The organism is Roseovarius sp. ZX-A-9, from assembly GCF_028369135.1.
Lineage (GTDB): Bacteria > Pseudomonadota > Alphaproteobacteria > Rhodobacterales > Rhodobacteraceae > Roseovarius.
The window spans coordinates 1-57,671 of sequence record NZ_JAPWHW010000008.1 but is presented as its reverse complement, the minus strand read 5'-3'; the positions used below and the strand labels follow the sequence as shown (position 1 = coordinate 57,671).

At 62.5% G+C, this 57,671-nt stretch carries 49 protein-coding genes and 1 other RNA gene (1 of these 50 running past the window's edge); 12 read left to right on the top strand and 38 right to left on the bottom strand.

What is annotated here, in order from left to right:
- The 13 genes from O3306_RS09560 to O3306_RS09500 form a co-directional block, all read right to left on the bottom strand.
- Positions 1-411: the 5' end (the start) of a cation:proton antiporter gene (locus O3306_RS09560; RefSeq protein WP_272006237.1), read on the bottom strand. Its footprint begins 840 nt before the window's first position; only the first 411 of its 1,251 coding nucleotides appear in the window; it begins with the start codon at positions 409-411; its stop codon lies off the left edge, out of view.
- 100 nt (positions 412-511) lie between these two features.
- Entirely contained in the window at positions 512-1,933 is a 1,422-nt protein-coding gene (locus O3306_RS09555) for a protein adenylyltransferase SelO (RefSeq protein WP_272006234.1), read from the bottom strand.
- An 84-nt stretch (positions 1,934-2,017) separates the two neighbouring features.
- Positions 2,018-2,464 carry a GNAT family N-acetyltransferase gene (locus O3306_RS09550; protein WP_272006231.1) on the bottom strand — a complete coding sequence of 149 codons (447 nt, stop codon included), beginning with the start codon at positions 2,462-2,464 and terminating at the stop codon, positions 2,018-2,020.
- Positions 2,461-3,402, bottom strand: a complete 942-nt coding sequence (locus tag O3306_RS09545) for a nucleoside hydrolase (protein ID WP_272006228.1) — start codon at positions 3,400-3,402, stop codon at positions 2,461-2,463. Before O3306_RS09545 ends, O3306_RS09550 begins: the two co-directional genes overlap by 4 nt.
- Before the next feature lie 48 nt (positions 3,403-3,450).
- Complete coding sequence (locus O3306_RS09540; protein WP_272006226.1) at positions 3,451-3,678, bottom strand: ribbon-helix-helix domain-containing protein; 228 nt, start codon at positions 3,676-3,678, stop codon at positions 3,451-3,453.
- Between the two features lie 18 nt (positions 3,679-3,696).
- Positions 3,697-3,873, bottom strand: coding sequence for a DUF4169 family protein (locus O3306_RS09535; RefSeq protein ID WP_272006223.1), 177 nt, complete (start codon positions 3,871-3,873; stop codon positions 3,697-3,699).
- Positions 3,870-5,261, bottom strand: coding sequence for a class II fumarate hydratase (gene fumC, locus O3306_RS09530; RefSeq protein WP_272006220.1), 1,392 nt, complete (start codon positions 5,259-5,261; stop codon positions 3,870-3,872). Before fumC ends, O3306_RS09535 begins: the two co-directional genes overlap by 4 nt.
- 172 nt (positions 5,262-5,433) lie before the next feature.
- Entirely contained in the window at positions 5,434-5,883 is a 450-nt protein-coding gene (locus O3306_RS09525; protein ID WP_272006218.1) for an SspB family protein, read from the bottom strand.
- Between the two features lie 69 nt (positions 5,884-5,952).
- On the bottom strand, positions 5,953-7,209 hold the full coding sequence (chrA, locus tag O3306_RS09520; protein ID WP_272006215.1) for a chromate efflux transporter: 1,257 nt from the start codon (positions 7,207-7,209) through the stop codon (positions 5,953-5,955).
- A gap of 4 nt (positions 7,210-7,213) precedes the next feature.
- Positions 7,214-8,023, bottom strand: a complete 810-nt coding sequence (locus tag O3306_RS09515; RefSeq protein ID WP_272006213.1) for a chromate resistance protein ChrB domain-containing protein — start codon at positions 8,021-8,023, stop codon at positions 7,214-7,216.
- 137 nt (positions 8,024-8,160) lie between these two features.
- Positions 8,161-8,586 carry an ester cyclase gene (locus tag O3306_RS09510; protein ID WP_272006210.1) on the bottom strand — a complete coding sequence of 142 codons (426 nt, stop codon included), beginning with the start codon at positions 8,584-8,586 and terminating at the stop codon, positions 8,161-8,163.
- 198 nt (positions 8,587-8,784) lie between these two features.
- Positions 8,785-9,137, bottom strand: a transfer-messenger RNA (tmRNA) gene (gene ssrA, locus O3306_RS09505).
- A 78-nt stretch (positions 9,138-9,215) separates the two neighbouring features.
- The gene (locus O3306_RS09500) at positions 9,216-11,651 is read right to left on the bottom strand and encodes a hypothetical protein (RefSeq protein ID WP_272006207.1); all 2,436 of its coding nucleotides are present in this window, start codon (positions 11,649-11,651) and stop codon (positions 9,216-9,218) included.
- A 148-nt stretch (positions 11,652-11,799) separates the two neighbouring features.
- Between O3306_RS09500 and O3306_RS09495 the strand changes: the two genes are divergently transcribed.
- Complete coding sequence (locus tag O3306_RS09495; protein ID WP_272006204.1) at positions 11,800-12,465, top strand: thiamine diphosphokinase; 666 nt, start codon at positions 11,800-11,802, stop codon at positions 12,463-12,465.
- 66 nt (positions 12,466-12,531) lie between these two features.
- Here O3306_RS09495 and O3306_RS09490 read toward each other — a convergent pair whose 3' ends face one another.
- The 7 genes from O3306_RS09490 to O3306_RS09460 form a co-directional block, all read right to left on the bottom strand.
- On the bottom strand, positions 12,532-13,449 hold the full coding sequence (locus O3306_RS09490) for a DMT family transporter (RefSeq protein WP_272006202.1): 918 nt from the start codon (positions 13,447-13,449) through the stop codon (positions 12,532-12,534).
- The gene (locus O3306_RS09485; RefSeq protein ID WP_272006200.1) at positions 13,449-14,822 is read right to left on the bottom strand and encodes an L-serine ammonia-lyase; all 1,374 of its coding nucleotides are present in this window, start codon (positions 14,820-14,822) and stop codon (positions 13,449-13,451) included. Before O3306_RS09485 ends, O3306_RS09490 begins: the two co-directional genes overlap by 1 nt.
- Before the next feature lie 144 nt (positions 14,823-14,966).
- On the bottom strand, positions 14,967-16,241 hold the full coding sequence (locus tag O3306_RS09480) for an amidohydrolase family protein (RefSeq protein ID WP_272006198.1): 1,275 nt from the start codon (positions 16,239-16,241) through the stop codon (positions 14,967-14,969).
- Complete coding sequence (locus tag O3306_RS09475; RefSeq protein WP_272006196.1) at positions 16,241-17,185, bottom strand: ABC transporter permease; 945 nt, start codon at positions 17,183-17,185, stop codon at positions 16,241-16,243. The genes O3306_RS09480 and O3306_RS09475 overlap by 1 nt, the downstream gene beginning before the upstream one ends.
- Before the next feature lie 3 nt (positions 17,186-17,188).
- Complete coding sequence (locus O3306_RS09470) at positions 17,189-18,238, bottom strand: ABC transporter permease (RefSeq protein WP_272006194.1); 1,050 nt, start codon at positions 18,236-18,238, stop codon at positions 17,189-17,191.
- On the bottom strand, positions 18,228-19,775 hold the full coding sequence (locus tag O3306_RS09465; protein WP_272006192.1) for an ABC transporter ATP-binding protein: 1,548 nt from the start codon (positions 19,773-19,775) through the stop codon (positions 18,228-18,230). The genes O3306_RS09470 and O3306_RS09465 overlap by 11 nt, the downstream gene beginning before the upstream one ends.
- Entirely contained in the window at positions 19,776-20,807 is a 1,032-nt protein-coding gene (locus O3306_RS09460; RefSeq protein ID WP_272006190.1) for a BMP family protein, read from the bottom strand.
- A 315-nt stretch (positions 20,808-21,122) separates the two neighbouring features.
- Between O3306_RS09460 and O3306_RS09455 the strand changes: the two genes are divergently transcribed.
- Positions 21,123-22,259 carry an aromatic ring-hydroxylating oxygenase subunit alpha gene (locus O3306_RS09455; RefSeq protein WP_272006188.1) on the top strand — a complete coding sequence of 379 codons (1,137 nt, stop codon included), beginning with the start codon at positions 21,123-21,125 and terminating at the stop codon, positions 22,257-22,259.
- 54 nt (positions 22,260-22,313) lie between these two features.
- Here O3306_RS09455 and O3306_RS09450 read toward each other — a convergent pair whose 3' ends face one another.
- Entirely contained in the window at positions 22,314-23,321 is a 1,008-nt protein-coding gene (locus O3306_RS09450) for an agmatine deiminase family protein (RefSeq protein ID WP_272006186.1), read from the bottom strand.
- 100 nt (positions 23,322-23,421) lie between these two features.
- On the opposite strand from O3306_RS09450, the gene O3306_RS09445 reads away from it, so the two are divergent.
- Complete coding sequence (locus O3306_RS09445) at positions 23,422-24,309, top strand: LysR family transcriptional regulator (protein ID WP_272006183.1); 888 nt, start codon at positions 23,422-23,424, stop codon at positions 24,307-24,309.
- A gap of 8 nt (positions 24,310-24,317) precedes the next feature.
- Here the strand turns inward: O3306_RS09445 and O3306_RS09440 are convergent, their stop codons facing one another.
- From O3306_RS09440 to O3306_RS09430, 3 genes are all read right to left on the bottom strand, one after another.
- Positions 24,318-24,704 carry a hypothetical protein gene (locus O3306_RS09440; protein ID WP_272006180.1) on the bottom strand — a complete coding sequence of 129 codons (387 nt, stop codon included), beginning with the start codon at positions 24,702-24,704 and terminating at the stop codon, positions 24,318-24,320.
- 274 nt (positions 24,705-24,978) lie between these two features.
- The gene (gene aguB / locus O3306_RS09435; protein WP_272006179.1) at positions 24,979-25,857 is read right to left on the bottom strand and encodes an N-carbamoylputrescine amidase; all 879 of its coding nucleotides are present in this window, start codon (positions 25,855-25,857) and stop codon (positions 24,979-24,981) included.
- On the bottom strand, positions 25,857-27,227 hold the full coding sequence (locus O3306_RS09430) for an aminotransferase (RefSeq protein WP_272006177.1): 1,371 nt from the start codon (positions 27,225-27,227) through the stop codon (positions 25,857-25,859). Before O3306_RS09430 ends, aguB begins: the two co-directional genes overlap by 1 nt.
- Before the next feature lie 271 nt (positions 27,228-27,498).
- On the opposite strand from O3306_RS09430, the gene O3306_RS09425 reads away from it, so the two are divergent.
- Complete coding sequence (locus O3306_RS09425; protein WP_272006174.1) at positions 27,499-27,978, top strand: c-type cytochrome; 480 nt, start codon at positions 27,499-27,501, stop codon at positions 27,976-27,978.
- Positions 27,979-28,059: 81 nt separating this feature from the next.
- Here O3306_RS09425 and O3306_RS09420 read toward each other — a convergent pair whose 3' ends face one another.
- The 5 genes from O3306_RS09420 to O3306_RS09400 form a co-directional block, all read right to left on the bottom strand.
- Positions 28,060-30,504 (bottom strand): GcvT family protein, encoded by a 2,445-nt coding sequence (locus tag O3306_RS09420; protein WP_272006171.1) that lies wholly within the window; start codon positions 30,502-30,504, stop codon positions 28,060-28,062.
- Entirely contained in the window at positions 30,501-31,397 is an 897-nt protein-coding gene (locus O3306_RS09415) for a phosphotransferase (protein WP_272006169.1), read from the bottom strand. Before O3306_RS09415 ends, O3306_RS09420 begins: the two co-directional genes overlap by 4 nt.
- A complete protein-coding gene (locus tag O3306_RS09410) occupies positions 31,394-33,391 on the bottom strand; it encodes an ABC transporter permease (RefSeq protein ID WP_272006167.1) in 1,998 nt (665 codons plus the stop codon). The genes O3306_RS09415 and O3306_RS09410 overlap by 4 nt, the downstream gene beginning before the upstream one ends.
- The gene (locus O3306_RS09405; protein WP_272006164.1) at positions 33,388-34,416 is read right to left on the bottom strand and encodes a quaternary amine ABC transporter ATP-binding protein; all 1,029 of its coding nucleotides are present in this window, start codon (positions 34,414-34,416) and stop codon (positions 33,388-33,390) included. Before O3306_RS09405 ends, O3306_RS09410 begins: the two co-directional genes overlap by 4 nt.
- 104 nt (positions 34,417-34,520) lie before the next feature.
- Positions 34,521-35,474: an ABC transporter substrate-binding protein gene (locus O3306_RS09400; protein WP_272006161.1), complete on the bottom strand. Its 954-nt coding sequence runs from the start codon at positions 35,472-35,474 to the stop codon at positions 34,521-34,523.
- Between the two features lie 216 nt (positions 35,475-35,690).
- Here O3306_RS09400 and O3306_RS09395 point away from each other — a divergent pair, with 216 nt between their 5' ends.
- A complete protein-coding gene (locus O3306_RS09395; protein WP_272006158.1) occupies positions 35,691-36,467 on the top strand; it encodes a DeoR/GlpR family DNA-binding transcription regulator in 777 nt (258 codons plus the stop codon).
- Entirely contained in the window at positions 36,464-37,240 is a 777-nt protein-coding gene (locus O3306_RS09390) for an inositol monophosphatase family protein (RefSeq protein ID WP_272006155.1), read from the top strand. Before O3306_RS09395 ends, O3306_RS09390 begins: the two co-directional genes overlap by 4 nt.
- A 49-nt stretch (positions 37,241-37,289) precedes the next feature.
- Here O3306_RS09390 and O3306_RS09385 read toward each other — a convergent pair whose 3' ends face one another.
- Both O3306_RS09385 and O3306_RS09380 read right to left on the bottom strand, forming a co-directional pair.
- Positions 37,290-38,219: a choline/ethanolamine kinase family protein gene (locus O3306_RS09385; RefSeq protein ID WP_272006153.1), complete on the bottom strand. Its 930-nt coding sequence runs from the start codon at positions 38,217-38,219 to the stop codon at positions 37,290-37,292.
- A gap of 10 nt (positions 38,220-38,229) precedes the next feature.
- Positions 38,230-40,653 (bottom strand): GcvT family protein, encoded by a 2,424-nt coding sequence (locus tag O3306_RS09380; protein WP_272006151.1) that lies wholly within the window; start codon positions 40,651-40,653, stop codon positions 38,230-38,232.
- A gap of 125 nt (positions 40,654-40,778) precedes the next feature.
- On the opposite strand from O3306_RS09380, the gene O3306_RS09375 reads away from it, so the two are divergent.
- Together O3306_RS09375 and O3306_RS09370 are read left to right on the top strand one after the other, a co-directional pair.
- On the top strand, positions 40,779-41,531 hold the full coding sequence (locus tag O3306_RS09375) for a DeoR/GlpR family DNA-binding transcription regulator (RefSeq protein ID WP_272006148.1): 753 nt from the start codon (positions 40,779-40,781) through the stop codon (positions 41,529-41,531).
- 188 nt (positions 41,532-41,719) lie between these two features.
- Positions 41,720-42,721 carry a GlxA family transcriptional regulator gene (locus tag O3306_RS09370; protein ID WP_272006145.1) on the top strand — a complete coding sequence of 334 codons (1,002 nt, stop codon included), beginning with the start codon at positions 41,720-41,722 and terminating at the stop codon, positions 42,719-42,721.
- Between the two features lie 34 nt (positions 42,722-42,755).
- Here the strand turns inward: O3306_RS09370 and O3306_RS09365 are convergent, their stop codons facing one another.
- The 5 genes from O3306_RS09365 to O3306_RS09345 all read right to left on the bottom strand — a co-directional run bounded on the left by O3306_RS09365 (position 42,756) and on the right by O3306_RS09345 (position 50,594).
- Positions 42,756-43,745 carry a C45 family autoproteolytic acyltransferase/hydolase gene (locus O3306_RS09365; RefSeq protein ID WP_272006139.1) on the bottom strand — a complete coding sequence of 330 codons (990 nt, stop codon included), beginning with the start codon at positions 43,743-43,745 and terminating at the stop codon, positions 42,756-42,758.
- An 8-nt stretch (positions 43,746-43,753) separates the two neighbouring features.
- Complete coding sequence (locus O3306_RS09360) at positions 43,754-45,238, bottom strand: biotin carboxylase (protein WP_272006138.1); 1,485 nt, start codon at positions 45,236-45,238, stop codon at positions 43,754-43,756.
- A gap of 49 nt (positions 45,239-45,287) precedes the next feature.
- The gene (locus O3306_RS09355) at positions 45,288-48,047 is read right to left on the bottom strand and encodes an aminotransferase class I/II-fold pyridoxal phosphate-dependent enzyme (RefSeq protein ID WP_272006137.1); all 2,760 of its coding nucleotides are present in this window, start codon (positions 48,045-48,047) and stop codon (positions 45,288-45,290) included.
- A 91-nt stretch (positions 48,048-48,138) separates the two neighbouring features.
- Positions 48,139-49,173, bottom strand: a complete 1,035-nt coding sequence (locus O3306_RS09350) for a carbon-nitrogen hydrolase family protein (protein ID WP_272006134.1) — start codon at positions 49,171-49,173, stop codon at positions 48,139-48,141.
- Positions 49,174-49,322: 149 nt separating this feature from the next.
- Positions 49,323-50,594, bottom strand: a complete 1,272-nt coding sequence (locus O3306_RS09345; RefSeq protein WP_272006132.1) for an NAD(P)/FAD-dependent oxidoreductase — start codon at positions 50,592-50,594, stop codon at positions 49,323-49,325.
- Positions 50,595-50,685: 91 nt separating this feature from the next.
- Between O3306_RS09345 and O3306_RS09340 the strand changes: the two genes are divergently transcribed.
- The gene (locus O3306_RS09340; RefSeq protein WP_272006129.1) at positions 50,686-51,081 is read left to right on the top strand and encodes a rhodanese-like domain-containing protein; all 396 of its coding nucleotides are present in this window, start codon (positions 50,686-50,688) and stop codon (positions 51,079-51,081) included.
- Between the two features lie 22 nt (positions 51,082-51,103).
- Here the strand turns inward: O3306_RS09340 and O3306_RS09335 are convergent, their stop codons facing one another.
- Both O3306_RS09335 and O3306_RS09330 read right to left on the bottom strand, forming a co-directional pair.
- On the bottom strand, positions 51,104-51,970 hold the full coding sequence (locus O3306_RS09335; RefSeq protein ID WP_272006126.1) for an alpha/beta fold hydrolase: 867 nt from the start codon (positions 51,968-51,970) through the stop codon (positions 51,104-51,106).
- A gap of 139 nt (positions 51,971-52,109) precedes the next feature.
- Complete coding sequence (locus O3306_RS09330; RefSeq protein WP_272006124.1) at positions 52,110-53,483, bottom strand: M20/M25/M40 family metallo-hydrolase; 1,374 nt, start codon at positions 53,481-53,483, stop codon at positions 52,110-52,112.
- A 196-nt stretch (positions 53,484-53,679) separates the two neighbouring features.
- On the opposite strand from O3306_RS09330, the gene hemA reads away from it, so the two are divergent.
- The 3 genes from hemA to ispG all read left to right on the top strand — a co-directional run bounded on the left by hemA (position 53,680) and on the right by ispG (position 57,482).
- Entirely contained in the window at positions 53,680-54,903 is a 1,224-nt protein-coding gene (hemA, locus tag O3306_RS09325; protein ID WP_272006121.1) for a 5-aminolevulinate synthase, read from the top strand.
- 110 nt (positions 54,904-55,013) lie between these two features.
- Complete coding sequence (locus O3306_RS09320) at positions 55,014-56,231, top strand: helix-turn-helix domain-containing protein (protein ID WP_272006118.1); 1,218 nt, start codon at positions 55,014-55,016, stop codon at positions 56,229-56,231.
- A gap of 117 nt (positions 56,232-56,348) precedes the next feature.
- Positions 56,349-57,482, top strand: a complete 1,134-nt coding sequence (gene ispG / locus O3306_RS09315) for a flavodoxin-dependent (E)-4-hydroxy-3-methylbut-2-enyl-diphosphate synthase (protein ID WP_272006115.1) — start codon at positions 56,349-56,351, stop codon at positions 57,480-57,482.
- Positions 57,483-57,671 lie beyond the last annotated feature (189 nt).

Sequence of the window (57,671 nt, the reverse complement as noted above, 5' to 3'; positions counted from 1 at the left end):
CAGCGCGCCAAAGACCAGCGCCACCAGCAGTGGCATGCCGGTGAGCCAGCTGAAGCCCACGCCGATAATCACGGTCGAGAGGCCAACCCCGATGGTGGCCATCAAGAACACCAGCAGCCATTCCGCCCGAAGGTCCGAGATCTTGACATGCAACGCCCCGGCAAAGAGCAGTAGCCCCAGCATCCCCTCCAGCAGGGCGTCGGAGAAATCGATGCCGGTGACAAAGCCGCGCACCTGATCGGCAACGCCGAGCGCGGGCCAGATCAGATCGATCCCCAACAGGCCGAATGACGCAAAGAGCGCAACGACCAGAATGCCGATCGACGAGGGCAATTTGAGGAAAAGATAGTTGATCGCCCCAAACGCGCCCGCGAGGACGATCAGCAGCGAGGTGATTTGCAGGATCGTCATGGGATGAAAGCTCCGCCTGTCGCGTTTCGGACAGGCGTAACACGCGCGGCGTGCCGGGGGAACAACGCGTTAAGCCGACGCCCGGTGGCCGCCAAACGCATCAAGTGCCGCAGAATGTCTGCTGCACCACCTCGGAAGGCTCGGGCGGGCGCATCAGGTCGTGCGCCTCGGGCTGGTCTTGATACGGGTGCGAGAGCACATCAAGCAGCCGCTCGAATGGCGCCATGTCGCCTGCGACGGCGGCGTTGATCATCTGTTCGATCCGGTGATTGCGCGGGATGAAGGCAGGGTTGGCCGCATCCATGCGTGCCTGCCACCCCGTCTCTTGCGCCACGCGGGCCTGCCAACGGGCCTGCCAGGGATCAAACCGGGCGGGATCGAGAAACTGATCGCGCGCCTGTGCGCTGGCCAGATTGCGGAATGTGTTGGTGAAATCCGCGCGCCCTTCGGCCATGAGGGTCAAAAGGTCGTCGATCAACCCGCGATCAGCCTCGGTCGCGGCGGCCAGGCCGATCTTGGCCCCGAAAAGACGCAGCCATTCGGCGTCTGCGATCCCTGGCACGGCGTGCACGATCTCGGTAAAGCTGGCGATGGCCGCCTCCTGATCGGGCATCAAGGGCACCAACGAAGTGGCAAGCTGCGCCAGATTCCAGGTGATCACGTTGATCTGGTTATCATAGGCGTAGCGGCCCTGCGCATCGATCGAGCTGAACACGGTTTGCGGGTGATAGGTGTCGAGGAACGCGCAAGGCCCGTAATCGATCGTCTCGCCTGAAATGGCGGTGTTGTCGGTATTCATCACCCCGTGGATGAACCCCACCGACAGCCAGCGCGCCACCAGTTCCGCCTGCCGCTGCGCGACCGCGCGCAGCAGGCCTTCAGGGCCTTCTGCCTGTGGGTAATGCCGTTGCAAGACGTGGTCGCAGAGCGTCTGCAAGGCGTCCGTGTCCCGCCGGGCCGCAAAGTACTGAAACGTGCCAACGCGGATATGGCTGGCGGCGACGCGGGTCAGCACGGCACCGGGCAGGGCGCCCTGTTCGCGGTAAACCGGCTCGCCCGTGGCGACGGCGGCCAGCGCACGGGTGGTCGGCACGCCTAGGGCATGCATCGCCTCGCTGATCACATATTCGCGCAGGACCGGTCCCATCCAGGCGCGCCCGTCGCCCATGCGGCTGTAGGGGGTGGGGCCAGAGCCCTTGAGCTGGATATCGCGGCGCTGTCCATTGCTGTCCACCACCTCGCCCAGCAGGTTGGCGCGCCCGTCACCAAGGGCTGGGTTAAACCCGCCGAACTGGTGGCCTGCATAGGCTTGCGCCAGTGGTATCGCGCCGCCCGGAACGCGGTTGCCCGAAAATACCTCGGCCAGCTCATCTTCCGGTCCGGGGGTGATCCCAAGCTCTTCGGCCAGCGCGGTGTTGAAGCGCAGGAGTTGCGGCGTGCGCACCGGTTTGGGATTGATCCGGGTGTGGAAATGCGGCGGCAATCGCGCATAGCTGTTATCAAAGGGGATATGGAGGCTCATGATCCCTAACTAATCGCTCTGCACATGAAATCCAGCCTTTGTTTGCGGCACGGCCGGTGCCGCGCTTCTTTACTGGGCAAATACTCAAAAGCGCCGGGTCATCAGCATATATTGCTCTCGCGGCTCGAAGTGCAGCTTAGCATAGAGCGCGCGGGCCTTTTCGTTGTCGCGCCGGACCTCCAGATGCAGCGCTTTGAGGCCTGCGCCCGCCAATGCCTTGGGCAGGGAGTTCAGGATTTCGCTGCCGATGCCGCGCCCGCGCACACCGGGGCGGATGTAGATCTCGTCAAGAAACCCGTCGAGCCCGCCGAATTCCAGCGACCAGCCGAAACACACCACCGCATAGCCGATGGGCGCTCGCACCGGGCCGACGATGTAGACCGCGCCATGCGGCGACCCTTCGAGCAGCGGCACCAGCGCCGCGCGCAGAGTGTCAGGGTCAGGCGGCAGGCCCTCTTCGATCTGGAAGGCCGTGCAGAGCGGCATCAACCGGTCCAGATCGTCAGGTTTGGCAAGGGTCAGTGCAGTCACAAGCGGGCCAGCCTTTCAGTCAGCAGGGCAAAGAAACCATCTACATCCAGATCACCGATAAAAAGCGCATTCGGCGCGCGATCCGTGACGCCCCACCAGTCGGCGACGGTCATTCCCATGGTCAACTCGGACGCGGTTTCAACCATGACATTGACGTGTCGGCCGGTGAAGAGTTCCGGGGCGATCAGGTAGGCGGTCACGCACGGGTCGTGCAACGGCGCGCCGAGGCTGCCGTATTTCGACTTGTCGTAGCGCTCGAAGAAATCCGTCATTTGCGCCACCGCCATACCGACGGGGGTGCCAAGTGCGCGAAAGGCGTCGTTGCGGGCGCGTGTCACCAGCGCCTTGTGTGTCACATCGAGCGGCATCACCGTGATCGGCACGCCAGAGGAAAACACGATATCGGCCGCGTCGGGGTCCACATAGATGTTGAATTCCGCCGTGGGCGTGACATTGCCCACTTCGAAATAGGCCCCGCCCATGAGGACGATTTCCTGCACCTTTTCAATAATATCCGGCGCCTTGTTAAACGCTGTCGCGATATTGGTGAGCGGCCCGATAGGGCACAGCGTGACGGTGCCTGCATCATGGCGGCGCAGCGTGTCGATGATAAACTCGGTGGCGTGCCGGTCCTGCAGGGGCATTGTCGGCTCGGGCAGGTCCGGCCCGTCAAGGCCGGTGCGGCCATGCACATGCTCCGCAGTGACCAGCGCGCGTCCCAGCGGCCGGTCGCATCCGGCAAAGACCGGGATGTCCGGCCGGCCCGCCAGTTCGCAGATGATCCGGGCGTTGCGCGTGGTCAGATCAAGCGGCACGTTGCCCGCGACGCAGGTGATGCCCAGAAGGTCGAGCTCATCCGGGCTGGCCAGGGCCAGCAGGATGGCCACGGCGTCGTCCTGTCCGGGATCGGTGTCGATGATGATCTTGCGCGCGTTCATGCGCGCGACCATGCAACGCGCGCCGCACATTGTCCATGTGGCGCAGGTTCAGGTGGACGAAGTTTGCCGGTAGTGGCGCAGCACGTATAGCCGGATGGCCGACGCAAGGCCGAGATCGGCCCCGCGTTCGGCATCAATTTTGGCTGCCAACGCGTTGACAGGTATTGATTTTTCCGCCGCAATCTGGCGAAAGGCCTGCCAGAATTCATCCTCCAGCGAGACGCTGGTGCGGTGACCGCGCAGCGTCAGGGAGCGTTTGGCAGGCCGCTGTGTCATGGCGCGATCATCGCAAGGTCAGGTTTCGCGTTTCTTGGCGTCCAGGTTTTCCGAGATCTTCTGTGCCTTGGCCTTCAGCAGCTCCTTTTGCGCCTTGGTCTGCCCAAACTGGACGGCGTTTTCGTCTGCACGGGCGCGGCGAGAGGCGCGGTTGCGCTCTTTCCTGGCCTTGTTCATGTTCAGCGGAGTTGTCATTTTGGTCCTACCATGTTTTCGGGTCTTACGACCCGGTCAAATGTTTCGGCGTCGACAAAGCCCAGGGTGATGGCCTCTTGCTTCAGCGTTGTGCCGTTCTTGTGTGCGGTCTTGGCGACCTTGGTCGCGTTATCATAGCCGATTTCGGGGGCCAGTGCAGTGACAAGCATCAGGGATTCGCGCATCAGCTTGTCGATACGGGTTTCATCCGCTTGCAGCCCGACAACGAGATTGTCGGTAAAGGTCGAAGCTGCGTCGCCCAGAAGTTGCATGGATTGCAATACGTTATAGGCCATCATTGGCTTGTAGACGTTCAGCTCAAAATGCCCCTGTGACCCGGCAAAGCCCACGGCGGCGTCATTGCCCATCACTTGTGCGCAAACCTGGGTGAGCGCTTCGCATTGAGTCGGGTTCACCTTGCCGGGCATGATCGAGCTGCCCGGCTCATTTTCAGGCAGGATCAGCTCGCCCAGCCCGCAGCGGGGGCCGGAGCCGAGAAAGCGAATGTCGTTTGCGATCTTGAAGAGCGAGGCGGCCACGGTTTTCAGAGCGCCGGAGATTTCCACCATCGCGTCATGGGCGGCCAGCGCCTCGAACTTGTTTGGTGCGGTGACGAAGGGCAGGCCGGTGATTTCGGCCATGTTGCGGGCGACCATCACATCCCAGCCCTTGGTGGTGTTGAGCCCAGTGCCGACGGCGGTGCCGCCCTGCGCCAGTTCATAGATCCGGCCCAAAGCATCCTTGATGCGCTGGATGCCCATGGCGACCTGATGGGCGTAGCCGGAAAATTCCTGCCCCAGGGTCAGCGGTGTGGCGTCCTGCGTATGGGTGCGGCCGATCTTGATGATATCGCCCCAGGCATCGACCTTGGCTTGCAGGGCCGCGTGCAGCTTCTCCAGACCGGGCAGGGTGACGTCATTCGCCATCATCGCCGCCGAGATATGCATCGCGGTGGGGAAAGTGTCATTCGACGATTGGCCCATGTTGCAGTGATCATTGGGGTGAACCGGATCCTTGGAACCGATGGTGCCGCCAAGCAGCTCGATCGCGCGGTTGGCGATCACTTCGTTGGCGTTCATGTTCGACTGGGTGCCTGATCCGGTCTGCCAGACCACCAGCGGGAAATTGTCGTCCAGCTTGCCGGCGATCACTTCGCCCGCTGCTTCGATGATGGCATTGCCGCGTTTTTCGTCCAGCTTACCCAGTTCGATATTGGCCTGCGCGCAGGCTTTTTTGATCACACCGAGGGCGCGCACGATGGCCACGGGCTGTTTTTCCCAGCCGATGGGGAAATTCAGGATCGAGCGTTGGGTCTGTGCGCCCCAATATTTGTCGGCGGGTACTTCGAGCGGGCCAAAGCTGTCGGTTTCGGTGCGGGTGGCGGTCATGTCGCGGCTCTCCTTGGAAGGTTGTGCCAAGTCATACCGTCTGGCGCGGAAAGTTCAATGTGGCGTGTGCTGGCACAACGCATGACGGGCGATTATGCGACCGCAAACCGCAGACCCGGTGCTGCGGACGATGCCTTGATTTATGGCGCGGGGAACGCGGCGGGCAAGTTGCCTATTTGCGAAAGCTGTCGAGGCTGACAATCTCGGCGTCGGGCTTGACCGGCGGGGCCGCATCCTCTTCGACCTCGGTCTCTTCCTCGTCCTCGTTTTCCTGTGTCTCGAACCGCAGCCCGAATTCCACGGACGGGTCGACGAATGTCTGGATCGCGTCATAGGGGACAAAGAGGTTTTCGGGCGCGTCGCCAAAATTCAGTGTGATGCCAAAGCCTGTCTCGTCGACTTCGAGGTTATCGTACCAATGCTGCATCACCACCGTCATCTCGGTCGGGTAGCGTTCCTTGAGCCAGTCAGCCAGCCGGGCGTCGGGATGGGTCGTGTCGAAGGTGATGAAGAAATGATGTGCGCCCGGAAGCCCGTTATCCCGGACTTCCTTCAAAACCTCCTGAATCAGGCCGCGCATGGCCCGATGCATCAGATTTCCATAGTCAATGGTGCCAGACATACTCTCTCCTGGAGGTGTGCGTACAGCATAAGGGATTCGAAGCAAAACAAAAGGGGGGCCGCACACACTTCAGGGCAACACATGCACCATTCCGCCCGCTGCTGCAATCAGCGCCAACGCGGCCATCATCGGCAGGCGCAGCACCAGCATCAGGACGAATGCGAGCGTCACAAGGCCAAGGGCCACGGGCGAGAAGCTGTCGACTACCGGCGCCGCGCCGAAATCCGTTTTGATGACCCGGCCAAACAGCACATGCAGGGCGAACCACACCGACAGGTTCAAGATCACGCCGACCACCGCCGCCGAGATCGCCGCGAGCGCGCCTTTCAGCCGGGGCTGGCCGAGCAGCCATTCGACATAGGGCGCCCCGGCAAAGATCCACAGGAAACAGGGCACGAAAGTCACCCAGAGCGTCAACGCGCCCGCCATCAGCGCCAGCGGCAGCCCGCCCTGGGCATAGCCCGCCAACAGGCCGACAAATTCGGTGACGAGGATCAGCGGGCCGGGCGTCGTTTCGGCGAGGCCGAGCGCGTCGATCATCTGGGCAGTGTCGATCCAGCCATGGGTTTCGACCACCGCCTGCGTCATGTAGGCCAGCACAGCATAGGCGCCGCCAAAGGTCACCACCGCCAGCTTGCTGAAGAAAAGCGCTATCTCCCCCAGAAACGCCGGATCGTTGGCATAGGCCAGCGCGACAGGCGCGGCCCAGATTGCGGACCAGAGCAAGACTGTGCGCAGCGTTCTTGTGGCGGGCAGGGCAGGCGGTGGCGCTGTCTCGGCATCACCTGCGCTGCGGGTTGTCATGTAGCCCCAGAACGCGGCGGCCATGATCAATAGCGGGAACGGAGCCGAAGCAAAGAACATCAGGGCGAAACTCAGACCTGCCAGACCCCAATGTGCGCCGGTCTTCAGCGCCTTGCGCGACAGTGACCAGAGCGCGCGCAGCACGATCACGATCACCGCCGCCTTGATCCCCAGAAATGCCGCCTGCACCAGTGGCAACTGCCCGTAGCTGGCATAGGCCAATGCCAGGGCCAAGATTACTGCCGCGCCGGGCAGCACAAAGAGCAACCCGGCAATCAGGCCACCGGGCGTGCCGCGTAGCCGCCAGCCGGCATAGGTGGACAGCTGCATCGCCTCGGGTCCGGGCAGCAACATGCAAAAACTGAGCGCGCCGAGAAACTGCGGCTCGGTCAGCCAGCCACGCCGTTCCACCAGCTCCTCGTGCATCAGCGAGATCTGTGCTGCCGGCCCGCCAAAGGACAGCAGGCCGATACGGCCAAAGCTGCGCAGGAACTCTGCCAACGTCACGTTGTCATGTTGCATTCGTTCAGGCCGGTTCGTGCGGCCAGTCATGGCCTTCTTCGGCCCCGTCACGCGCCCAGCGAAAGAGCCCGTCGTAAAGCGCCATGCCCGCTGCCAGCTGTTGCTGGTCGTCGCTGTATTGGCGCGACAGGCCCACCGAGATCGCCAGCAGGCCGGGGGCGACGGGATGCAGGTCATGCCGGTTGGTGTCGGCCGCGCGCACCGCCAGTGCGAGCCGCCCCAGCGCCGGACATTTCAGCTCGAATTCATCCAGCATGGTGTCAAAGGTACAGCGATCACCGCGATGGCCGAAATGCACGCCTTCCACGTCGAATGGCGTGGCCCCGAATTGCTCTGCGGCGTTCTCCACCTCTGACCCTGAAACGAACAGGAACTTGGCCTCGCGGTCGACAAAGCGCCGAATCAACCACGGGCAGGCGATGCGGTCGATCTTTGGCCGGGTCGGGGTGATCCATACGGTTGTTCCATCCGCATTGCTGGGGATCGTGGCGACTGGCACCAAGGGCATCCCCGCGTCGCGCCAAGCCATCACGCCGCCCGTGAGGTATTCGGAGGTGGCACCGTTGGATTGCAGCCAGCTGACGACCCCCTGGCTCAGCTTGCAACCCTTCTGGCAGACGATCACCGAAGCCCGTCCCTGCAGCCGCTCGATCAGCCCGTTCATGTCGGTGTGCCGGTGGCGGATCGCGCCGGGGATCAGGCGGGGATCCTGTGCAAAATCTTCGTCCGTGCAGACATCGACGACCACCGGGCAGACGGGCGTGCCAATCAGGCGCCTGAGATGGCCGGGAGTGATTTCATTTGGACTAGACAAGTTTGCATCCTCTGACTGTGGCAGTGGATGCGACTTCGGGCCAAGGCCACTCGGGGGCGTAGTACGCCCCACAGTCGTTTACGTGTTCGAAATCAGGTAAAATGTCAATCAACGCTTTGCCACCACGATTGCTCCACTCAGCCCAGACTGCGCCCCGAAAGGCAGCAATCCATGGTATTTTGCGGCAAATGTCCTAATTGTTCGTACATCGTCATGAAGTCGAAATGGTTATAGTTCGACTCGAACTTTCCATTGACGATCTTTCCCGTGGTCTGGCCGGTGAAGCCGATGGGAGTGCCGCTCTGGGCGCCAGTGGCCGTGATCCCGATCAATGCGTGGAACCACTCGCCGTCTTCCATGAAACGCTCGATCTTGGTGCTGACGTTGCCGATCTGACCCAGCAGTGCCTCGGCGAATTGTTTGAAGTCGTCGGGGCCGATCATGGTCAACCCGCCCAATCCGTGCGTGTCGGCAGGAGACGCCATCATCTCGTCAATGGCGCTAAGGTCCTCTTCTTCCCAGACGCGGCGAAACCAGGTTTCCACTAATTTTCGGTTGGACATAAGCCAAACCCCTGAATTGGATACGGTATCGGTTGACCCTAGCGTCAAGCAGGGTGAAACAAAAGAAAATCCCGGTGACAGCGTGCTGTTTGTTGGCTCGGCGCGGGGTTACATCCGGCTTGCCGCTAAGGCCATGGAGCATGCGGGCTGATCGCGGCAACTGGCAAAAAACCGCCAGTGCTATCGGAAAAGGGGGAAAGTGCAGGCTTCTGTTGCCAGGTGCCTGCGAACCCCGCCTTACGCGGCTAGGCGCAAGGACTTAAGTTTCAGTCTCTCCGACCGCTTACGCGGCCATCGCTACTGGAGCACGATTGTCATTTGCAATTGTACTTGTTTCGCCGATAACGGTGGCAGACAGCCGAGACAAAGCATAACCCCTTTAGACGTTCGTCGATCCTGTTTCGACCCCATTGTCCCCCAAATGAAGGGATATTGGTGGAGTCGCCGGGTACCGCCCCCGGGTCCGATCCGCTTATTACGAGCGCGTTTATGTCCATAGTCCCCGAGGGGACAAGATGAATATAGGCGTCCTCTTCGCAGTTGCAAAGGGGGTAGAAAAAGAAACCCCCGCCGGGCACGCGGTGCCGGGCAGGGGAAGGTGAGGTCTTGCAATCGGACCTGGGGAAAAATCAGCCGGCCGCGCGCGACCGGGGCCGGAAATCGGTTGCGTCGGTCACGGTGAACCGGCCGCCCTTGAGTTTCTGCAACTTGCCGTCGCGCAGCAGCTTGCCGAAAGACCGCAACCCTTCTTCGCGCGAGAAGTCAGCGGCACTGACTTCTTTCAGCTTGTGCATCAGCATCGGGCGCGAAAATTCGGGCTGTCCTTCGACATCGGACATGTAGGCCGCTGCCGCTTCGAGCAGGTCGGGAAGGTCGCGGGCCCCCATCTCTTCGGCGAAACCTGTGAAGCCACCGGCATCCTTTGCCGCCGGTGCTGTGGGCGCGGGCTTTTCCGCGTCGTCCGGTTTGCGGGCTTCGGCCCTGGCGGCGTCGCGGCGAGGGCTTGTGCCCAGATCGGCGCGACTGATGCGGCGCGGGCGAATCGGTTCGGACGGGGGCGTGTCGATCCGCTGCTCGGCCACCAGCTTCAGCGGGTTCGGGCGCTCGCGGTTTGGCCGCTCGGAACGGGCCAGCCGCTCGCCGCTGCCGATGACGGCTTGTGGGCGGCGCGGGCGCACGGCGCTTTCCAGATCAAGACGGTAAGGCTTGTCATCCACGTCTTCGTGCATCTCTCCACCGGCACTGCGTTCGGCCTTGGTGGCGGCGACAGCGGCGCGCAGATGCTGGATCGCGTTGCGGCGTTCGTGCGATTCCGGCTCTTCCAGTTGGGTTGCCGCCTCGTCGAACATGCGCGGCGCCTGATCATCGGCTTCCAACGGTGCCAGACGCTTGCCGCGCTTCTGCTCGGCCTCGTCGGCGCTCCCGGGCTGGGCGGCGCCGCGGGCCTGTTGCAGCTCGGCCTCGACGGCGGCCAACTCGTTCCGCAGTTCTGCCTCGTCCTCGTCACTGAGCGGCGAAAGATCGGACAGGCCGATGTCGTCGTCCGATTCGGACGATGTGGCGCCGTCGTGCTGCACTTCCACGAAGGTGCCATCAGCGATCGCGTCGTCGATTTCGCTGCGCTTGACCTTGATCACGCGCGCGGCGAGCGGCGGCTCTGCCGGGGAGGATTCCGCCTCGGCGCTCTCGTCCTTGCTGTGTTCTGCCGGGGCGGGGACGGGGGAGTCATCGCGCAGGGCGTCAGCCATCAACTGAGCCAGAGTGTCTTCAGTGGCCAGTTCGATTTCGACCCCGTCAACGGGCGCATCTTCACTGTCGAGCGAGTCCTCGTCGTCGATAACGTCTTCAGCGCTGTCATCTGCGAAATCGGTGTCTTCAAGGGCGGGCTCATCTGCGGTGTCGAGAAGCGTTTCCAGCATCTCGGCATCGCTGTCGTCCTGTTCTTCTTCAACCTCAACTTCTGCAACAGCGTCTTCATCCGCCAGCGCTTCATCCGCGGGCTCCTCTGCCTCGACGAAAAGCGATTCCAGAGTTTCGTCGTCGTCGCTGTCTTCCGAGGCCTTGGCTGTGGCGACATCGTCATCTGCCTGCAGGCTCTCCGCTTCTGCAATCTCCGCTGCGTCGGATGCAACGGCATCTTCATCTTCCGCGTCATCGTCCTGCAGTGCGTCGACCGTTGCCTGATCTTCGACGTCGTCACCCGGTGTCGGGGCGGCTTCCTGATCGGCGGCGGTGTCGGGCATTTCAGGCATTTCGGCGGCGGCAGATGCCTCTTCGGTCGCTTTGCTGGCAGCGGCCTCAAGGGCGGCATCCTCTTCGTCCGCGTCAGGGAGTGCGTCAACGATCAACTGCGCCGGAATGTCTTGCTCGCCTTCATAGGCATCGCTGGCGGGCAGGGCGTCGATGGGTTCGTTGGCGTCGTCCATCTCGAGCGCGGCATTCAGGTCCTCGGCCGTGCTGCCCAGGAAATCCTGCGCATGTTCGTCCTCGGTGTAGGTGTCATCGTACCGGGTGCTGGCCGGCGCGGCGACGGCGCGGATGCGGCGCAGCTTGTCCGCGACGCTTTCCGCCTCCTGGACCGGGGCAGGCGTGACCGTTTCGGCCGCCTGATACATGTCGGCGCCCGAGGTGTCGGCAATATCGGCTTCGGCTGTGTTTTGCGTGGCGGGCGATGCAGGGGCTTGGGCGCGGGCCGGACTCACGGCGCTTTCAGCCGCAGGGGCCGCGGCGGCAGGCGCCTCTGCCGTGTCCCGAGCAGAAGACACGGCAGAGTGGGCTGCTGTGGCAGCCGCATCGGTCAGGGCGGTGGCAGCGCCCGTGCGGAGCACAATCTGACCGTTGTCGTCATGCGCCTCGACCCGCCGCGCGATCTCGCGCTCGGCAATCCGAGCCAGCATTTCGGCATCGGGTGTCGGCGGTTCCGCCCCGAAGTAACGGTCGTCGGCCGCCAAGTCACGAAAATATTCGGCAATTGCCTTCATTGTATCGAAAGAGTCATCGAATCCTTCGAGGGTGCACGAAAAAGTGCCATAGGAGACTGTAAGTATCTTACTGGTACTAACCATTGGGTGCTCGCCTTGCTTTGCCTGCAATGACATTATGTACCATGTTTGCCGCGTCGAAAGACGTCCGAATCTGGGATGTTTACCGTATCATTTCGTGTCGAGAATGTGGTCTGTTTCCTAAATAGTGGGTAATCAGGAGAATTTTAGAATGATTGTTCACGATTCAGGGCCAGTCACACTGATTGGCGGTGCAAACGTGGCTTATGCCGATCTTACGGCCGCGCAAGCGATCGCGCCTTGGGTCGTGGCCGCTGATGGCGGGGCCGATACCGCGCTGGCACAGGGCGTGATGCCGGAGGCCGTGATCGGCGATTTCGATTCCATCAGCGCCGACGCCCGGACACGCATCCCGGCAGAGCGTCTGCATCCGATCGCCGAGCAGGATAGCAGTGATTTCGACAAATGTCTGCGAAATATCGAGGCCCCGCTGATCGTTGGTCTGGGGTTCAGTGGCGCGCGGCTGGATCATCAACTGGCGGCGTGCAACACGCTGGTCTGCCACCCTCACCACCGCTGCCTGCTGGTCGGCAGCGATGATCTGGTCTTCTTGTGCCCGCCCAGCCTGAAGCTGGACCTGCCCAAGGATTGTCCTGTCTCGCTGTTTCCCATGGGCGCGGTCGAAGGCGTGTCGGACGGGCTGACATGGCCGATCGCGGGGCTGAACTTTGCCCCCGACGGGCAGATCGGCACGTCAAACCGGGCCAAGGGTGCGGTGCATCTGTCGCTGACAGCGCCCAAGATGCTGGTGATGGTGCCACGGGTGCATTTGACATTGGTGGCCGACGCGTTGCTGGCGGCGCCCGCACGTTGGTAGGGCGCGACGTGGCGGGCTGAAGCCCGGCCCCGCGCAGCGACAGTTATCCCGATCCTACCGCGCGCCTTATGGTGCGGGCAGGGGGCGGCGTTTGAACTGCAACTGACGTTCGCGGACGAACACGTAAAGGCCGGATGCGATGATCAGCGCGATCCCGATCAGGCTGAGCGCATTGGGAAAATCCCCGAAGATCACGAGCCCCAGCACCGTGGCGCTGACGATTTCGAGATACTGGATCGGTGCCAGCAACGAGGCCGGTGCAAAGCTTAGTGCAAAGCTGAGGCAGATATGGCTGAGCGTCGCGCAGATCCCCATCCCCAACAACAGCCAGACCGCCTGCCTGTCCGGCCAGGCCGGGTCGAGCGCCGCGATACCGGAGCCATCGAACGCCAGCAGCACCGGCACCCCCAGACAAGCCGCCGCCAGCCCGGTATAAGTTTGCAACGTGATCGGGTGCATCCGCGTCGCCATGCGCCGGGTGAGGATCATGTAGAAGGCGAACAGCAGCGCCGTGCCCAGCGGTAGCATCGCCACCGGTCCGAAGGCGGCAAAGGACGGCTGGATGATCAGCAGCGCGCCCGCGAACCCGACCGTACAGGCGACATAGCGGCGCGGGCCGATCGGCTCGCGCAGGATCAGCCCGCCCAGCAGGGTCAGGATGAAAGGCTCGATAAAGAATATGGCAAGCGCGTCGGCGATCGGCAGAACCTGAAGCGCCTGAAAGAATAGCGCGGTGGCCACCAGCATCAAAGCCGCGCGCACCAGATGCAGCGCGGTCTCGGCCCGGCCGGGCCAATGCAGCCAGCCCATCGCGGCGGCCAGCGGCAACAGCAAGGCGGCCTGCATGACAAAGCGTAACGTGGCGACCTGCGCCACGGCGATGGTATCGCCGATCAGTTTGGCGAAACTGTCCATCCCCGGTGCCAGCACCGCGAAACCGACCATCAGCGCAATGCCCAGCCCGGGCCGTTCCCGCGTAGGCATCAGCAGTTCGGGACGTTGACCGCTAGGCCACCGAGCGACGTCTCCTTGTATTTCTCGCTCATGTCCACGCCGGTCTGGCGCATCGTTTCGATACAGGCGTCAAGCGGCACCAGATGCGTGCCATCACCGCGCAGGGCGAGCGATGCGGCGCTCACCGCCTTGATCGCGCCAAGCCCGTTGCGCTCGATGCAGGGCACCTGCACCAGCCCCTTGACCGGGTCGCAAGTCATGCCGAGGTGATGCTCCAGCGCGATCTCGGCGGCGTTCTCGATCTGCGTGGGCGTCCCGCCAAGCACTGCGGCAAGGCCCGCAGCGCCCATCGCGGCGGCACTGCCCACTTCGGCCTGACAGCCTGCTTCGGCGCCGGAAATCGATGCGTTCCACTTGACCAGCCCGCCGATGGCGGCGGCGGTCAGCAGAAAATCCTCGACCTGTGCCTCGTTCGCGCCGGGCACGTGATCGAGCCAGTAACGGATCACCGCAGGCACCACGCCAGCCGCACCATTGGTGGGGGCGGTGACGACCTGTCCGCCAGCGGCGTTTTCTTCGTTCACGGCCATGGCATAGACGCTCATCCAGTCGTTGATCTTGTGCGGCGCGTTCAGGTTGGTACCGCGCTCGGCGACCAGTGCATCGTGGATGCCCTTGGCGCGGCGTTTCACATTCAGCCCGCCGGGCAGGATGCCATCCGTGGTCATGCCGCGCTCGATACAGTCGTTCATCACCTGCCAGATGCGTTTCACGCCACTGGTCAGATGGACCTGACCATTGCGCGAAATCTCGTTCGCGCGCTTCATCTCGGCGATGGTCTTGCCGGAACGTTCGGCCATGTCGAGCATTTCCGCGGCGGTTTTGAACGGGTAGGGGACCGGATCGCCCTCGTCGGTATTGCGGCCCGCGGCCAGCTCGGCCTCGGTCATCACGAAGCCGCCACCGATGGAATAATAAGTCTCTTGCAGGATCACGTCGCCCTGGCTGTCCGTGGCGCGCAGGATCATGCCGTTGGCGTGGCCCGGCAGGTTGGGGCCGAAATCAAAGACCAGATCTTCTTTGGGATTGAATGCCAGAACCGGAAGCCCGGGGGGCGAAACGGTATGGGTGGCGCGGATCTCCTCCAGCGTGGCCTCGGCCTTCTCGTGGTCATAGGTTTCCGGCAGGAACCCTGCCAGCCCGAGGATGGTGGCGCGGTCAGTGGCGTGGCCGACGCCGGTAAAGGCCAGGCTGCCATGCAGCGTGCCATGTACGCCCGCGCAGGCAAAGGGCGCCGCACGCATCTTGTCGAGGAACCGCGCGGCGGCCACCATCGGCCCCATTGTGTGCGACGAAGACGGGCCGACGCCAACCTTGAACATGTCGAATACAGAGAGAAACATCGCGCACGCCTTTGGCAAGTGACTGACCGGAGTGGTCATTGTCGTGCTTATAGCGGTCCGGCAGCGAATGACTCGATCAGAAACGACGAATTTGGGTTCAAACGCTCCGCAGTTCCGACACGTGAGCGGAGCAGAGTCCGGGGGTCAATCGACCTTGTGCCGCCGCCGTACACTTGCGGGGCGTCCCGGAATCGACAGCGCGGCATCCATGCGGGGCGCGCGACTGATCACGCGGCCCTTGGATATCACGCAGAGCCGGGCCGCGCGCAGACGCAGCGCCTCGATCGGGTCGCCCGCATCCAGCACGACAAGCGAGGCTTGCGCGCCCACATGCAGGCCGTAGCCCTCCAGCCCCATGATCTTGGCATTCTGGTTGGTCACCATGTCGAAACAGCGCGCCATCTCGTCGGGGCTGCTCATCTGGGCCACGTGCAGGCCCATGAAGGCCACGTCCAGCATGTCGCCGGTGCCCAGCGAATACCACGGATCGCGCACGCAATCCTGTCCCCAGCCGACGGTGATGCCATGCGCCTGCATCTCCTTCACCCGCGTGAGACCACGGCGTTTGGGAAAGGTGTCGTGGCGGCCCTGTAGCATGATGTTGATCAGCGGATTGGGGATCGCGGCCACGCCCGCCTCGGCGATCAGTGGCAAGAGTTTGGACACATAGTAATTGTCCATCGAATGCATCGACGTCAGATGGCTGCCCGCAACCCGGCCGCTAAGGCCGTGGCGGTGGGTCTCTTGCGCCAGCGTCTCGATATGGCGCGAATGCGGATCGTCGCTCTCATCGCAGTGCAGGTCGACCATCAGGCCCCTGTCCGCTGCGATCTGGCACAGCTCGCGCACCGAGGCCGCGCCATCCGCCATGGTCCGCTCGAAATGCGGAATGCCGCCGACGACATCCACGCCCATGTCGAGCGCGCGCAGCGTGTTGGCATGCGCCGTCGGGTCGCGATACAGCCCGTCCTGCGGGAAGGCGACCAGTTGCAGGTCGATGTAATTCTTGACCTTTTCGCGCACTTCCAGCATCGCCTCGACGCCCTTGAGCGTGTCATCGCAGGTGTCCACATGGCTGCGGATTGCCAGCAGGCCCAATGACGCTGCCCAGTCGCAATACTCCAACGCGCGGGCGACCATTTCCTCTTGGGTAACGATCTGTTTCAACTCGCCCCACAGGCCGATCCCCTCCAGCAACGTGCCCGAGGCATTGATGCGCGGCTTGCCGTAGCTGAGCGTGGCATCAAGGTGAAAATGCGGATCGACAAACGGCGGCGCGACCAGATCGCCGGTGGCGTCGATGACTTCGCCCGCCTGCGCCTCAAGCGTTTCAATCGCGGTGATTTTGCCGCCACGAATACCAATGTCGGTGACGCGGCCATCGGGCAGCGTGCCGCCCTTGACGATAAGATCGAACATCAACGTTCTCCCTTGTTGAATGGCACCATCAGGGCGGCGGGCACTTCGGCGCGGCGCGACATGACAATCAATGCCAGAATGCTGAGGAAATAGGGCATCATCAGGAACACCTGGTAGGGCACGTTGGCCCCCATCGGCGTTTGCTGGATGCGGATTTGCAATGCGTCGAAGGCGGCAAAGAGGATCGCGCCCAAGAGCGCCTTGCCCGGACGCCACGCGCCAAAGACCACCAGCGCGATGCAGATCCAGCCGCGCCCGTTGACCATCTCGAAGAAGAAGCTGTCAAAGGCGGACATGGTCAGGAATGCACCACCCACCGCCATCAGCCCGCTGCCGACAACGACCGCGCCGACGCGCAACCCGGTGACCGACAGCCCCTGCGCCGCCACCGCCGCCGGGTTTTCTCCGGCCGCGCGCAGCGCCAGTCCCAGCGGCGTGCGATAGAGCACCAGCGAGACAATAACGACCAGCGCGAAGGCGAGATAGGTCAGCGGCGTCTGCGCAAAGAGTGCCGGACCAATCAGCGGAATGTCCGACAACAATGGCACCTCGTAGGGTTGGAACGCCTCGATCTTGGGCGGGCTGGTGACTTCGGGCAGGGCCAGGCGGTAGGCGTAATAGGTCAGAGACGTGGCCAGCAACGTGACGCCAAGGCCCACCACATGCTGCGACAGGCCAAAGGGCACGGTCAGAAGGCCATGCACCAGACCGAAGGCAGCGCCAACGACAAAGGCGACAGCAACGCCGGTCCACAGGTCAACGCCCGAATAGACCGCCATCCAGCCCGCAAAGGCGCCCGCGACCATGATCCCCTCGATGCCGAGGTTCAGAATGCCCGCGCGCTCGCAGATCAATTCGCCCAGCGTGGCAAAGATCAGCGGCGAGGCGATGCGGATCGCGGCGGTCCAGAAACTGGCGGAGAGGAGGATATCGAACAGGTCCATCGGTTACTCCCTCACCACGCGGAACCGGGTCAGCAGGATCGCCAGCACCATCAGCAGAAGCGCGGTGGCCAGCATGATATCCGCCAGATAGGTCGGCACGCCCACTGCGCGGCTCATGCTGTCGGCGCCGACAAAGATACCCGCGACGAACAGGGCCGCGGCAACCACGGCCAGCGGATTGAGCAGCGCCAGCATCGCCACGATGATGCCGGTGTAACCAAAGCCGGGGCTGAGATCGAGCGTGAGCGACCCCTTGAGGCCCGCAACTTCGGAGAAACCTGCCAGCGCGGCAAGGCCACCGGACAGCAGCGCGGTCTTGATCAGCACCCGGTTGACCGGGATGCCCGCGAAATTGGCCGCGTCGCGGTTCAGTCCCACGGCGCGCATCTCGTAGCCCAGCGTGGTGCGGGCCTGGATGATCCAGACGACCACAGCAGAGATGAGCGCCAGACCAAACCCCCAATGCAGGCGGAGCCCGTCAAAAATCCGGGGGAGGCGCGCCTCGGGGATCAGGCGGGCGGATTTGGGCCAGCCCATGCCCATCGGGTCCTTGAGCGCGCCTTCCAGCAGCATCGACACGAACAGCAGGAAGATGAAATTGAACAGCAAGGTCGTGACCACTTCATCAACACCGAAGCGGACCTTGAGCAAGGCCGGGACGAGCAGCACCAGCGCGCCCGCGATCATGGCGAGGATCACAAGCGTGGGCAGCAACAGCCCCGATGGCCAGGGCAACATGCCGGTGCCCAGCACCGCAACGACCAGCGCGCCCGCATATAGCTGTGCCTCGGCCCCGATGTTCCACAAGCGCGCGCGGAAGGCGACCGCGACGGCGAGGCCGGTAAAGATCAGCGGCGTCGCGCGGTTCAGCGTCTCCAGCAGCGCGAACTTGCTGCCTGCCGCGCCCTTGAGGATCAGCCCCAGCACGCCGAACGGATTGGCACCGGCGACCATCGCCAGAAGCGAGGCGACCACGACAGTAGCCGCGATGGCCAGCGCGGGCGGGGTGAGCGTGCGGGCAAGCGACGGATTGGCGATGGGTTCAAGACGCATGGGCGTGCTCCGCCTCAAAGCCGTGGCCGGCCATCCATATGCCCAATTCTGCCGGCGTCATGCTGCCACGGGCAAAGGCCGGCGACAGGCGGCCTTCGGAAATCACGTGAATGACGTCTGATAATGCCATGATTTCATCCAGGTCTTCGGAGATCAGCAAGACCGCTGCACCACCGTCGCGCGCCTCCAGCAAGCGTTCGTGCACATAGTTGACCGCACCGATATCAAGGCCGCGCACCGGCTGATTGGCCAGAATGATGCGCGGACTGGCCTCCAGAACACGCCCGAGGATCAGCTTTTGCATGTTGCCCCCCGACAGCAAGCGGATACGTGTCGTGGGACCGGGGCAGCGGACATCATAGGTCTTGATAATCTCCTGAGTGAACTCGGTCGCGCGGTGCCAGTGCATCCAGCCGCGCGTGGAATAGGGCGCATCGGTGTAGCACTCAAGAATGGCGTTTTCCGTCAGGTCGAAATCTGCGATCGTGCCGGTCTTGTGGCGGTCCTCGGGAATGCGCGCAATGCCGTGATGCACTGCCATACGCGGCGACCAGTGCGGCAGCGTCTCGCCGTTCAGCATCAGCGTGCCCGAGGCCGGGCTGCGCAGCCCGCCGATCAACCCCGCCAGAGCGGCCTGACCGTTGCCCGACACACCGGCAAGCCCGGTGATCTGGCCCGCGCGCAGATCGAGCGTCAGGGATTTCAGGCCGGGCGCATTGCCCTCGTCAGGGGTGGACACTGCCCCCAGTTGCAGCAGCGCGGGGCCGGGGACGCCCTTGGCAACCTTGGGCGCGGCAACCTCGGCCCCGACCATGCGCGCGGCCAGATCGTGCCGGTCGGTATCGCTGGTGCGGCCCTCATGCACCAGCTTGCCGTGGCGCAGGATCAGCACCCGGTCCGAGATCGCCATGACCTCGTGCAGCTTGTGCGAGATAAAGACGATCGACAGGCCGAGCGCGACCGCCTTGCGCAAGGTCTCGAACAGGTCGTCTGTTTCCTGCGGGGTCAGAACCGCCGTCGGCTCGTCCAAAATCAGGATGCGCGCGTCGCGGTAGAGCGCCTTGAGGATCTCGACCCGCTGACGTTCACCCACTGTCAGCGCACCGACACGGGCATCGGGATCGACGCTCAGCCGGAAATCCGCTGCCAGCTGCGCAATGCGCGCCCGGGCCGCGGCGCGGTCCATGCCCAGCGACCATAGCGATCGTGTGCCGAGGGTCACGTTTTCCAGCACGGTCATGCCTTCGGCCAGCGTGAAATGCTGATGCACCATGCCCACGCCTGCATCGAGTGCGGCGCGCGGATTGCCCGGGGGCAGGGCGCGCCCCATGACCTCCACGGTGCCTGAATCGGCCGTGTACTGGCCAAACAGGATGTTCATCAGCGTCGTCTTGCCAGCGCCGTTTTCCCCCAGCAGGGCGATCACCTCGCCCTTGTGCAGGCTGAGGCTGACGGCATCATTCGCGGTGAGCGCGCCGAATGTCTTGGTGATGGAATTGAGGCGCAGGACAACCTGCGCCTCGGTCTTGGCACTCATTTACATCGACTTCGGTTCGGAATCGTCGATCTTGGTGACAAAGGCACCCGACATGATCTCGGCCTTGCGCGTCTCGACCAGATCAAGCGCCGCTTGCGGAACCTTGCCCTCGAACGTTCCCAGCGGGGCGAGCGAACAGCCACCCGCCTTCATGAAGGAGTAGACGCCGTAATCCGCCGCCTTGAATGTGCCGTTCCTGACTTCTTCGATAGCGTGGTCCAGCGTCGGCTCAAAATGCCAGAGCGCCGAGGCGACGACAGTTTCGGGATAGTCGGACTGGGTGTCGATCACGTTGCCGATGGCCAGCACGCCTTTTTCCTGCGCCGCGTCCGACACGCCGAAGCGTTCGGCATAGAGCAGATCCGCGCCGCCCTCGATCATCGCGAACGCTGTTTCCTTGGCCTTGGGCGGATCGAACCACGAGCCGATGAAGCTGACCTGGAACTTCGCGTCGGGGCGGGTTTCCTTGACGCCTGCCATGAAGGCATGCATCAGCCGGTTCACCTCGGGGATCGGGAAGCCGCCGACCATGCCGATGCTGCCGGTCTTGGTCATGGCACCAGCGACGATACCGCTGAGATACGAGGCATCCTGAATATAATTGTCAAACACCGCAAGGTTCGGCAGCGCATCGTCATGCTTGAAGCTCGACCCCATCATGAAGGCGATTTCGGGGTATTCTGCGGCCACTTCGCGCGCTTCCGCCTCGACAGCGAAAATCTCACCGATAATCAATTTATAGCCGCTCTCGGCATATTCACGCATGACGCGGGCATAGTCGGTGTTGCTGACATTTTCCGAGAAAGTGTACTCGATATCACCGCGTTCCTGCGCGGTCAGCGCGGCCTTGTGGATGCGGCTGACCCATTGCTGTTCCACAGGGACGGTATAGATGCCTGCGGTCTTGATCGGGTCCATCGCCATCACCCGGCCGGGGCTGAGCGTCGCTGCCGTGGCCAGTGCCGCACCGGCCGCCGTGGTCAGAAAGTGCCGCCGTGTCAGGCTGCCTGGCTGTGTCTTGGGCTGGGTCATCATGTATCCTCTCCGCTGTTTGGTATTATTTTTACCAAACGGTAAATTATTTTGGGGCAAAAGCCAGATATTTTCGCGCATTATGGTCTGCGCGTCGTGAAATCGGCGCAAATTTGGGCAGTGTGGCGCTGGCATCCCCCGGCAGGATGCTTGCCCAAGCTGGGCTTCAAGCGCAATGGCAAATTCACCCGGGCAGCGCACCTGCGCCTGCGAATTTGACTTGGTAAGATGCCGGGTGCCGGTTTAGCATTCTGCCGTGCCCGATCTGCGCCACAGCGCGGTGCAGACCCGCGGGCAGTCGCCCAAGGAGGCCAGATGAACGCCGACCTGACCCCGGACTCGCCCTTGCTGGATCACTGCCCCGAAGGGCTGCCCGCGCGAGCCTATTATGATGCGGACTGGCATGCGCGCGAAAGTGCTGCGATCTGGGCGCGGCAATGGGTCTATGCGGGTCGTCACGACCAGCAGCCCGAAAACACATTGCGTCGAATCGAAGTCGCGGGCCAGAGCATCCTTCTGCTGCGCGACGCGGACGGCGCGCTGCGCGCGTTTCACAATACCTGTCGCCACCGGGGTGCGGCGCTCTGTCAGGCCGAGCAGGAGAGCTTTAACGGCAAGCTGATCAAATGCCCCTATCACGCATGGGCCTATGACACGGCGGGGCGGCTGGTCTCGACCGGCTATGCCACGCCGACGGCGGATTTTGAGCGCGCCGCGCACGGGCTGTTCCCGGTGCATCTGAAACAGTGGAACGGGTTCGTTTACATCTGCCTTGCCGACGCCCCGCCGGAATTCGCCCCGGACATGGGGCTGGACGTGCTCGACAACTGGCCGATGGAGGATCTGGCCGTCGGTCATGTTCTGGAAAAGCACATGGCCTGTAACTGGAAGGTGTTCTGGGAGAACTACAATGAATGCCTGCACTGTCCCGGCGTCCACCCGGAACTGAGCGATCTGGTGCCGGTCTACCGGCAGGGCATCATGTCTGCAGAGGAACGCGCACGCGTCGCCGCCGGGGGCGGGGCGCAACCGGCGCTGAAATCCGGTGCGCGCAGCTGGACGCAGACCGGCGCGCCTTGTGGTCCGGAATTTTCCAACCTGACTGAAGAAGAACGCGAGCGTGGCCACACTTTCGTTACGCTATACCCCACGATGTATATCGTGGCGCATGTCGATTATGTGCGCACCGTGTCGCTGACCCCTCTGGGGCCAGAGCAGACGCGATTGCGTGCCGAATGGCTGTTTCCGCCCGCCACGCTGGCGCGCGCCGATTTCGACCTGGAGGCCGTGACCGGCTTTGCCACCACCGTGCTGATGCAGGACAGCGCCGCCTGCGAGATCAACCAGCGCGGGCTGCGCTGCATGAAATTTCAGGCGGCGCGCCTGATGCCGCAGGAATTCGCGATCCACGATTTCCACAACTGGGTATCGGCCCGGATGGCAGAGGTCTGACACCACCGGCGCCGGACAGCGAAATCTGACTTCGGCGGTCCCTCTAGCTGACTCTCAGGCCGGTTCCTGCTGGGTGATGCAGTGGATACCCCCGCCGCCGATGGCGATGGCATCGATATTCACCCGCTCGATGGTCCTGTCGGGAAAGAAATCCTGAAACAGCTCGGCCGCGATGTCGTCCTCGCGCACGCCGTATTCCGGCATGATGACCGCGCCGTTGCACAGATAGGAATTCACGTAAGAGCAACAGAACATGTCGGGATGCGGGAAATCACCCACCGCTGGCGGCACCGTGCGGATGGTGATCGGCGCGCCTGTCGCATCCGTCTGGCCCTGCATCGCGGCGATGTTGTCGGCGTTGATCTGATCCCAGGCGTTGCCCTCGTCTGTTGGCCCCTCCATCAGCACCAGACCGGGCGCCATGAAGGCGGCGATGCCATCCACATGGCCGTTGGTCTCGACCTCCAGATAGCTGCCGGGCAGCCAGATCACCTTCGTGCCGCCCAGCATCTCCATCAGTTCGGCCTCGATCCTGTCGCGGCTCCAGTCCGGATTGCGGTTCGCATTGGGAAAGCAGGTCTCGGTGGTCAGGATCGTGCCGCGCCCGTCGACATTGACGCCGCCGCCTTCGGCAATCAGCGGGCTGTCAAAGATCGGCACCCCGGCAGCGGTCAGGATCGCGCGGGCGGCGGCATCGTCACCATCAAAGGGGTCATATTTGCCACCCCATGCGTTGAAGCGGAAATTCACCCCCGCCTTGTCGCCCTTGGCATTGCGCAGGAAACACGGGCCCGCATCGCGGCACCAACTGTCGTCGATGGGGCTTTCCAGCAACTCGATATCGCTGCCCAGAAGGTCGCGGGCCTGCGCCATGTCCTGCGCGCGCACCAGCATCGTCAACGGCTCGTGCCGGGCGATAGCGTGCGCCACGTCGGCATAGCTGCGGCGGGTGGCCTCCATATCGTCCCAGACAATCTCGCGGCAGGGCCACATCATCCATGTGCGGGCGTGCGGGGCCCATTCGGGCGGCATGGCGTAGCCTTGGGATTTTGGCGTGGTCATCTGGGGCTCCTCGGCGCTGAATTCTGTTGGCTCAGAGCTTATCAATGAGATACCGTCATGGACAAACGCGGAATTCTACGGGTTTGGATGAGGAAAAGTAATGCCTAACCCTTATCGGCGCCTGCCGCCGCTTGGTGCACTGGTCGGATTCGAGGCCGCCGCGCGGCTGGGCAGTTTCAGCCTGGCAGCAGATGAGTTGAACGTCACCCAGTCGGCGATAAGCCACCAGATCCGCACGTTGGAGGGACATCTGGGGCAGCCGCTGTTCTTGCGGACCGGGCGGCGGGTGGAGCTGACCGATGCCGGACGCGATCTGCTGGGCACCAGTGCCGCAGCGCTGGAAACTGTCCGTCAGGGCGTGCGCCGTCTGGCCGCTTATACCAAGCCCGGCTCGGTCGTGGTTCTGATGCCGCCCGCGATTGCGCGTGGCTGGTTTTTGCCACGTTTGCCTGCATTCCGTGCTGCCCATCCCGGCATAGAGCCGTGGTTGGCAACGCTGGATACGGAAATGGACCTGAGCGAGGCGGAGATTGACATCGCCATCCGCCTGACACCGGCACAGGAAGTCGGCGCGCGTGCCGTGCCCTTCCTGCGTGATGATCGGGCACCTATGGCGGCCCCGGAGCTTGATGCGGCCTTTGCCCGGTCGCCTGAAACGGTGCCGCTGGTGCATGACGAAAGCCCCGATGACTGGCAACGCTGGTTCGACGCTGCCGGGGTGGAGCGCGCGGATATCAGCGCCGGGTTGAATTTTGACGATCACGCCATGGCGCTGGACGCGGCGGCGCAGGGTCTGGGCGTGTTCCTTGGCAATCCGGTGCTGGCCAAGGACCGGCTGGCGGATGGGCGGCTGCGGCAGGTGGGCGCGCATGTTCTCGAATCCGAGCGGGTGTTCCATCTGGTGGCACTGGAACGGACCCTGCACCGCCAGAGCGTGCGGGTACTGTGGGACTGGCTCTGCGCGCAGGCGTCCTTGGCCGAAGGATAGGGCGGGCCTCAGTCCGGCGCGGACCCCTCGCGGCACGCGAACGGCACAAAAGTGCTGGCCATGCCTTCGTTCATCGTCATGACAGTCAATAGATCGGCGAGTGCTATTTCGGCACCTGTTCGTGCGCAGACCGTCCCTTGCGTCAGGCATCCAGAGGCGATGAAGGCATCATTGGCGCCAAGAAACTCGGGCCTCAGCCCCGTGGTGCCTTGCGCCGCGAGCGCATCATGAAATGCCAGTTTGTAGAGATCGCATTTGCGTTGGCTCCATTCGTCCTGTGCCGGGGCCGGTGCGGGCAGGGCAAAGAGGATCAGGAGGGACAGGCCGACCTTCATCATCCCCCCGCGCCAGCGCGCGAATGTCTGATCGGGTGCGGGATGGATCAGGTCAGGCATTCGCGAGAGCCAGTCCTTTGCGTTTCGTGGTAACGGCCATGACATAATCTGCTTTCTTGGAAGGCTGCAATAAGGGGGGGCATGGCGTACCCACAAGCTGACTAAAGTCTGCGCGAGTGCTGCGGCGTCCGGAAATCCCGGACTCGAAGCACCGCTTACCGTCCCACATTTCGAAATCGCTCACTTGAACTACGCAATGCACAGACCAGTCTACGGGCGCTCTTTTTTGCACGGGCAGCGGTATCCGCCGCCGCCCGGCAATCCACAACCGATATCAGGCGCGTATTGTTTGCCCGTCGAGCGTGCGCAGCGCGCTGTAGGTTTCGGGCCGCCGGTCACGAAAAACACCCCAACTGCCGCGATAGGCTGCCGCTGCGTCCAGATCCACGGTCGCGGTCAGGTGCGTCTCTTGCGTGCGGTCAGCGTCGGTCAGGATCTCGCCGGTGTAGCCCGCGATGAAGGACGTACCGTAAAAGGTCATCGACACGTCCCCGGCGGTTTCCACCCCCACGCGGTTCGATGCGACCAACGGGATCATGTTGGCCGCCGCATGACCCTGCATCGTGCGCCGCCAGTGGCCGGAACTGTCAAGATCGGGACTGCCCGGCTCGGATCCGATGGCCGTGGGAAACATCAGCACTTCGGCCCCTTGCAACGCCAGGCTGCGCGCGGTTTCGGGAAACCACTGATCCCAGCAGATGCCACAGCCCAGGCGGCCAAACCGCGTCTGTACCACCTGAAAACCGGAATCGCCCGGATTAAAATAGAATTTCTCCTCATAGCCCGGCGCCTGCGGGATATGTGTCTTGCGATAGTTGGTCAGGATCGTGCCATCCGCGTCGGCGATCGCCAGCGAATTGTAGCGCGCAAGGCCGGCTTCCTCGAAATAGGAAATCGGCAGCACCACGCCCAGCTCGCGCGCCAAAGCCGCGAAATGCGCCACGACGCGGCTGCTGTCCATGGGTTTGGCCAGGCTGAAATGATCCATATCCTGCGTCAGGCAGAAATACGGGGTCTCGAACAACTCCTGTAGCAGGATCATCTGCGCGCCATCCGCGACGGCGGCCCGCACAAGTCGTTCGGCGCGCGCAATGTTGTCGTCGATGTCCCAGCTACAGGCCATCTGTGTGGCGGCAATGGTGATTGGGCGCATCAGACGTTCGCCTCTGCCAGATGGTCCTTGATCGCACCGCTGATGGCCGCGACGATCTCATCGCATTCTTCCTTGGTGATGATCAAAGGCGGCGAGACGATCATCCGGTCACCGACGGGGCGCACGATCACGCCGCGCTTCAGGCAGCCCTGGAATATCTTCTCGCCCACGCCGTCGCCAATCGGCTCCTTGGTGCCCTTGTCCTTTACCAGATCGACACCCAGCATCAGGTGGCTGCCGCGCACATCGCCGACGATGGGCAGGTTCATCAGCGACTTGGCGCTTTCCTGCAGGTAGGGCCCGACCTCCTTGACGTGATCCAGCAGGTTCTCGCGCTCCATGATCTCGATGTTCTTGAGCGCTGCAGCGCAGGCCACGGGGTGGCCGAAATAGGTCAGACCCATCGACAGCACGCCGCCCTCGCATTGCGGCTGCGCGATCACATCGTAAACGCGGGTGCTGAGCAGGGTGGCCCCCAGCGGGATATAGCCCGAACTCAGCCCTTTGGCGCAGACCATGATATCGGGCTGGTAGTCATAGAGCGCTTCAGAGGCGAACCATTCACCGAGACGGCCAAAGGCGGTCACGACCTCGTCGGCGATATAAAGCATGTCGTATTTCTGGCAGACCTCCCACATCCGGCGATGATAGCCCTCGGGCGCCACCAGAACGCCGCCAGCTCCCATGATCGGTTCGGCGATGAATGCAGCGACGTTATCGGGGCCGAGCTGCTGAATGCGGGCATCGAATTCGCGCACGAGGTAATCGCAATACTCTGCATCCGACCAGCCATCGGGTTTCTCATAGAGGTTGGCGGCGCTGACATGGTGGATGAAATCCTCACCGATCCGGTCGAATCCCATCTTGGTGCCGTGGATGCCGGTCAGCGACGCGGCCACATAGGTGGCACCGTGATAGGCATTCTGGCGGCTGATGATCTTCTTCTTGCGGTGCTGGCCCAACTGGTCAAAGTAGAAATGCACCAGCCGGATCGCAGCGTCATTCGCGGTAGAGCCGCCACAGGTGTAATAGACATGGTTCAGATCGCCCGGCGCAAGTTCGGCCAGCTTGGCGCCCAGCATCGAGGCGGGCACGTTGGTCGAATGGCCGAAGGGGTTGTAATACTGCATCTTCATCACCTGGGCGGCGATGGCGTCGGCCATCTCCTTCCGCCCGTGGCCGATATTGACGCACCAAAGCCCGCCGATCCCGTCCAGCAGCTTGTTGCCGTCGCTGTCGATGACGTGCATGCCGCTTGCGCTCTCGATGATCTGACTGCCTTCCTCGTGGAATGTCGAGAAATCGGTATAGGGGTGCAGCAGGTGGTCGCGGTCGGCGGTCCAGATATCTGATTTGGTTGCGGCGGTCATGGCAGGCTCCTTTCGAGAGGGCGGGTGTGCCTGCCAGTTTCGCGCAGCCCCCGACAGGCCGCAATTTCCCGAAAGGGGTAGATGCCTTTATCTGGTTTGCCGGTGCCTTCCGGCTGTGGCAAAAGCCGCCCGGTGGCGGCATCGGGGCCGGAATGACACCCCGACGCTGCGCAAATTTTTGACGAGAAGCGCTGGAAGCGCGCGCCCGGCAAGCTATTCTGTTCCATGACGCGAACAAGGCGCCTGACACGCAATGTAACCGGAGACTCCCATGAACAAGTTTATCGCCACCGCGGCCGCGCTGATGCTGGCCGTGCCCGCCTTTGCCGAGAACCAAGAGGCCGCTGAAATGGTGGCACCATCGGGCGATGCTGAAGCGGGGGAGACGCTGTTCAACCGGCAATGCATCGCCTGTCACGTGGTCCGGGATGACGCGGGCGAAGTGCTGGCCGGGCGCAACGCGCGCAACGGGCCGAACCTCTATGGCATCGCCGGACGCGCCATCGGATCACAAGCGGGTTTCCGGTATGGCAAATCACTGTCGGCAGTCTCTGAAACGGGCAATCTATGGGACGAAGAGGAGTTCGTGACCTACGTGCAGGACCCGACCGGGTGGTTGCGCGAGACGCTGGATGACAGCAAGGCGCGCAGCAAGATGGCCTTCAAGGTTCGCAAGCAAGAGGAAGCGACGGATATTTACGCCTTCCTGTACGCTCTGAAGCCGCCCGCGATGGACGACAAGGCAGAGTAGCACAGCGCGAACCACGGAGGACGGAACCGGCCCGTATCAACCGGGCCGGGCCTTATCGTGAGGGAGTGGAAGTCCCCCGCCTCAGCACTTCACCTTTGCCATTTTCGGGTCGTAGAGCGGCGTCAGATGTGCCGTGGCCGGCACCCGTTCCGTGGCCACTTCCAATTCGTAGGTGCCTTCCAGAACATAGTCGCGGCTGACGCCCTCGGGGTTGCGCACATAGCCCATGCCGATGGATTGGCCCAGCGCGTGGCCGTAGCCCGCAGAGCTGAGCCAGCCGACGCGCACCCCGTTGCGGTAGATGGTTTCGCGGCCCGACAGGATCACGTCCGGGGCGGCGGTAAAGGTGGTCATGCGCTTGGTCACACCGCGGGCGCGCTGCGCCTCGACCGCCGCGCGGCCCTTGAAATCGGTGTTCTTCTTCAGCTTCACCGCCCAGCCCAGCCCGGCCTCGTCCGGGGTGTGGTCAGGGCCGATATCGGACGACCATGCGCGATATCCCTTTTCTAGTCGCAAGGTTTCCAGCGCGCGGTAGCCAGCGTTGCGCAGCCCGTGTTCGGCCCCGGCGCGATGCAGTGCTTCGTAGACGGTCACGGCGTATTCGACCGGCAGATGCAATTCCCAGCCCAACTCGCCGACATAGGTCACGCGCAGTGCGTTCACCGGGCACCCGGCAATGCCAATGGTCTGCGCGGTGCCAAAGGGAAACGCCTCGTTGCTGACATCGCTGCGTGTCACCGATTGCAGGATGTCGCGCGCTCGCGGCCCAAAAAGCGACAGCACCGCGTAGGCCGATGTCACATCGAAAAGCTGGGCGTTCATGCCCTCGGGGATGTTGCGCGCGATATGGTCGAAATCATGTGTGGCAAAGCCGGTGCCGGTGACGATGTAATATTCATCCTCGGCGCGGCGCACGACGGTCAGGTCGCATTCGATCCCGCCCGCATCGTTCAGCATCTGGGTATAGGTCAGCGTGCCGATGGGGCCGGTCACGTCATTGGCCGCGATCCAGCTCAGCGCGTCCTCGGCATCCGGGCCCTTGAGCACGAATTTGGCAAAGGAAGTCTGGTCAAACAGCACCGCCGCCTCGCGCGCGGCCTTGTGCTCTCGCGCGACGGCCTTGTGCCAGTTCGGACGCTCGAACGTGTAGATATCGTGCTGTTCCTCGCCCGCCTCGGTGTCGGCGTACCAGTTGGGGCGTTCCCAGCCGAGCTTCTCTCCGAATACCGCACCTTGGGCCTTGAGGATTTCATAAAGCGGCGATTTGCGGCAGGGACGGCCGCTGTCATGCTCCTCGCTGGGCCAGGCCATCGTGTAATGCTTGCCATAGGCCTCGTAGGTGCGGGCACGGATCCAGTCGGTATCGAAATGCGGCGCGCCGAAGCGGCGAATATCGACCGACCACAGGTCGTAGGGCGGCGCGGCCTTGGCGACCCATTCGGCCAGCGCCATGCCGGCTCCGCCACCTGCTGCGATGCCGAAGGCGTTGAATCCCGCGCCGACGTAGAAATTGCGCAGCTCCGGTGCCTCGCCGAGGATGAAATTGCCATCGGGGGTGAAACTCTCTGGCCCGTTGGTCAGCGTCTTGATCCCGGCGGTCTCCAGCGCCGGTACGCGGCCCAAGGACAGCTCCATTAGCTGTTCGAAATGATCGAAATTACTGTCGAGCAGGGTATAGTGGAAACCCTTGGGGATGCCGTCCTGCGCCCACATGATCGGGTTCTTCTCGTAGCCGCCCATGACCAGCCCGCCAACTTCTTCCTTGTAGTAGGTCAGGCGGTCAGGATCGCGCAGCGTGGGCATGTCGGATGTGACACCGTCGATCGGCTCGGTCACCATGTACTGGTGCTCGACCGACACCAAGGGCACGTTCACACCGACGGTCTTGGCAAAGGCGCGGGTCCATTGCCCGCAACAGGCAATGACCACGCCGCAATCAATGCGACCCTTTTCGGTCTCGACGCCCTTGATCACGCCCTTTTCGACGATCACCTTCGTGACCTTGGTATCCTCGAATATCTGCGCGCCGCCCATGCGTGCGCCCTTGGCCAGCGACAGGGTGATGTCCGACGGGTTGGCCTGTCCGTCCGTGGGCATGAAGGCCGCGCCGACCACATCATCCACCTGCATCAGCGGCCACAGATCCTGCGCCTCTTTCGGCGTCAGAAGTTCCATTTCCAGCCCGAAGGAATGGGCGGTCGTGGCTTGTCGCTTGACCTCGGTCCAGCGCTCTTCGTTGCAGGCAAGGCGCAGACCGCCATTCATCTTCCAGCCGGTCGCCTGTCCGGTCTCGGCCTCCAGTTTCTTGTAGAGTTCGACCGAATACCCCAGCAATTGGGTTATGTTGGCAGACGACCTCAATTGCCCGACCAGCCCCGCGGCGTGAAAGGTGGTGCCGGATGTCAGCTTCTTGCGCTCAAGCAGCACCACATCCCAGCCAAGGCGCGAGAGGTGATAGGCGGTAGAGCAGCCGACGATACCGCCGCCTACGATGACGGCTTGGGCCGAGGTTGGAAAATCAGTCATGGCTGGCATCCTTGGGCAGTGAAGGCGGCAAATGCGCCTGCATATCGGTCGAGGTTTTTATCGGTGTATTCGGCGTAGTCGAAATCTAGCGTCGAGGTCAGTTCGGAGATCATCGACCACATGGTTTCGCGCAAGAGCGAGGCGCATTTCATCGCGTCGTAGCGTCGCCACAGCGTCTCGTCTGGCGGGGCGCGATAATAGTGGGTCAGCATCGCCTCTTCGGCGTCGCGGGGCAGGGCGCAATTGCTGGCCAGCCCGCCCAGATCGAATAGTGGCGAATTGAAACCGCCATATTCCCAATCAATGACCCAGAGCGCGCCATCATCCGCGCGCAGCAGGTTGGCGGGCAGCAGGTCGTTATGGCCCAGCACCAGTTTCACATGGCCCACGGCGCGCTCCAGCAGCGCCGCCTGCTCCAGCAGGGCGGGCAGGGCGGCTGCATGGCGCGAGCCGCGTTCCGTCAGTGTGGCCGCATAGTCGCGCAGGATATGGAACACCCAGAAGCTGAGGATCGGACCGCGCAGGTGGCCGGGCATCCTGCAATGAAGGCGCGCGATCAGCTCCGTGGCGGCCATCAGCGTGTCCGGATCATGCAGATCCTTCTCGGTCAGCGCGGTGCCGGGGACGAAGTCGAGCACCAGCACGCCGGGTTCGGCATGGTGCACCGCGGGTGAAAGTCCGGCGGCCTCGGCGGCGCGGCTGAGTGCCAGTTCGTGCCAGCGCATGATGCCATGCTCGGGAATATCCTCGCCCAGCCGCACCACGTAATCGCGGCCCCCGTCGGTCACGCGGATATTGTGATTGGTTATGCCGCCATCCAGCGGTGCGACATTGCTGGGCGCGCTCCAGCAGCTCAAACCGCGTGCGATATCAAGTGCCTGCTCAGGTGTCATGCGAGTCCCAGCCTTTCCTTTGAATGGCGCGCCATGGCCGACACGATCCGGTCAGCAATGATCGCGATGAACGCCACGCTGAGGCCCGCGACGATGCCCTGGCCGGTATTGGCCTTGGTCAGCGCGATATAGACCTCTTGCCCCAGATCGCGGGTGCCGACCAAGGCGGTGATCACCAGCATCGACAGCGCCAGCATGATCGTCTGGTTCAGCCCCAGCAGCAGCGAGGGCGCCGCCAGCGGCAGCTTGACCCGCCACAAGAGCTGTCGGCGCGTGCAGCCCGAGACCAGACCGGCCTCGATCATCTGCGGCTCGATCGCGCGGATGCCGTGGGCTGCGTAGCGCACAGCGGGGGCGAGGGCATAGAGCACCACCGCGATCATCGCCGAGAAATCGCCGACGCGAAACAGCATCACCACCGGGATCAGGTAGACGAAACTGGGCAGCGTTTGCAGCGTGTCGATGAATGCGCCGACCCAGCGGTTCGCCCGCGCGTTCTGGCCCGCCCAGATACCAAGGGGCACGCCAATCGCATAGGCGATAAAGACTGACACACCGCACAGGTAGATCGTGATCATCGCCTTGGTCCACAGCCCGGTTGCCGCGATGAACGTGGTCATCAGTGCCGCCATCACGCCCAGCCGCCAACCGCCGACCTTGGCCGCAGCAAGGCCCGCAGCGATGATGCCCCAGGCCCATGGTATGCCCGTAAAGAAGCGTTTCACCGGCAGCAGAAGATAGGAGAGAAAGACATCCTTGATCGCTTCGAACGTGTCAAAGAAGGTCACGTTGACATAGCGCATCGCATCTTCCCAGAATGCCGAAGTGGTCAGCGTCGCGGCCTCGGGATAGTCCTGCACCGCGGGGGCAAAGAGGCCCGCAATATAGGTCAGCACAACCACGACAAAGACGGTGGTAAACCACGGATGGCGCTGCACATAGCTCAGGTCGCGGCCCATGACCTCGTCGGGCAGGCGCGTGCTGAAAGCCTGGCTCACACGGTCAAGCGCGATGGCCATGACCACGATGGCAAGCCCGGCCTCGATGCCGCCGCCGATATCCAGCCGTCTGAGCGCGCTGAGCACGTCAAAGCCCAGCCCGCCCGCGCCGATCATCGACGCGATGATCACCATGTTGAGAGTCAGCATGATCACCTGGTTGACCCCCACCATCAGTGTCGGTGCGGCCGAAGGCACCAACACCTTCCACATCATCTGGCGCCGGGTACAGCCGGCCATCTTGCCGGCCTCGACCACTTCGGCGGGGACCGTTTGCAGCGCCACGGTAGAGACGCGGACCATCGGTGGCATGGCGTAGATGATCGTGGCGACAAGTGCGGCAACCGGGCCAAAGCCGAACAGGAAGAGGATCGGAACGAGATAGGCAAAGACCGGCACCGTCTGCATCAGGTCAAGGATGGGGCGCAGCGCGCGTTCGACCCAGGGTATGCGAAAGCTGAGGATACCGAGCGCCAGCCCGCCAATGACACCGATGGGCACCGCAATGACCACCGACGCCAGCGTGACCATCGCGCTGTCCCATTGGCCAAACATCGCGAGGTATAGGAAGCAGGCCCCGACCAGCAGCGCCAGTGTCCAGTCCTTGGCCACCCGACCCAGCACGATCATGATGACGATGATCGCGATCCAGCTGAGCGGCGGCGCGATCTCGACCGCGTTGCTGCCCTGGCCCTGCACGAACCCGTCGGCCAGTGCCGCACGGGCCACATCGTAGGGCACTTCGATGATTGCGGAAATGAACCGGGTGAATTCCCGAAACGTGAATAGGCCGAATGTCGCGTCTTCCAGCAGCCAGCGCATCGCGTCGGAAATCCACGATTCCATGGGCATTTCCCACGCCTTGGGAAAGCGGATGATCCACCGCGCATCAAGCGCCTTGTAGAGCTGAAAGGAGGTCGTCGAGAGAATCCATGTGACCGCCAGCAGCCCCCACCAGAACAGCGCATGCGGCGAAATCAGGCGGCGCCAGTTCACTCTGAGGCCCTCCGTCCGATCAGAACGTCGATCACCGCGCGCCCGTCCACCGTGCCGATGGGCGTGCCGCTATCGTCCAACACGCGGTGCGGGTGGTCCGCAGCCTCGATGCGGTCGGCCACGTCCGCGACGCGGTCGGTCGATTTCAGATCGCCAGCATAGGGGCCGTCACCCGTGCCCGGTGACATGATGCTGCGCAGGCTCAGGACCTTGCCGCGCGGTATGTGATGGGTGAACTCGGCAACGTAATCGGTGGCGGGGTTCATCACCAGTTCCTCTGGCGTCGCGGTCTGCACGATGCGCCCGTCCTTCATCACCGCAATCCGGTCGGCCAGACGGATCGCTTCGTCGAAGTCGTGGGTGATAAAGACGATGGTTTTCTTCAGCAGCCCTTGAAGGCGCAGAAACTCGTCCTGCATCTCGCGGCGGATCAGCGGGTCGAGCGCTGAAAAGGGCTCGTCCAGGAACCAGATCTCCGGCTCCACCACCAGCGAGCGGGCAATGCCCACGCGCTGTTGCTGTCCACCTGACAACTGGCGGGGAAAGTAGTTCTCGCGGCCCTTCAGGCCGACGGTCTCGATCATTTCATGCGCGCGCGCCTCGCGGGTCGCGCGTGGCACACCCTGCACATCGAGCGGAAAGGCGACATTTTGCAAAACGGTCAGGTGCGGCAGAAGGGCGAAATTCTGGAACACCATGCCGATCTTCTTGCGGCGCAGCTGGATCAGCTCCTGCTCGGACATCGCCAGCAGATCCTCGCCGTCGAACAGTATTTCGCCGCCGGTCGGTTCGATCAGTCGCGACAGGCACCGCACCAGCGTCGATTTGCCGGACCCGGACAGGCCCATGATCACGAAAATCTCGCCTTCGCCAATCTGCACGTTCGCCGCACGCACCGCGCCGATCATGCCGACCTCGCGCAACTGTTCGTTCGTAGGGGCTGGATTGGCCCGCAGGAATGCAGCGGGATCTGGCCCGTAGAGCTTCCACACGTTGCGGCAGACCATTTTCAGCGGACGTTCCATCGGCACCTCTTAGCCACCTCAAAACATCCCACCTGTGTGGGAAACTCCGAGAATGAGGGGAAAAAGAGGGGACAGAAGCCCCCTCATTCAGTCATCAGGAAGGATCAGTTGATCCAGCTATCAACCTTGGCGGCGTTCTCTTCCATCCAGGAGTTGGCGGCTTCCTCGATCGACTTGCCGTCGAGATCGACCGCAACAACCAGCTTGCCCATTTCATCGTTGGTCAGGGTGTAGTTGCGGATGATTTCCGCCGCACCGGGCCATTTGTCCTCGACGCCGGCCCATGCGACCTTCCAGATCGGACCTGTTGGCTTGCCACAGTCGTAGGCCGCATTCGGGTTCACGCCCACGGACGGATCTTCGTAGCATTCCTTGCTAAAGGGCGGGAATTCGACAAAGCTGCCTTCGTATTTTACCGTCGACCAGTGCGGCGAATAGATCCACAGCACGATCGGGGCCTTTCGCTGATAGGCTGATTCGAGTTCGGCAAAGAGGGCCGCGTCGGTGCCTGCGTGGACCACCTCGAAATCGAGCCCGAGCGCTTCGACACGTTCCTCGTCAAAGCCACCCCATGTGACCGGACCGCCCAGGTAACGGCCCAACGGTGCGGTTTCGGACGTGGCGAATTCAGCGGCGCAATCGTTCAACGCTTCCCAGTTTGGCAGGCCGGGGCAGCGTTCTTCCATATAGGACGGATACCACCATTCCTCGATCGCCATCATGCCGCCTTCGCCCATGTTGACGACATCGCCGGTCGCGATTGCCTCGTCCATCGCCTCGCGGCCGGTGGTTTCCCAGATCTCGGTGGCGACATGCAGATCGCCGGTCTTGAGGCCGGCGAATTGCGCGATGTAATCGGCCTGTACCAGTTCGACGTTATATCCGGCCTTCTTGAGTATCTCGCCCAGGATGGTGGTGTTGATGATCTGACCGGTCCAGTCATGGGTGGTCAGCCTGATCGGATCCTGGCTCTCGACTTCGGCAAAGGCCGGCGAGAAGGCGGGTATGGCTAATACTGCGGCCAGTGCGGCAGCGGAGATGGCAGAGGTGAATTTCATGGCAGACTCCCTGATTTTATTGTGGCCCCGCTTGCTGCGACGCCGTTTTGAGTAGTGTATTCGCCAATGAGTGAAGCGCAGAAAACAACATATTGCAACGATTTTTGAGGTTTTATGTTGGAAAATTTTTGAATTCATGCACTATTTAGGTTGAAGGCCGACAAGGCTGCTGCAAATTAGGGCACCCAAACCGCACACCAACCTGGACAGGTCCACATGGAAATCGCGCATCCCAATCATCGCCAGCAAGAGATTCTCGACGCGCTTCGGCGCGCCGGTGGATCGTTGCGTGTGCAAAAGCTGGCGAGCGAATTGCAGGTTTCGGAAGAGACCGTTCGGCGCAATCTCAAGCGGCTCGCCGATAGCGGGCAGGTCGAAAAGATGCATGGTGGCGCGCGCCTGGCTCAGGATAGCGGCGAGGACGATTTCCAGCAGCGGTTGCGGATCAGCCCGGAGGCCAAGCAGACCATCGCGCGCTATGTGGCGGGCCAGGTGCCTGATGGCAGTTCGCTGTTTCTCGATGTGGGCAGCACGACATCCTACATCGCCGACGCGTTGCGCGACCATTCAAATCTGCTGGTGGTGACGAACTCGGTCTCGGTGGCGTTCAAGCTGGCCACGCGCAACGCCAATCAGGTCTATATGGCCGGCGGGGCGCTGCGCGCCCATGATGGCGGGGCCTTCGGGGCCGAGGCGATGACATTCGCCAATAATTTCAAAACCGATCTGGCTGTCCTGTCCACGGCCGGGATCACGGCGCGGGACGGTTTCATGTTGTTCGACCTTGAAGAAGCGAATTTCAGCCGCGCGATCCTGCGCAACGCCAAACGCCGCTGGGTGGCGGCGGATTCGTCCAAGTTCGGGCGCACCGCACCGATCACGTTGTGTGACCCGTCATTGATCGACAGGCTGATTACAGATGCTGCCCCACCTGCCGATCTGGCACAGGCGACGCAACGCTGGGGCACCGAGATTCAGGTGGCTGCAACATGAGCGGGTTGGATGATATCGCGCGGGTGGCGGCCCGTATCGCTGAAGAGGCCAGCGCTGTTCCGATGCGCCATTTCCGGCAAGGTGGACTCGGGATCGAGCTGAAGGGCGATCTCAGCCCGGTCACCGTCGCCGACCGCGCAACCGAAGAAGCCATTCGCGCGGCATTGGCCGATGCGTTCCCCGAACATGGCGTCTTTGGCGAGGAATTCGGCATCAGCGGATCGCTCGACGGCCCGGCCTGGATCATCGACCCGATAGACGGGACACGGTATTTCCTGTCGGGCTATCCCGGCTTCGGTATGCTGATCGGCCATCTGCAGTCCGGCGTGCCACAGATCGGCGTCGTCCGCATGCCCGCGCTGAACGAGACTTATCTCGGCATTCGCGGCGGGGCGGCCACGCTGAACGGTACGCCCATTCGGGCGCGCGCCACCACACGGCTGGACGAGGCGATTGTTTTCGTCAACGAACCAGAGCGTACATTTGCAGACGATCCGGCGCGTTTTGCCCGGCTCTGCGAAATCGGCCACACAAGACGCATGTCCTATGATTGCTACCCGCACGCGATGGTGGCGGGCGGCCAGATTGATGCTGTCACCGATATCGGGCTTGAGCCGTATGATTTCCTGCCGCTGGCGCCGCTGATTGAGGCCGCGGGCGGCGTCATGACTGACTGGCAGGGCCAGGCACTGGGGTTGGAGTCGGATGGGCGGGTCGTGACTGCGGCGACACCGCAATTGCATGCCGCTGTTCTGGAGGTGCTCAACGGTTGAGCAATGGCGCGCCGCGCTCCATCAGCCCCGCGCTTGGTCCGGGGCTGCTTCAGCCCTTGCGCACTGCGGCCACATGCGCCTCGAATTGCGGATCGTTCATCAGTGCCTTGCAGCGGTCGAACCGGCCCGTGGCATAGGCCCAGAAATCTTCGACCGTGTTGCCGTCCGCGAACTGGATCAGGCCCCAGAGCGTCCACAGCAGATCGCACATCGCCTTGTAGATCACGACGCGGCCATGTTGTGCGGCGCTGGGATCGCCGCCGAAATAGGCGCGCATCAGCTCCATGTCCTGCGCAGGCGTCAGTTCGGCCTCGACCGACAGGTCGCCCACATCCCAGAGCGGATCATTCATGCCGGAATATTCCCAATCCACGATCCACATACGCTCACCGTCATCGAGGAAATTCTCGCAGAGCGGGTCGCAATGACATGGCGCCAGTGGCGCCGGGTTCGCGGCCAGCGCCTCCTTGACCGGTGCCGCGGCGGCGACGATCTCGTGATAGCCGTCCGGCAGGATCACATCCTTGGTTCCAAGGATAAGCAGATAATCGTCGATCATCGCAAAGACATCGAACTGGAATTCAAACGTCTCGCCGGATGTATGCAATTTCGCCAGCGCTGCCCCGGCACGGGCAGGAGCTCCCGCGCGGCTGGCAAAAAGGGCAGGGGTCATCGTCACGATATCGGGGATGGTGCGGCTGATCATGATGCCCGAGGCGGCGTCAGCCCACAGCACCTCGGGCGAGACGCCGGCCGCATGTGCCGCTTGCGAATTCACGATCTCCACCGCGCGGTCAATGTATTTCTCGGTGCCCGTGCCGGGGATGCGTACAATCACCGAATGGTCGCGCATATCAACACGGTGCACGATGTTGGTCAGCCCCCCAAGCCGGGTAATGGTGCAGTCCTGCGCAGTGACATTTTCAAATCCAGGTGCGTTGTTCAGGGCGGCGATGACTTGGGTCGTATGCTCGGACATGGGCTCTCTTTCAGGATTTCAGCCGGAGGTTTTCGGGATCATAGAGCGGACCATCGACGCGGCTTATGCCATGACGCTGGCCAAAGACCTCGATTTCGAAGTCCGACCGGTCACAGAGCGCGCGGGGCAGGTAGGCGTGCATGATCATGCGGCCCACGCTATGACCAAATCCAGAGGATGTCACGAGGGAGACAGGGGTGCCATCGTGCAGAATGGTTTCGCCGCCAAATAGCGGCAGCCGCGCGGTGCTGGTGAAAGTGCAGAGCTTGCGTTCCGGGCCGTTTTTCTTCTGCTTTGCCAGAACCTCGCGCCCGATGAAATCACCGCCCGATTTGAGATGTACGCGGAATCCCAGCCCGGCCTCGATCGGGGTATAGTCGGGTGAGATGTCCCCGGACCAGTAAAGATAACCCTTTTCCATGCGCAGACTATCGATGGCACGGTAGCCGACATCGCGCAGCCCGTGGTCCGCGCCTGCGTCGCGCAGTTGCTCCATCACATAGGCGCCGAATTCGGTTGGAATGTGCAACTCCCAGCCCAACTCGCCGACAAATCCGATACGCACCGCCCGTACCGGCGCCGCGCCGATGGCAATTTCCCGTGCTGTGGCAAAGGGAAAGGCGTCGTTGCTTATGTCCTCTTCGCAAACCGCTTGCAGGATATCGCGCGCCTTGGGGCCACAGATGTTCAGAACGGCGCGGGCCGACGTGACTTCGATCAGTTGCACCGTGCCGGTCTCCGGCAGGTGGCGTCTGATCCAGTCGGCATCATGGGTGCCAAAGCCCGCGCCGGTGACGATATAGAAATGATCCTGCCCCAGCCGGGTGATGGTCAGATCCGATTCGATCCCGCCATGCGGATTGCAGAACTGCGCGTAAATCACTGAACCTACGGGTTTATCCATGTTGCAGGCCGCAAGCCGTTGCAGCGTATCCAGCGTGCCGGGGCCGATCATCTCGAACTTGGCAAAGCTGCTCTGGTCGATCAATGCCGCACTGGTCCGCACCGCGCGATGTTCCTCCGCTGCAAAGGCGTGCCAGCCGGGGTCGAGGAAATCGAGCTGATCGACCGGTGGCGTGCCTTCGGGGGCGAACCATAGCGGGCGTTCCCAGCCGTTTTTCGACCCATATACCGCCCCGCGCGCCTTCAGCGATTCATAGAATGGCGAGCGACGCAAGCCGCGGGCGCTCTGCGCCTCGGCGCCCGGGTAGCGCATCTTGTAGTGGTGGGCGTAATGTTCGACCGCGCGGGGATACATGAAGGCGCGGGTGCCGTGATGCGGTCCGAACCGCCGCACATCCAGCGGCCAGAGATCAAGGCTCGGCCGCCCTTCGGTGATCCATTCCGCGATCATTTCGCCCGCACCGCCACCAGCGGCGATTCCATAGAGGAACCCGGTGGCCATCATCAGGTTCTTGAGATCCGGCGCCCAGCCCATGACAAAATCGCCATCGGCAGAGTAGGGAATCGGCCCGTTGATCACCTGCCTGATGCCGACCTCGTTCACGACAGGCGTGACTCGCCCGGCCAGTTCGGCCAGCGGCGCGAAGCGGTCGAGGTTGTCGGGCAGCAACTGCCGCACGAACTGTCCGGGAATACCGGACGAACCGAACGGAAGCGTGTCATCCTCGTAGCCGCCGATCACCATGCGCCCACCCGCGTCGGGTTTGTAATAGACCAGCCTCTCGGGATCGCGCAGCGAGGGCAGGCTGCGCACCAGATCAGGATCGGGCAGCGGCTCGGTCACGATATACTGGTGCTCCACCGCGCAGGCTGGCACCCGCAGGCCCAGCTTTGCGCCCAGCTCGCGCGACCACATGCCGGCGGCCAGAATGACGTTTTCCGCCTCATAGTCGCCCTGCGTGGTCATCACGCGAGTGATCCGCCCGTTCTTGATCTCGAAATCCGTCACTTCGACGCCCTGCCGAATATCCGCCCCGTGCAGCCGCGCTCCGGCTGCAATGGCCAGGCAAAGGCCCGCCGGATCCACGTGCCCGTCCGACGGGATGAAGGCCGCGCCCTCGACACCGGTCTCGTCGATATAGGGAAACAGCGCCTTGGCCTCGGCGGGGGTGATCATGTGCATCTCCAGATCAAAGCTCTGGGCCATGGTGGTCAGGCGTTGCGCCTCCAACATGCGTTCCTTTGTGGCGGCCAGACGCAGAGAGCCCACCTTTTTCCAGTCGAATGCCATGCCGGTCTCGGCTTCCAGCGCATCATAGAGCGCGACCGAGCGTTTCAGCATACGGGTGGTGTTGCGTGACGAGCGCAACTGCCCGACAAGGCCCGCCGCGTGCCATGTGGCACCCTCGGTCAGCGCGGCGCGTTCCAGCAGCACGACATCACGCTCGCCGCCTTTGGCTAGGTGATAGGCGGTGCTGCATCCGATGATGCCCCCGCCGATGATCAGATGTTTCGCCGAATGCTGTGCCATGCCTGTCCCTCCGAGAATCGCACACAGAGCGTTGCAGGTTATCGCCAGAAATCAACAAAAAATGTTGTTTTGTGTTGATTTCGTCTGATCCAAGGCCCAGAACCATTGGGAAACGCGAGGGGACAATGTCAAAATACTCTCAGGATATCGAACAGGCGCTGGCGCTGCGCGGCACCATGACGGTGGCAGAACTGTCGGACCTTCTGGGGGTTTCGGACCAGACAATCCGGCGCGTTGTGCGCCCCTTGCAGGAGGCCGGGCGGCTGGAAAAGGTGCATGGCGCTATCCGCAGCATGCAAAACCCGGTGACTGCCCCCTTCCAGACCCGCATGGCGCATAACCGCGCGGCCAAGGCTGCGGTGGCCGAGCGCGTGCTGGACCTGATCGCGGATGGCGAGAGCCTTGCCATCGACACCGGATCGACCTGCGGGTTCGTGGCCCAGGCACTGGCGGTGCGGCGACGGCTGACAGTGGTGACTAATTCGGCCTATGTGGCCAGTACGCTGGCGATGCAGCCGGGCAACCGGGTCTTCATGGCGGGCACGCAACTGCGCGATCACGACGGGGCGGCGTTTGACAGGGCGGCCTTTGCAACGATCGAACGGATGCAGGTCGATACCGCGATCCTGTCGGTCAGCCAGGCCCATCCCGCACGCGGATTTCTGGTGGGCGAAACCTGCGAGGCCGATATCGCCGCGGCGATGTCAGTCATCGCTGCACGCACGCTGCTGGCGGCGGACCATTCGAAATTCATCGAGACCCCGGCGCGCGGGATGGTGGCGCTGGCGCAATTCGAACCTGCGCCGACCCTGATCTGTGACGCGCCACTGCCCGCAGCCTATGCCGCATTGGTGCGGGGCATGACGGTTATCGCCTGAACCCGCGATGTGATGGCTCATGCGGCCTGCGGTCCTGCCTTTTTGCGTCGTCTTGCAATTGACCTGAGCCACGGAAAGCGCAATCTGAGCCGGGATGCACGGGACTTGCGCGGGTTTGCCGTTATGCCGCCGGCCACGAAGCCCGACAAATGCCACTGTTGCGGTGCCGCAGAAGGAAAAGGGCAAGGATGCTGCAATCTTCGTATGTGCCCAAGGGGGCCGCCAGTTTCGACATCCCTCAGGTCGCGGCACCGCGCGATTTCGATTTCGTTCTGCTGCCCAAACTGACGATGCTGGCGCTGAGCGCCGCGATTGAGCCGCTGCGCGTGGCCAATCAGATATCGCGGCAGGAACTCTATCGTTGGCGCACCATGACCACCGATGGCGAACCGATCCGATGTTCGAATAACCTGCGGCTGGTGCCGGACGGGCCGATCGCCAATGCCCATAGGGGCAGTCGCGTCTTCATCTGCGCCGGGGTGGAGCCAGCCGAGACGCTGAACACGCGTCTGGTGCAATGGGCCGCGCGGCAGGCGGTGCATGGCATCGCGGTGGGCGCGATCTGCACCGGGGCATTCACGCTGGCCAAAGCCGGGCTTTTGAACGGGCGTATCTTTACCCTGCATTGGGAGAACCAGCCGGCCTTTCTGGAGATATTTCCGGATCTTGTGCCATCACTCAACCTCTACGAAATCGACGGGGACCTGATGACGGCAGCGGGGGGCAGCGCCTCGACTGATCTGATGCTCAGCGTCATCGAGGATGATTTTGGGCCGGAATTCGCGCTGGTGGTATCGGATATGTGCCTGCACGGGCGCAGCCATTCCGGCCACGCGCCGCAGAAAACCGCGCAATCGGCCATTCTGGGCAGCCGCAACAAGAACCTCATTGCCGCCATCCGGATGATGCAGGCCAATCTGGAAGAGCCGCTGACCGTGGAGCAGATCGCGCAGGAAATCGGCATCTCGCGCCGCCAGTTGGAGCGCAGCTTTTCCGAACATGCGGGGCAAAGCCCGTGGCAGTATTATTCCGATCTGCGGCTCAGTCGGGCCTATTCGCTGCTGTCCGAGACAGATCTGCCGATCACCGAGATCGCGGCTGCCACCGGTTTTGCTGGCACGTCCAGTTTTGCCCGCACTTTCCGGGCAAAGTTCGACACATCGCCCAGCAAGTTCCGTAAAAGGTGGTGATGCGCGAATGCAGGCCGCGCATGGCACATCTCCGTTATCCTGCGTCCGGTTCGCCCTCGGGCGTATAGATCACCCGCAAATCCTCTTTGAAATCGTTCAGGTCAAAGGGCCAGCGGGCGCGTGGCCAGCGTAATTCCATTTGCAGCCGCTGCGGGCGGTAGATCGCCGTGTAGAGCGTGCCGAACCCCTGGTTGAACCGGGTGGAGTAGAGTGGCGGGCGCAGGAAGGCGTTGATGAACTTCTCTTCCGGTTCCACATGCAGCGTCAGGCGTTGCAGCAGGAACCGCTCGCGTTCGACTGTGGCGGTAAAGCGGGCGTGGGACGCCCATTCGACGCGCTCCTGGTGGTTGGTGGCCACCGCCTGATGCGTGATCACTGCCTTGCGGTCAGGTGCCATGAGCGCGGTCAGATATTTACGTTTGGCGTCCACAACGGTCACGTTGTAGCTCATATGCGTGGGCACGCGGGCCAACACCTTGGCGGCCTGTGCCGTGGTCTCGCAGGTTTGCAGCACATAGCGCAGGATCAGCGGCACACCGAACCCGTCGCCCACGACGCGCCGTCCGCCAAAGGTAAGCGAGACGGCAAGCCCCGCATCGTTGATCCCGTCCACCAGCCCCCAGAGACCGTCGGAGGTGCCCATCACCGTGCGTCCTTGCCATTTCGTGCGTAGGGTCAGGCTGTCGAACGCCTTGGGAGAGTAGTCGTAATTTCGCACCATCACCGGCTCTTCGCCGGGCCAGATCGCCTGTGAACACGAGGACAGGTAGGGCGGCGGGCAATAAAAGCTAAGGAACCGCGCCGCATGATCCGTGCCGCCCGCCAGCTCGCACAGCTGATCGAAGAGCGGCAGAAGCTCGGGCATATGGGCGCGCAATGCCTTGTGGCTGTCCAGGAAGCCGGGGCGCGCCTCGGGGCCTTCGCGGGACCACCAGCGGTGGTAATCAGGCCAGTACTCGTGGAAGAGCCCGGCCCACTTGGGGCCGGGTTCATCCTCGGATATGGCGCGCCAGATCAGTTTCATTCAGACGGCTACATGATCTTGAAGGCAGGGTCCGCCAGCGCCGGACCGGCCTCTGCAGTGGGCATGGGGCGCGCAGAGACGCCCTGCTTGATGCCGTGAATCCACCGCTTGCCGCGCTCATTGAGCTGGAAGCCGGGGGTCATGGAGCGCCCGCGCGTCACCAGAATGCCGATATCGGCGCCTTCGTAACGGTAGTCACCCGGTTGCAGGATGCGCAGGAAGAACGCCTCGTTCTCGTTCTCGACCGCGCGCCGGTGATAGTCAAAGCGGTTGAAGTTGATGCTGCCATCCTCGTTCATCCGGTAGATGCCGGTCTCGGGCACCTCGGTGACGATATCGACCGTGTCATCGGTATGCTTGATGACCATCTGGCTCCAGCCGTCGATCATCTTGGGATCGGCCCAGCGGGCATTCAGCTCCTCGACGTCGAGGCTGAATTTCTTCTTCGAGAATTCCAGCAGGTGGAACAGGAACAGCGGCGCGTCGGCATGGGCAAACGCGGCGTGGTTGGTCATCGAACTGGCGCCGGTGATGCGCGGGTTCAACTCGCCCAGCCAGATATCGCCGGTTTTCTTGTCGATCAGGAAATCCAGCTCGAAATAGCCGCGATAGCCTTCCTTCCGCAACTGCTCGCCAAACTTGAACGTCAGATCGCGCGCCTTCTGGCGGACTTTCGGTGGAAAGGCGGTGCTGAAAATCTCGTTCCCGCACCAACCGCCACGATAGGGGGTCAGCTCCTTGAAGCCGACAAGCTCTGTCATCAGCGGGCCGACGATGGTGCCTTCCTTGGTGGCGCAGGCCTCAATGGCGCTGCCACGGCAGTCGATCCGCTTCATGATCTTGATCTCGCCTTCACCGACGATCTCATGCTCATGGCGGCGGAAATCGGCCTCGGACTTGATAAAGAACGTCGTGTGGCCGCTGTCGCCAAAGGCCGACTGCAACACCAGGTCATGGCCGATGCCCGCCTTTTCGCAGACCTCGCGCAGGTGGTCGTAGCTTTTGACCTCTGACAGTGTATTGGGCACGGACGGCACGCCGGCCTTGTTGCCGATCCGAACGGTTTCGATCTTGTTGTCCATTGCCTGACGCAGCTTGGCTTTGGGGAACCAGATTTCGGCACCCAATTCCTTGGACAGGCGTTCGGTTTCCTCGTCGAACATCAGGAACACGAATTTCGGTTTGCCGCCACGGCGCTTGATCAGGTCGATCACTTCCTTGTGCTGCAACAGGTAGTTGTTGATGTCCTCGATCGACTGAAACTCCGCATGCGGGACTTCAGACGGGCAGAACACATTCGGATGCTTGCCGTCATAGCAGTCGATATAGCAGATATACTTGAAGTTCTTGCACCACTCATCAAGGCCCAACAGGTTGAAGTTGGTGGCCGAGATGAAATAGATCGGGTCTTCGTTGCGGTGAAAGTGCCGGCGGATCTCCGAGATGTTCCCCAGGTCCGCTTTCTTGGTTGTCTTGGCTGCCTTTTTGGCCATTTGTCGTCCTCCCTTGGACTTTTCTTTTTTGCCGGTTTTATCGGTAATCTTACGTTTTTTGCCGCTGCACGTTCAGCTTCAGCCGGGCGGCGTTGGTCTTGGCCTGTTGCTTCAACGCTTCACTGGTAAACACGCGCAATCCCAGATCAGGCCGGTAACCGTGGATTTCGCTCACATCGAGCGCCCGCATGAAGGCCAGGATACCTTGGCTGACCACCTGTCCGGGCACCAGGATCGGAAAACCGGGCGGGTAGGGGATGATGAACGAGGCCGACACGACATCCTCGCCGGTTTCCATCGCGTCCTTGAGCGATCCGTCCAGTTCGAGATAGTCACAGTTGCGTTCATCATATGACAGGAAGAACGCCGACCTGATATCACCTTCCGATGTCAGATTATCCGTGCGGAACGCGTCGTGGAACCGGCTGAAATCGGGCAGGGGCGGCAGGTCTTCCATCAGGTTGGCCACGCGCTTTTCAAAGCCGCGCCGCTCCATCATCGACGCGTCGTCGATCAACTCGTCCAGCTCCTTGGCAATCTCCACCAGCACTTCGATCAGGTAGGCAACCGAACTGCGCGTGGTGCCGATATTGGTCATGAAAAGAACCGTGTTGCGCGACGTCTTGTTGATCTGGATGCCGTATTTGTCCATCAGGATTTCTGTCTTGAACGTATCGCCATCCCAGCCCGTTCCGCCCACGGCCAGCGTGACGCGGGTGGCATCCAGAACGAATTCGTCCTTTTCCCAGCAATCCCAGATATCGGTCCAGCCCTGATCGGGAGAGTAGTAGCTCTGCACGCCGCTTTCGCGGTGACATTCGGGGATCATGTCGCCCGCCGTCAGTACCTTGAAGTACTTCTGCAACAAGGGGTGGGTCGAAATCGCACGGCGCATCGACATGGCCGCCTCGACCTGGCGCTGAACGAATTCAAAGCCTTCCAGTTCAACCTGCCGTCGCCCGACATCGAGCGACGCGATGATCTGGTAGTTGGGCGAGGTCGAGGTATGGGTCATGTAGGCTTCGTGGAAGCTGGCCTCGACTTCGCCTTTGAAATCCTGGTCGTTGACGTGAATCATCGAGCCCTGGCGCAGCGCGGTCAGCGTCTTGTGGGTCGATTGCGTCGCATAGACGCGGACCCGCGCATCGGGCGGCGGGATCAGACGTGTGTTCAGTAGCGCCTCGTCATCGGCGCCCTCAAGCATTGCCTGCTGCTTGGCATAGGCTGCAGCATGCGCATCGCTTCTCAGACGTTCGCGCAGCGTGTTGGCGGCGTTCATCGCGGTCCGCTGCCGATAGGTGGGGCCGAACCGGGCAAAGGCGAACCACGCTTCGTCCCACAGGAACACAAGGTCCGGCTTGATCGCGAGGCATTCCTCCATCACCCGTTCGACATTGTAGACGATGCCGTCAAAGGTGCAGTTGGTCAGCAGCAGCATGCGCACGCGATCCAGCTTGCCCGCCGCTTTGAGCGCCAGAAGCTGGTGCTTGATCTCGCGCAGCGGCACCGCGCCATACATCGAATATTCGTTCAGCGGATAGCTATCCAGATAACAGACCTGTGCGCCTGCCAGCACCATGCCGTAATGGTGGGATTTGTGGCAATCGCGGTCCACCAACACAATATCCCCTGGCCTTACAAGGGCTTGCACGACGACCTTGTTGCAGGTGGAGGTGCCGTTGGTGGCAAAATAGGTCTGTTTCGAGCCAAAGGCGCGGCTGGCCAGCCGCTGTGCCTCCTTGATCGGGCCATGCGGCTCCAGCAGGCTGTCCAGCCCGCCGGATGTGGCCGAGGTTTCGGCCATGAAGATGTTGGGCCCGTAGAACGCGCCCATGTCCTGAATCCAGTGACTGCGATTGATCGACTTGCCGCGGCTGATCGGCATTGCGTGAAAGACGCCGGTGGGCTGCTTGGAATACTCGACCAGCGCGGTGAAAAACGGTGTCTTGTAGCGGGCCTGCACCCCGCGCAGGATATTCAGGTGCAGTTCCAGGAAATCTTCCTGATTATAGAACACCCGGCGGCAGATCCCGAGGTCCAGCCCCGCGATATCCTCGACCGACCGTTCCGTGATCAGGTAGGCGTCCAGCTCGGGCCTCACCTTCGCGATCATGCGACACAGTTCGGGGCCATAGTTCTGTGGCGCCAGGTTTTCGAGCGCCTCGATCCCGCCCGCACGATTCAGGTAGCGGGTCAGGATGGACAGTTCGACCTTGGATTCCAAAATCAAGCCGGGACGCACCACGATGGCCTGAATGTTGTGGTTGAAGAGCACACCGATCAACGCGTCCTGCAGGCTGGGCACCACGACTGTTTCGTAATGAAACGGGTCTCCGGTCCGCCGCATCTGGGCAAAGTTGGACTTCATCCAGCGTTCCTGATGCTCGTTCAGGTTATCGACGACCATCACTTCGAAATAGGGCTTGCTGAGCGCACGCGCTTCCAGCGACTGGATCGCTTCGTCCTCGTGGTCGTCCTGGTCGGCGCTGTCACGTTCAAGCGGGATGTGCCGCCGACGATAGGCCCCGGTCGTCAATGCACGGGTAATGCGTTGGACGGAAAACGCTAGGTCGGCATAATTGCCGTGGTCAAATTGGCGGCGCAGCGATTCAAACGCCTGTACCCCGGGAAAGGCCCAGTAAGCCTCGATCAGGGACAGGGAACTAAACAATTCTGTGATTTTTTCGAGATTGGCCTCTGCGTTGCGCCCGTCGGGGGCGCGTGACAGTGCATCGGTGGCCTCGCGCAACTGGCTCCAACGGTCCGAGCGCAGTTGGACGGCTGAATAGTAGTCACCCATTGATTGCATAGATTTAGTCCCCGCTGTTATGCAGCCGACCTAAATTGCACATGTCTTGGCGCAGGCAGTCGATGATCGGCCGCTATTTTTATTTATTATGTCAGACGGTGTAGGGCGCTGTCTCCCTCTCGTCGTGTGTTGATTGTTCCGTGGTTTCCTGTAGCGGCGCGTTGGCGTTCGGCACCCCTTTTGCGGCTTCAGTGACGCTGGCTATCGAGCCATCTGTATGCGGCGCCGGCAGCACGTCCTGCCCTTCTTCGCCACGCATACCAGCGCGCGAGCCCTGTTTGGGAATCTCCAGCGGGCCGAGCGAGTGCAGATAGGCATCGGTGCCACTGGTGCGGTCATAGACCGAGAAATCGACCGAACGGTCGCGGAAGCTCTTGAGCACTTGTCCCAGCCCCTTCAGGCCCGCTTCGCGCTGACGCCGCACGTGGTCAAGGTCCATCTCGATCGGGAACATGTCCTCCTGGCCCGCCGATTGGTGCAGCACGGTGGCCGATGGGTCGATGACGCAGGATTTGCCGACGCCGCCCGCTCCAAGCCCGTTCACATCCACCACGTAGCACTGGAACTGTGCCGCGGTGGCGCGGGCGATGGACAGTTCCGCGTCGCGGTCGGTGGTGCCGGTCAGCACCGGATGCAGAAGCACCTCGACCCCCTGGCTTGTCAACTGGCGGGTGGTTTCGGGGAACCAGATATCATAGCAGATCGACAGCCCGAAGCGGCCCACCTCGGGCACGTCGAAGATGCAGAACTCGGTTCCGGCCTCGATCCCGACCTCGTAAGGGCGGAACGGGAACATCTTGCGATAGTGGGCGACGATTTCTCCGGCCGGGTTGATCACGGTGGAGGTGTTGTAGATGCGCCCGTCTTCGGCCGTCTCGAACATCGAGCCTGGTATCAGCCAGATATTGTGCTTGAGCGCGGCTTCGCGGAACCGGTCGAGCGTTTCGTTGCGCAGTGGCAGCGAAAATTTCGGCAGTGGCCCGTATGGCGCAAGCTCCGAAAACAGAACCATCTGTGTCCAGGGGAAGCGGCCCATCAGTATATCGATCCGGTGGATCATCCCGTCCACATTCGGTTGCAATGCATTCACGTACATCTGCACCCCGGCGACGGCGAAAGGCGTCATGTATCCAGCTCTCCTAGCGCGTTTCACTTGCCCCTTGCCGCGCATTTGCGCGGGCCTGTTCGTTCGGGCTCGACCACCTTACGCCGATAGGTTCTGGAATAACAACAGGTCATGGATCCATGCCACGGAACGTTGCGTCAAAGGGCGCATCAGAGGCTGCGGTAGAGCTGATTTGCAGTGAATGCTGCCTCGAATGCCATGCTTTTGAGCGTACCGGCACGCACCTTTTGCGGTGTCGTCGCGGGCAGGGGCAGCGCGTCCGGCCCGCCGCCGGTCAACGATGCCGCCAATGCGGCCCCGAAGACTGTACCGGGGCCGATCCCGCGCCCGTTATAGCCAATCGGCGCATAGAGGTTCTCCGCCAGTCGGTAGATTCGCGGCAGGTGATCGGGGGTCATTGCAATCCGTCCGTGCCAGGCCGTCTCGAAGCGCACCTGACCGAGTTCGGGAAACAGCCGACGCATCTGGCGCGTGGCCCAGCGGTGCGACAACCCGCTCGCGCCGCCGATGACCGACCCCATGGAGCCGACACAGATGCATCCCTTGGCGTCGCGCCTGAGCGAGAACATGATCGTCCCGGTGTCCCACATCCCTTCGCCACCGGGCAGGATATGTGCCGCCTGTGCGCCCATCGGGGCGCTCACAAGCTGAAAGTACCGGATCGGCGAGAAGCATTGGCGGAGCCCGGGCCAGAGCGCGTCGGTATAGGCATTCGTGCACAGCAGAACATGGCGTGCGCGCAGCGTGCCGGAAGGTGTTTGCAGCCGCCAGTGATCGCCGTCGCGGTCGAGCGCCAAGACCGGCGTGCCGGTGCTGATCACGGCTCCGGCCGCGCGCGCTGCGCGGGCCAACCCACGCGCGTATCCCAGCGGATTGATGGTTCCGGCGCGGGCATCGAACAATCCGCCATGCACGGCGGGCGTGCCGATCCTCGCAATGGCTTCGTCGCGCGACAGCAGGGTCACCGGGGCGCCGAGACGTTGCCATTCCTCGGCGCGGGCGCTCAGATCCGCCATGTGGCCCGCGCTTCGGGCGGCGTGGATCGTGCCCTTGCGCGTTGCCTCGCAGCGCATCTGGTGGCGCTCGATCAGGTTGAACACGATGTTCGGCGCCTCGCCCAGCATTTGCACCAGCCGCGCGCCTGTCTCTTCGCCCAACCGGGCGCGGCAGACCTGTGGCGGCAGCCAAAGCCCGGCATTCACCAGCCCGACATTGCGGCCCGAACCGCCATAGCCGATGGCCTGCGCCTCCAGAACATGGCAGGCCATTCCGGCCTGTGTGGCATGCAGGGCTGCGGAAAGGCCGGTAAAGCCACCACCGACAATGGCCAGTTCGGTCGTTGTGTCACCGGCGTATTCTCCGGTCACGGCAGGTTCTTCGGTGGAAATTTTCCAGTGTGAGGGCGGCTCGGTAGCGGTCACGTCGGATCATCCTTCTTTGACGGTGTTCGGTGGGATGGTTGCACCAGATTTCGGGCCGTGTCACGCTCTGTGAGTGCCAAAGGAGACCCCCATGCAGAAACTCACCTCAACCGCCGCGGACATGGTTGCAGCGGCCCGTGCCCGGATCCGCGAAATCGAGACTGATGAGCTGATCGCGGCGCAGAACGACCCGGATGTCGTGATCGTTGATATCCGCGATATTCGTGAGCGTCAGCGCGTCGGGTTCATCCCCGGCAGCGTGCATGCGCCGCGCGGCATGATAGAATTCTGGGTTGATCCCGACAGCCCCTACCACAAGGAAGTCTTTGCCCAGCCGGGCAAAAGATATGTCTTTCACTGCGCGTCGGGCTGGCGGTCTGCGCTGACGGTGGCAACGCTGCAGGACATGGGCTTTGACGCGGCGCATCTCAAGGACGGGTTTTCCGACTGGGTCAAGGCGGGTGGCGCGGTGGAGAAAGCGCCCTGAGCGGGGCCTGCGGCACACGCCACTAGGTGGCAAGAAACGCGGCAAGGGCCTGCAACGTATCGTCCGGATTGGTGTCGACAAAGAAATGCCCGCCTGCGACCGCGCTGGCCTGCATGTCCGTACAAAACCGCGCCCAGATCCCAGGCACGTCATAGGCGCGCGCCATCACGCCGTCCGCGCCATAGAGAATGAGCGCCGGGCAGGTGATCTGCGCGCCGAGATCGGCCGCATCGTCGTCGAAATCATGCGTCAGCGCTGCCCGGTAATCGTTGCACATGCCGCGGATTGTCTCCGGGTCGCGCCAGGCTGCGCGATAGGCGGCCAGTTGCCCGGCGTCGAACTCATCCATGTTCGAGCCGCCCCAGCCCAGCAGGCAGGACTGGAAATACGCATCCGGGTCATGGCCGATCAGGGTCTCGGGCAAGGGGGCAGGCTGGGCCAGAAAGAACCAGTGGTAATAGGCCGCCGCCACATCCCGGCGCAGATCGCTCAGCAGGTGGTGCGTGGGCACGATATCCAACAACGCCACTCGGCGGACGGCCTCGGGCGCGTCAAGGCAGAGCCGGTGCGCCACCCTCGCGCCCCGGTCATGCGCGGCGACGGCAAAGCGGGTGTACCCCAGATGCGCCATCAGCGCGCGCTGGTCTGCGGCCATGTGGCGAAAGCTGTAATCGGCCACGTCCTGCGGTTTGCCGCTGGCCCCGTAACCGCGCAGATCGGGGCAGATAACCCGGTGGGTTCGGGCCAGTGCGGGCGCGATCACTGCCCACATGGCGCGGGTCTGCGGAAAGCCGTGCAACAGCAATAGCGGCGGGCCGTCGCCGCCCGCCGAATAGGTGATCTCGATGCCGTTCAAGACAACGCTGTGGTCGGTGAAACCGGTTATCATGAGCGGCAGGCTAGCCCTGCGGCCTTGGCACGGCAAACGGTTTCAGGCCCCACGCGCCGCAGACGGTGGATAGGTCGCAAATCTCGCAGTCCGTATAGAGGCCCGGCTACGGTCGGCGCGTGCCGGGCCGAAACCCGGCCTAGCTGACCAGCGCGTCCAGTATCCGTGCCCAGCTGCGCGTGCCCTTGTGAAAACTCTCCAGATCGTATTTTTCGTTCGGCGAATGGATCGCGTCGTCGTCCTTGCCAAAGCCGATCAGCAGCGCATTCATGCCCAGTACCTCGCCGAAATGGCCGGCAATCGGGATCGAGCCACCACATCCAACATAGGCTGCTTCTTCGGGCCATTCATCGCTGAGTGCCTTGCGCGCCGCCTCGAATGCCGGGTCAGAGGTTTTCATGACCGAGGCGCTGCTGCCGCCATGGGTATGAAATTCTGCCCTGACGTCGCCGGGCAGTTGCGCGGTCACATAGGCGCGGAAAGCTTCGCGGATGCGGTCCGGGTCCTGGCCTTCGACCAAGCGAAAGCTGATCTTGGCATGGGCCTCGGCCGGCAACACGGTCTTGAACCCGGCACCGGTATATCCGCCCCAGATGCCGTTCACTTCGGCGGTGGGACGCGACCAGATCATTTCCAGCGGCGTGCGGTCCTGTTCACCGGCAGGGATTTTCAGGCCGACATCGCCCAGAAACGTCGCATGATCAAAGCCCAGCCCGTGCCATTGCGCGCGCATCTCCGGGTCCAGATCGGGAATGCCATCGTAGAAACCGGGCAGCGTGACGCGGCCGGTTTTGTCGTGCAACCCGGCGACGATACCACCCAGAACGTGGATCGGATTGGCGGCCAGCCCGCCGAAAAAGCCCGAATGCAGATCGACATCGGGTCCCTTGATGGTGACTTCTTCGGTGACCATGCCGCGCAACATCGTGACGATCGCGGGTGTTTTCGACTGGAACATGCCGGTGTCGCAGATCAGCGCCAGATCGGCGCGCAGTTCATCGGCATTTTCCTGCATGAACGGCACCAGCGACGGCGATCCTGATTCCTCTTCACCCTCGAAAAAGAAGGTGATGGCGCAGGGCAGGGTGCCATGCACCTCTTTCCACGCGCGGCATGCCTCGACAAAGGTCATCAACTGCCCCTTGTCGTCACCGGCGCCTCGGGCACGGATCACCTTGCCCTTGGGCGTATCCTCGATCTGAGGATCAAACGGGTCGGTCTTCCACAGTTCCAGCGGATCGACCGGCTGCACGTCGTAATGCCCGTAGAACAGCAGATGAGGCCCGTCGCCCGGCACATGGCCCACGACCATCGGATGACCCGGCGTGTCGCGCCTGCGGGCGTCGATGCCGATAGCTTGCAAATCGGCGACCAGCCAATCGGCCGCGGCCCGGCAGTCCTTCGCATAGGCCGGGTCGGTCGAGATGGACGGGATGCGGAGCAGCGCCTGCAGCCGCTCAAGCGCATCCGGCAGTTGGTCGTCTATGCGGGACAGAACAGCGTCCAGTGACATGGTGGAACCTCGCTTTGGGATAATTTGGCACCGACCGTAACAGGCGCTGCGGTGCTGTCCAGCGGGTTGCGCAGGTGCAGATGCCAGTCGCGGCAATTTGTAATCTGTTACGACGGCGGCATGTGGCCTATATGCGGCGGCACAGGGTAGAAAACCCCTGCGGCAAGGTCGTAAACGGGCAAGAGGAGGAGAGCCGTTGGATTACTCGGCGAAACTGGATCAGGCACTAGACCGGCTGCACCAAGAGGGGCGATACCGGACATTCATCGACATTGCGCGCCGCAACGGGCATTTCCCGAAGGCGACATGGCGGCGGCCCGACGGCACCGAACGTACAATCACAGTCTGGTGCGGCAACGACTATCTCGGGATGGGGCAGCACCCGGAGGTTCTGGCGGCGATGCACGAGGCGCTGGAGGCGACCGGCGCGGGGTCCGGCGGGACACGCAACATTTCGGGCACGACGGTCTATCACACGGCTCTGGAGCGTGAATTGGCCGATCTGCACGCCAAGGAAGCGGCTCTGCTCTTTACCAGCGCCTATAACGCCAATGACGCGACCCTGAGCACACTGCCCAAATTGTTTCCCGGTCTGATCATCTATTCCGACGCCCTGAACCATGCCAGCATGATCGAAGGTGTCCGGCGCAATGGCAACGCCAAGCGGATATTCCGTCATAACGACGTGGCGCATCTCCGAGAGTTGCTGGCCGCCGACGACCCCCATGCCCCTAAGCTGATCGCGTTTGAATCGATCTATTCGATGGATGGCGATTTCGGCCCGATCGAGGCGATCTGCGATCTGGCGGACGAGTTCGGCGCGCTGACCTATATTGACGAGGTCCATGCCGTGGGCATGTACGGCCCGCGCGGTGGCGGCGTCGCTGAACGTGACGGGCTGATGGGACGGCTCGACATCATCAACGGCACTCTGGCCAAGGCATTTGGCGTGATGGGGGGCTATGTGGCGGCCTCGGCGCGGATGTGCGACGCCATCCGGTCCTATGCGCCGGGCTTCATCTTTACCTCGTCGCTTTCCCCCGCGGTGGCAGCCGGGGCCGCCGCGAGTGTTGCAAATCTGAAACGCGATTCGGCGTTGCGGACGGCGCATCAGACCCAGGCCCGCATCCTCAAGACCCGGCTCAAGGCGATGGGCCTGCCGCTGATCGACCATGGCAGCCATATCGTGCCAGTCATCGTCGGTGACCCGACCCATACCAAGCACTTGAGCGATAAATTGCTCGAAGATTACAGCCTATACGTGCAGCCCATAAACTACCCCACTGTGCCACGGGGTACCGAGCGTTTGCGCTTTACCCCGTCGCCTTTGCACGGGGCGGACGATATTGATCGGCTGGTCCGGGCGATGGATGCCCTTTGGCAGAAATGTGCGCTGAATCGTGCCGATCAGTCAGCCTAAGGCTTGGCACGTGCAATGAAAAACGTCATGTGGTATTGTATCGGGTAACAAAAGAGCAGTGTTCGAATCAAGACTCGAACCACAGGCTCTGACGACGAAGGGCAGGTTGCATGAAATTGCGTCGGTTTTCGCGCAAGAGCGAAGTAAAAGAGGTCGAGCCACAGGGCTTTGACAGCTTTGAACTGCGGCTTGGCGATCTGATGCGGGGCGAGCGTGCCACGCTGGGTAAATCCTTGCTGGATGTCGAGCGCGAGTTGAGGATCAAGGCCAGCTATGTGGCCGCGATCGAGAATGCCGATCCCGATGCCTTTGATACCCCCGGTTTCATTCCCGGCTACGTGCGGTCCTATGCCCGGTATCTCGGCATGGACCCGGATCGGGCCTTTGCAACATTCTGCGCCGAAAGCGGCTTTTCCACCGCGCATGGCATGTCGGCGGCCGCGTCGTCGATGCGCAAGGATGATGACCTCATCGCGCGCGTGCAGTCCAAGCGCGGCGATGACCGGCTGACATCGCCCAGCACACCGTTCGTGCCAGCGACCGAAAGCCTGTTTTCACAGATCGAACCGGGTGCCGTCGGCTCAGTTGCGGTTCTCGTCGCACTGATCGCGGCCATCGGCTATGGCGGCTGGAGCGTGTTGACCGAAGTGCAGCGCGTACAGGTGGCGCCGGTCGAAAATACGCCGAGTGTTCTGGCCGATCTCGACCCGCTTGAGGCGACGCAGTCAGGGCAGGTCTCCCAGACGACACTGGCCGGAAATTTCGCAGCGCCGCAGGACGAAACGCTGGATCGGCTCTATCGGCCCGAGGCGCTGGATGTTCCCGTGATGGTTGCGCGCGACGCGCCGATCTCGACGCTGGACCCGAGCCAGCTTGGCACGCTGACCGCCGCAATCCCGCAAGCTCCGAACCCACCGGCACTGACCGGAATCGATGCCGCGATCGCGGCGGCGCTCGAGTCCTCCCCGTCCAGCCCGCAGGTGGTAGCCCCGCCGGCGCCCGGTGTGCAGATGGTCGCGGTACGCCCGGCCTGGGTGCGTGTTCGCGCCGCCGATGGCAGCGTGATCTTCGAGGGGATCATGAACGCTGGCGACAGTTACGATGTGCCCGTCACCGAGGTGCCGCCAACCCTGCGCGTGGGCGAATCCGGTGCGATCTATTTTCGCATCAATGGTCAGCATTTCGGGCCCGCCGGGCCGCGTGGCTCTGTCACCAGCAATCTGGCGCTGGCCTCTGCCAATTTGACCCAGATGCTCGAGGTCGCCGATCTCACGCAGGACTCGGATCTGTCGCGTTACGTGGCCGAACTGACGGAACCACAGCAATAACCAGCGGATAGCGGCCAGACTGGCTTTCGGTGTCACGGCGATTGAAGCTTGCGCCGTCTCTCCTTATCTTGGCATCTTGGCCCCAAATCCGAAACCGTAAGGCGAGGAGCCTGACCGATGTCGCTGAACCACATTCGCCCCTGGCGCAACATTTACCGCCGGACAAGCCGCCAGATCCATGTGGGCAGCGTGCCCGTTGGCGGAGATGCGCCAATCAGCGTCCAGACCATGACCAACACCGCGACCACGGATGTGGCCGCGACCGTTGCCCAGATCCAGGCCGCTGCGGATGCGGGCGCGGATATTGTGCGCGTTTCAGTCCCCGACGAGGCCTCGGCGCGGGCGTTGAAGGATATCGTGCGTGAGAGCCCGGTGCCTTTGGTGGCGGATATCCATTTTCACTACAAACGCGGCATCGAGGCCGCCGAGGCGGGCGCTGCCTGCCTGCGGATCAACCCCGGAAACATCGGCAACCCCAAACGCGTGCGCGATGTGATCGCAGCGGCGCGTGATCACGGCTGTTCGATCCGGATTGGCGTCAACGCGGGTAGTCTGGAAAAGCATCTGCTGGAAAAATACGGAGAGCCGTGCCCCGACGCGATGGTCGAAAGCGGGCTGGAGCATATCCGCATCCTGCAAGACAATGATTTTCACGAATTCAAGATCAGCGTGAAGGCCTCTGACGTGTTCATGGCCGCCGCCGCCTATCAGCAACTGGCCGAGGCCACCGACGCGCCCATCCATCTGGGCATCACCGAGGCGGGCGGGCTGATCAGCGGCACGGTGAAATCGGCCATCGGCATGGGCAACCTGCTGTGGATGGGGATCGGCGACACCATTCGCGTGAGCCTGTCGGCGGACCCGGTCGAAGAGGTCAAGATGGGGTTCGAGATTCTCAAATCGCTGGGCCTGCGGCATCGAGGCGTCAACATCATCAGCTGCCCGTCTTGCGCACGGCAGGGTTTCGACGTGATCAAGACGGTCGAGACACTGGAAAAGCGACTGGAACATATCAAGACGCCGATGAGCCTGAGCATCATTGGCTGTGTCGTCAACGGGCCGGGCGAAGCGCTGATGACCGATGTCGGCTTTACCGGCGGCGGCGCGGGGTCCGGCATGGTCTATCTGGCCGGCAAGCAGAGCCACAAGCTGAGCAACGAGGCGATGATCGAGCATATCGTCGAGCAGGTGGAAACCCGCGCGGCCCAGATCGAGGCCGAAACGCGTGCTGCCGAGAAAGCGGCGGAGTAATCGGCGCTCGGGGTCTTTGCGGGTAGTACCTCAGAGGGCATCGAAATACCCCGAAAAACAGGGGCATCTTGCGATCTCCAAAAGCGTTTTTTATCTGATCTTACAAACCGTCTAGAGTATCCGTCTTGATCAAGCTGTTTTCGGTGTCCATTTGCGGTTTTGCTGGACGAGTGCGTTTGCCAATTCGAT

Bases quoted from the DNA above. Each gene is read 5' to 3' on its own strand.
- O3306_RS09385 (WP_272006153.1), bottom strand. From the start codon at position 38,219: ATGTCCGAGCATACGACCCAAGTCATCGCCGCCCTGAACAACGCACCT.
- O3306_RS09390 (WP_272006155.1), top strand. From the start codon at position 36,464: ATGAGCGGGTTGGATGATATCGCGCGGGTGGCGGCCCGTATCGCTGAA.
- O3306_RS09415 (WP_272006169.1), bottom strand. From the start codon at position 31,397: ATGACACCTGAGCAGGCACTTGATATCGCACGCGGTTTGAGCTGCTGG.
- ispG (WP_272006115.1), top strand. From the start codon at position 56,349: ATGTCGCTGAACCACATTCGCCCCTGGCGCAACATTTACCGCCGGACA.
- O3306_RS09405 (WP_272006164.1), bottom strand. From the start codon at position 34,416: ATGGAACGTCCGCTGAAAATGGTCTGCCGCAACGTGTGGAAGCTCTAC.
- O3306_RS09420 (WP_272006171.1), bottom strand. From the start codon at position 30,504: ATGACTGATTTTCCAACCTCGGCCCAAGCCGTCATCGTAGGCGGCGGT.
- O3306_RS09440 (WP_272006180.1), bottom strand. From the start codon at position 24,704: ATGCCTGACCTGATCCATCCCGCACCCGATCAGACATTCGCGCGCTGG.
- O3306_RS09425 (WP_272006174.1), top strand. From the start codon at position 27,499: ATGAACAAGTTTATCGCCACCGCGGCCGCGCTGATGCTGGCCGTGCCC.
- O3306_RS09455 (WP_272006188.1), top strand. From the start codon at position 21,123: ATGAACGCCGACCTGACCCCGGACTCGCCCTTGCTGGATCACTGCCCC.
- O3306_RS09545 (WP_272006228.1), bottom strand. From the start codon at position 3,402: ATGAACGCGCGCAAGATCATCATCGACACCGATCCCGGACAGGACGAC.
- chrA (WP_272006215.1), bottom strand. From the start codon at position 7,209: ATGCAACATGACAACGTGACGTTGGCAGAGTTCCTGCGCAGCTTTGGC.
- O3306_RS09395 (WP_272006158.1), top strand. From the start codon at position 35,691: ATGGAAATCGCGCATCCCAATCATCGCCAGCAAGAGATTCTCGACGCG.
- O3306_RS09525 (WP_272006218.1), bottom strand. From the start codon at position 5,883: ATGTCTGGCACCATTGACTATGGAAATCTGATGCATCGGGCCATGCGC.
- O3306_RS09365 (WP_272006139.1), bottom strand. From the start codon at position 43,745: ATGAAACTGATCTGGCGCGCCATATCCGAGGATGAACCCGGCCCCAAG.
- O3306_RS09540 (WP_272006226.1), bottom strand. From the start codon at position 3,678: ATGACACAGCGGCCTGCCAAACGCTCCCTGACGCTGCGCGGTCACCGC.
- O3306_RS09485 (WP_272006200.1), bottom strand. From the start codon at position 14,822: ATGTTTCTCTCTGTATTCGACATGTTCAAGGTTGGCGTCGGCCCGTCT.
- O3306_RS09490 (WP_272006202.1), bottom strand. From the start codon at position 13,449: ATGCCTACGCGGGAACGGCCCGGGCTGGGCATTGCGCTGATGGTCGGT.
- O3306_RS09460 (WP_272006190.1), bottom strand. From the start codon at position 20,807: ATGACCCAGCCCAAGACACAGCCAGGCAGCCTGACACGGCGGCACTTT.
- O3306_RS09370 (WP_272006145.1), top strand. From the start codon at position 41,720: ATGCTGCAATCTTCGTATGTGCCCAAGGGGGCCGCCAGTTTCGACATC.
- O3306_RS09475 (WP_272006196.1), bottom strand. From the start codon at position 17,185: ATGGACCTGTTCGATATCCTCCTCTCCGCCAGTTTCTGGACCGCCGCG.
- O3306_RS09555 (WP_272006234.1), bottom strand. From the start codon at position 1,933: ATGAGCCTCCATATCCCCTTTGATAACAGCTATGCGCGATTGCCGCCG.
- O3306_RS09375 (WP_272006148.1), top strand. From the start codon at position 40,779: ATGTCAAAATACTCTCAGGATATCGAACAGGCGCTGGCGCTGCGCGGC.
- O3306_RS09470 (WP_272006194.1), bottom strand. From the start codon at position 18,238: ATGCGTCTTGAACCCATCGCCAATCCGTCGCTTGCCCGCACGCTCACC.
- O3306_RS09400 (WP_272006161.1), bottom strand. From the start codon at position 35,474: ATGAAATTCACCTCTGCCATCTCCGCTGCCGCACTGGCCGCAGTATTA.
- O3306_RS09380 (WP_272006151.1), bottom strand. From the start codon at position 40,653: ATGGCACAGCATTCGGCGAAACATCTGATCATCGGCGGGGGCATCATC.
- O3306_RS09355 (WP_272006137.1), bottom strand. From the start codon at position 48,047: ATGCAATCAATGGGTGACTACTATTCAGCCGTCCAACTGCGCTCGGAC.
- O3306_RS09330 (WP_272006124.1), bottom strand. From the start codon at position 53,483: ATGTCACTGGACGCTGTTCTGTCCCGCATAGACGACCAACTGCCGGAT.
- O3306_RS09335 (WP_272006126.1), bottom strand. From the start codon at position 51,970: ATGATAACCGGTTTCACCGACCACAGCGTTGTCTTGAACGGCATCGAG.
- O3306_RS09495 (WP_272006204.1), top strand. From the start codon at position 11,800: ATGATTGTTCACGATTCAGGGCCAGTCACACTGATTGGCGGTGCAAAC.
- O3306_RS09360 (WP_272006138.1), bottom strand. From the start codon at position 45,238: ATGGCCAAAAAGGCAGCCAAGACAACCAAGAAAGCGGACCTGGGGAAC.
- O3306_RS09320 (WP_272006118.1), top strand. From the start codon at position 55,014: ATGAAATTGCGTCGGTTTTCGCGCAAGAGCGAAGTAAAAGAGGTCGAG.
- O3306_RS09430 (WP_272006177.1), bottom strand. From the start codon at position 27,227: ATGACCGCCGCAACCAAATCAGATATCTGGACCGCCGACCGCGACCAC.
- O3306_RS09480 (WP_272006198.1), bottom strand. From the start codon at position 16,241: ATGTTCGATCTTATCGTCAAGGGCGGCACGCTGCCCGATGGCCGCGTC.
- O3306_RS09340 (WP_272006129.1), top strand. From the start codon at position 50,686: ATGCAGAAACTCACCTCAACCGCCGCGGACATGGTTGCAGCGGCCCGT.
- O3306_RS09350 (WP_272006134.1), bottom strand. From the start codon at position 49,173: ATGACGCCTTTCGCCGTCGCCGGGGTGCAGATGTACGTGAATGCATTG.
- O3306_RS09450 (WP_272006186.1), bottom strand. From the start codon at position 23,321: ATGACCACGCCAAAATCCCAAGGCTACGCCATGCCGCCCGAATGGGCC.
- O3306_RS09510 (WP_272006210.1), bottom strand. From the start codon at position 8,586: ATGTCCAACCGAAAATTAGTGGAAACCTGGTTTCGCCGCGTCTGGGAA.
- O3306_RS09500 (WP_272006207.1), bottom strand. From the start codon at position 11,651: ATGGTTAGTACCAGTAAGATACTTACAGTCTCCTATGGCACTTTTTCG.
- aguB (WP_272006179.1), bottom strand. From the start codon at position 25,857: ATGCGCCCAATCACCATTGCCGCCACACAGATGGCCTGTAGCTGGGAC.
- O3306_RS09535 (WP_272006223.1), bottom strand. From the start codon at position 3,873: ATGACAACTCCGCTGAACATGAACAAGGCCAGGAAAGAGCGCAACCGC.
- fumC (WP_272006220.1), bottom strand. From the start codon at position 5,261: ATGACCGCCACCCGCACCGAAACCGACAGCTTTGGCCCGCTCGAAGTA.
- O3306_RS09465 (WP_272006192.1), bottom strand. From the start codon at position 19,775: ATGAGTGCCAAGACCGAGGCGCAGGTTGTCCTGCGCCTCAATTCCATC.
- O3306_RS09445 (WP_272006183.1), top strand. From the start codon at position 23,422: ATGCCTAACCCTTATCGGCGCCTGCCGCCGCTTGGTGCACTGGTCGGA.